57 protein-coding genes (1 of these 57 cut by a window edge) are annotated in these 57,127 nt (G+C 62.7%); 17 read left to right on the top strand and 40 right to left on the bottom strand.

All coding sequences use genetic code 11. The features are described from left to right. Both ACH2EI_RS03980 and ACH2EI_RS03975 read left to right on the top strand, forming a co-directional pair. Positions 1–1,042, top strand: the 3' portion of a protein-coding gene (locus ACH2EI_RS03980; RefSeq protein WP_395159176.1) for a nodulation protein NfeD. The gene continues 374 nt to the left of window position 1, outside the view; only the last 1,042 of its 1,416 coding nucleotides appear in the window; the start codon falls outside the window, past its left edge; its stop codon occupies positions 1,040–1,042. A 61-nt stretch (positions 1,043–1,103) separates the two neighbouring features. Then, positions 1,104–1,367, top strand: coding sequence for a WhiB family transcriptional regulator (locus ACH2EI_RS03975; RefSeq protein WP_395159174.1), 264 nt, complete (start codon positions 1,104–1,106; stop codon positions 1,365–1,367). 52 nt (positions 1,368–1,419) lie between these two features. Here the strand turns inward: ACH2EI_RS03975 and selB are convergent, their stop codons facing one another. Together selB and selA are read right to left on the bottom strand one after the other, a co-directional pair. Next, positions 1,420–3,138 carry a selenocysteine-specific translation elongation factor gene (gene selB / locus ACH2EI_RS03970; protein ID WP_395153235.1) on the bottom strand — a complete coding sequence of 573 codons (1,719 nt, stop codon included), beginning with the start codon at positions 3,136–3,138 and terminating at the stop codon, positions 1,420–1,422. Then, positions 3,135–4,424 carry an L-seryl-tRNA(Sec) selenium transferase gene (gene selA / locus ACH2EI_RS03965; RefSeq protein ID WP_395153236.1) on the bottom strand — a complete coding sequence of 430 codons (1,290 nt, stop codon included), beginning with the start codon at positions 4,422–4,424 and terminating at the stop codon, positions 3,135–3,137. Before selA ends, selB begins: the two co-directional genes overlap by 4 nt. A gap of 104 nt (positions 4,425–4,528) precedes the next feature. Here selA and ACH2EI_RS03960 point away from each other — a divergent pair, with 104 nt between their 5' ends. Further along, complete coding sequence (locus ACH2EI_RS03960; RefSeq protein ID WP_395153237.1) at positions 4,529–5,101, top strand: GNAT family N-acetyltransferase; 573 nt, start codon at positions 4,529–4,531, stop codon at positions 5,099–5,101. A gap of 21 nt (positions 5,102–5,122) precedes the next feature. Next, on the top strand, positions 5,123–5,563 hold the full coding sequence (gene dut / locus ACH2EI_RS03955) for a dUTP diphosphatase (protein ID WP_395153238.1): 441 nt from the start codon (positions 5,123–5,125) through the stop codon (positions 5,561–5,563). 3 nt (positions 5,564–5,566) lie between these two features. Here the strand turns inward: dut and ACH2EI_RS03950 are convergent, their stop codons facing one another. Further along, a complete protein-coding gene (locus ACH2EI_RS03950) occupies positions 5,567–6,304 on the bottom strand; it encodes an NUDIX hydrolase (protein ID WP_395153239.1) in 738 nt (245 codons plus the stop codon). A 168-nt stretch (positions 6,305–6,472) separates the two neighbouring features. Continuing rightward, positions 6,473–8,200 (bottom strand): NAD+ synthase, encoded by a 1,728-nt coding sequence (locus ACH2EI_RS03945; RefSeq protein ID WP_395153240.1) that lies wholly within the window; start codon positions 8,198–8,200, stop codon positions 6,473–6,475. Between the two features lie 23 nt (positions 8,201–8,223). On the opposite strand from ACH2EI_RS03945, the gene ACH2EI_RS03940 reads away from it, so the two are divergent. From ACH2EI_RS03940 to ACH2EI_RS03925, 4 genes are all read left to right on the top strand, one after another. Continuing rightward, complete coding sequence (locus ACH2EI_RS03940) at positions 8,224–10,887, top strand: penicillin acylase family protein (RefSeq protein WP_395153241.1); 2,664 nt, start codon at positions 8,224–8,226, stop codon at positions 10,885–10,887. Between the two features lie 185 nt (positions 10,888–11,072). Then, positions 11,073–12,095: a glutamine synthetase GlnII gene (gene glnII / locus ACH2EI_RS03935; RefSeq protein ID WP_395153242.1), complete on the top strand. Its 1,023-nt coding sequence runs from the start codon at positions 11,073–11,075 to the stop codon at positions 12,093–12,095. Between the two features lie 145 nt (positions 12,096–12,240). Then, entirely contained in the window at positions 12,241–13,581 is a 1,341-nt protein-coding gene (locus ACH2EI_RS03930) for a glutamine synthetase family protein (RefSeq protein ID WP_395153243.1), read from the top strand. After that, positions 13,578–14,279: a winged helix-turn-helix domain-containing protein gene (locus ACH2EI_RS03925; protein WP_395153244.1), complete on the top strand. Its 702-nt coding sequence runs from the start codon at positions 13,578–13,580 to the stop codon at positions 14,277–14,279. The genes ACH2EI_RS03930 and ACH2EI_RS03925 overlap by 4 nt, the downstream gene beginning before the upstream one ends. Here ACH2EI_RS03925 and ACH2EI_RS03920 read toward each other — a convergent pair. The 6 genes from ACH2EI_RS03920 to ACH2EI_RS03895 form a co-directional block, all read right to left on the bottom strand. Further along, the gene (locus ACH2EI_RS03920) at positions 14,276–15,007 is read right to left on the bottom strand and encodes a hypothetical protein (protein ID WP_395153245.1); all 732 of its coding nucleotides are present in this window, start codon (positions 15,005–15,007) and stop codon (positions 14,276–14,278) included. The two genes, ACH2EI_RS03925 and ACH2EI_RS03920, sit on opposite strands and share 4 nt — an antisense overlap. A gap of 93 nt (positions 15,008–15,100) precedes the next feature. Continuing rightward, complete coding sequence (locus ACH2EI_RS03915) at positions 15,101–16,471, bottom strand: 8-oxoguanine deaminase (protein ID WP_395153246.1); 1,371 nt, start codon at positions 16,469–16,471, stop codon at positions 15,101–15,103. A 24-nt stretch (positions 16,472–16,495) separates the two neighbouring features. Continuing rightward, on the bottom strand, positions 16,496–16,651 hold the full coding sequence (locus ACH2EI_RS03910; protein WP_395153247.1) for a hypothetical protein: 156 nt from the start codon (positions 16,649–16,651) through the stop codon (positions 16,496–16,498). Between the two features lie 69 nt (positions 16,652–16,720). Further along, positions 16,721–17,071 carry a RidA family protein gene (locus ACH2EI_RS03905; protein WP_395153248.1) on the bottom strand — a complete coding sequence of 117 codons (351 nt, stop codon included), beginning with the start codon at positions 17,069–17,071 and terminating at the stop codon, positions 16,721–16,723. Between the two features lie 32 nt (positions 17,072–17,103). Then, the gene (locus ACH2EI_RS03900) at positions 17,104–17,811 is read right to left on the bottom strand and encodes a hypothetical protein (RefSeq protein WP_395153249.1); all 708 of its coding nucleotides are present in this window, start codon (positions 17,809–17,811) and stop codon (positions 17,104–17,106) included. A 23-nt stretch (positions 17,812–17,834) separates the two neighbouring features. Beyond that, a complete protein-coding gene (locus tag ACH2EI_RS03895; protein ID WP_395153250.1) occupies positions 17,835–19,409 on the bottom strand; it encodes a fasciclin domain-containing protein in 1,575 nt (524 codons plus the stop codon). A 163-nt stretch (positions 19,410–19,572) separates the two neighbouring features. Between ACH2EI_RS03895 and ACH2EI_RS03890 the strand changes: the two genes are divergently transcribed. Beyond that, entirely contained in the window at positions 19,573–20,466 is an 894-nt protein-coding gene (locus tag ACH2EI_RS03890; RefSeq protein ID WP_395153251.1) for a hypothetical protein, read from the top strand. 95 nt (positions 20,467–20,561) lie between these two features. Here the strand turns inward: ACH2EI_RS03890 and ACH2EI_RS03885 are convergent, their stop codons facing one another. Together ACH2EI_RS03885 and ACH2EI_RS03880 are read right to left on the bottom strand one after the other, a co-directional pair. Beyond that, positions 20,562–20,891, bottom strand: a complete 330-nt coding sequence (locus tag ACH2EI_RS03885) for a HesB/IscA family protein (RefSeq protein WP_395153252.1) — start codon at positions 20,889–20,891, stop codon at positions 20,562–20,564. A gap of 41 nt (positions 20,892–20,932) precedes the next feature. After that, positions 20,933–21,616, bottom strand: coding sequence for a helix-turn-helix transcriptional regulator (locus ACH2EI_RS03880; protein WP_395153253.1), 684 nt, complete (start codon positions 21,614–21,616; stop codon positions 20,933–20,935). A gap of 39 nt (positions 21,617–21,655) precedes the next feature. On the opposite strand from ACH2EI_RS03880, the gene ACH2EI_RS03875 reads away from it, so the two are divergent. Further along, entirely contained in the window at positions 21,656–22,897 is a 1,242-nt protein-coding gene (locus tag ACH2EI_RS03875; RefSeq protein ID WP_395153254.1) for an Mrp/NBP35 family ATP-binding protein, read from the top strand. Between the two features lie 97 nt (positions 22,898–22,994). Here ACH2EI_RS03875 and ACH2EI_RS03870 read toward each other — a convergent pair whose 3' ends face one another. From ACH2EI_RS03870 to ACH2EI_RS03850, 5 genes are all read right to left on the bottom strand, one after another. Further along, positions 22,995–23,789, bottom strand: a complete 795-nt coding sequence (locus ACH2EI_RS03870; protein ID WP_395153255.1) for an NUDIX hydrolase — start codon at positions 23,787–23,789, stop codon at positions 22,995–22,997. 72 nt (positions 23,790–23,861) lie between these two features. Beyond that, positions 23,862–24,719, bottom strand: coding sequence for a cytochrome c biogenesis CcdA family protein (locus ACH2EI_RS03865; protein WP_395153256.1), 858 nt, complete (start codon positions 24,717–24,719; stop codon positions 23,862–23,864). Continuing rightward, complete coding sequence (locus ACH2EI_RS03860; protein ID WP_395153257.1) at positions 24,716–25,306, bottom strand: TlpA family protein disulfide reductase; 591 nt, start codon at positions 25,304–25,306, stop codon at positions 24,716–24,718. Before ACH2EI_RS03860 ends, ACH2EI_RS03865 begins: the two co-directional genes overlap by 4 nt. A 240-nt stretch (positions 25,307–25,546) precedes the next feature. Then, positions 25,547–26,080, bottom strand: coding sequence for a WhiB family transcriptional regulator (locus ACH2EI_RS03855; protein WP_395153258.1), 534 nt, complete (start codon positions 26,078–26,080; stop codon positions 25,547–25,549). 180 nt (positions 26,081–26,260) lie between these two features. Next, a complete protein-coding gene (locus tag ACH2EI_RS03850; protein ID WP_395153259.1) occupies positions 26,261–26,533 on the bottom strand; it encodes a hypothetical protein in 273 nt (90 codons plus the stop codon). A 243-nt stretch (positions 26,534–26,776) separates the two neighbouring features. Between ACH2EI_RS03850 and ACH2EI_RS03845 the strand changes: the two genes are divergently transcribed. Beyond that, positions 26,777–27,844 carry a glycosyltransferase gene (locus tag ACH2EI_RS03845; protein WP_395153260.1) on the top strand — a complete coding sequence of 356 codons (1,068 nt, stop codon included), beginning with the start codon at positions 26,777–26,779 and terminating at the stop codon, positions 27,842–27,844. A gap of 104 nt (positions 27,845–27,948) precedes the next feature. After that, complete coding sequence (locus tag ACH2EI_RS03840) at positions 27,949–28,482, top strand: copper resistance protein CopC (RefSeq protein ID WP_395153261.1); 534 nt, start codon at positions 27,949–27,951, stop codon at positions 28,480–28,482. 42 nt (positions 28,483–28,524) lie between these two features. On the opposite strand, the gene ACH2EI_RS03835 is transcribed toward ACH2EI_RS03840, so the two are convergent. Continuing rightward, on the bottom strand, positions 28,525–29,502 hold the full coding sequence (locus ACH2EI_RS03835; RefSeq protein ID WP_395153262.1) for an NAD(P)H-quinone oxidoreductase: 978 nt from the start codon (positions 29,500–29,502) through the stop codon (positions 28,525–28,527). A 185-nt stretch (positions 29,503–29,687) separates the two neighbouring features. Beyond that, the gene (orn, locus tag ACH2EI_RS03830) at positions 29,688–30,260 is read right to left on the bottom strand and encodes an oligoribonuclease (protein WP_395153263.1); all 573 of its coding nucleotides are present in this window, start codon (positions 30,258–30,260) and stop codon (positions 29,688–29,690) included. Between the two features lie 67 nt (positions 30,261–30,327). On the opposite strand from orn, the gene ACH2EI_RS03825 reads away from it, so the two are divergent. Then, positions 30,328–30,951 (top strand): poly-gamma-glutamate hydrolase family protein, encoded by a 624-nt coding sequence (locus ACH2EI_RS03825; RefSeq protein WP_395153264.1) that lies wholly within the window; start codon positions 30,328–30,330, stop codon positions 30,949–30,951. Here ACH2EI_RS03825 and ACH2EI_RS03820 read toward each other — a convergent pair. The 13 genes from ACH2EI_RS03820 to ACH2EI_RS03760 all read right to left on the bottom strand — a co-directional run bounded on the left by ACH2EI_RS03820 (position 30,948) and on the right by ACH2EI_RS03760 (position 45,180). Next, positions 30,948–32,033 (bottom strand): ATP-binding protein, encoded by a 1,086-nt coding sequence (locus ACH2EI_RS03820; protein WP_395153265.1) that lies wholly within the window; start codon positions 32,031–32,033, stop codon positions 30,948–30,950. The two genes, ACH2EI_RS03825 and ACH2EI_RS03820, sit on opposite strands and share 4 nt — an antisense overlap. Positions 32,034–32,050: 17 nt before the next feature. Beyond that, the gene (locus ACH2EI_RS03815) at positions 32,051–32,740 is read right to left on the bottom strand and encodes a response regulator transcription factor (RefSeq protein WP_395153266.1); all 690 of its coding nucleotides are present in this window, start codon (positions 32,738–32,740) and stop codon (positions 32,051–32,053) included. A 165-nt stretch (positions 32,741–32,905) separates the two neighbouring features. After that, a complete protein-coding gene (gene pdxH, locus ACH2EI_RS03810; protein ID WP_395153267.1) occupies positions 32,906–33,553 on the bottom strand; it encodes a pyridoxamine 5'-phosphate oxidase in 648 nt (215 codons plus the stop codon). Positions 33,554–33,745: 192 nt separating this feature from the next. After that, positions 33,746–35,047 carry a serine--tRNA ligase gene (serS, locus tag ACH2EI_RS03805; protein WP_395153268.1) on the bottom strand — a complete coding sequence of 434 codons (1,302 nt, stop codon included), beginning with the start codon at positions 35,045–35,047 and terminating at the stop codon, positions 33,746–33,748. A 272-nt stretch (positions 35,048–35,319) separates the two neighbouring features. Next, complete coding sequence (locus ACH2EI_RS03800) at positions 35,320–36,246, bottom strand: cytochrome c oxidase assembly protein (RefSeq protein WP_395153269.1); 927 nt, start codon at positions 36,244–36,246, stop codon at positions 35,320–35,322. Positions 36,247–36,318: 72 nt separating this feature from the next. Beyond that, a complete protein-coding gene (locus ACH2EI_RS03795) occupies positions 36,319–36,648 on the bottom strand; it encodes a cytochrome C oxidase subunit IV family protein (RefSeq protein WP_395153270.1) in 330 nt (109 codons plus the stop codon). A 3-nt stretch (positions 36,649–36,651) separates the two neighbouring features. Then, on the bottom strand, positions 36,652–37,350 hold the full coding sequence (locus ACH2EI_RS03790; RefSeq protein ID WP_395153271.1) for a heme-copper oxidase subunit III: 699 nt from the start codon (positions 37,348–37,350) through the stop codon (positions 36,652–36,654). Beyond that, positions 37,343–39,361 carry a cytochrome c oxidase subunit I gene (ctaD, locus tag ACH2EI_RS03785; protein WP_395153272.1) on the bottom strand — a complete coding sequence of 673 codons (2,019 nt, stop codon included), beginning with the start codon at positions 39,359–39,361 and terminating at the stop codon, positions 37,343–37,345. Before ctaD ends, ACH2EI_RS03790 begins: the two co-directional genes overlap by 8 nt. A gap of 14 nt (positions 39,362–39,375) precedes the next feature. Continuing rightward, the gene (gene coxB, locus ACH2EI_RS03780) at positions 39,376–40,572 is read right to left on the bottom strand and encodes a cytochrome c oxidase subunit II (protein ID WP_395159172.1); all 1,197 of its coding nucleotides are present in this window, start codon (positions 40,570–40,572) and stop codon (positions 39,376–39,378) included. A gap of 77 nt (positions 40,573–40,649) precedes the next feature. Beyond that, positions 40,650–41,843 (bottom strand): hypothetical protein, encoded by a 1,194-nt coding sequence (locus ACH2EI_RS03775; protein WP_395153274.1) that lies wholly within the window; start codon positions 41,841–41,843, stop codon positions 40,650–40,652. A 7-nt stretch (positions 41,844–41,850) separates the two neighbouring features. Continuing rightward, positions 41,851–42,426 (bottom strand): cytochrome c oxidase subunit 3, encoded by a 576-nt coding sequence (locus ACH2EI_RS03770; protein ID WP_395153275.1) that lies wholly within the window; start codon positions 42,424–42,426, stop codon positions 41,851–41,853. Continuing rightward, entirely contained in the window at positions 42,426–44,066 is a 1,641-nt protein-coding gene (locus ACH2EI_RS03765) for a cbb3-type cytochrome c oxidase subunit I (RefSeq protein WP_395153276.1), read from the bottom strand. Before ACH2EI_RS03765 ends, ACH2EI_RS03770 begins: the two co-directional genes overlap by 1 nt. Before the next feature lie 157 nt (positions 44,067–44,223). Continuing rightward, positions 44,224–45,180: a heme o synthase gene (locus tag ACH2EI_RS03760; protein WP_395153277.1), complete on the bottom strand. Its 957-nt coding sequence runs from the start codon at positions 45,178–45,180 to the stop codon at positions 44,224–44,226. A 234-nt stretch (positions 45,181–45,414) separates the two neighbouring features. Between ACH2EI_RS03760 and ACH2EI_RS03755 the strand changes: the two genes are divergently transcribed. Continuing rightward, entirely contained in the window at positions 45,415–46,308 is an 894-nt protein-coding gene (locus ACH2EI_RS03755) for an S-adenosyl-l-methionine hydroxide adenosyltransferase family protein (protein ID WP_395153293.1), read from the top strand. Between the two features lie 105 nt (positions 46,309–46,413). On the opposite strand, the gene ACH2EI_RS03750 is transcribed toward ACH2EI_RS03755, so the two are convergent. The 7 genes from ACH2EI_RS03750 to ACH2EI_RS03720 all read right to left on the bottom strand — a co-directional run bounded on the left by ACH2EI_RS03750 (position 46,414) and on the right by ACH2EI_RS03720 (position 52,942). Then, positions 46,414–48,075, bottom strand: a complete 1,662-nt coding sequence (locus ACH2EI_RS03750) for an N-methylproline demethylase (protein WP_395153278.1) — start codon at positions 48,073–48,075, stop codon at positions 46,414–46,416. A gap of 38 nt (positions 48,076–48,113) precedes the next feature. After that, on the bottom strand, positions 48,114–48,920 hold the full coding sequence (proC, locus tag ACH2EI_RS03745; RefSeq protein ID WP_395153279.1) for a pyrroline-5-carboxylate reductase: 807 nt from the start codon (positions 48,918–48,920) through the stop codon (positions 48,114–48,116). A gap of 254 nt (positions 48,921–49,174) precedes the next feature. Next, positions 49,175–49,648 (bottom strand): YbjN domain-containing protein, encoded by a 474-nt coding sequence (locus tag ACH2EI_RS03740; protein WP_395153280.1) that lies wholly within the window; start codon positions 49,646–49,648, stop codon positions 49,175–49,177. Next, the gene (locus tag ACH2EI_RS03735) at positions 49,645–50,883 is read right to left on the bottom strand and encodes a glycosyltransferase (RefSeq protein WP_395153281.1); all 1,239 of its coding nucleotides are present in this window, start codon (positions 50,881–50,883) and stop codon (positions 49,645–49,647) included. The genes ACH2EI_RS03740 and ACH2EI_RS03735 overlap by 4 nt, the downstream gene beginning before the upstream one ends. Positions 50,884–50,960: 77 nt before the next feature. Then, entirely contained in the window at positions 50,961–51,464 is a 504-nt protein-coding gene (locus tag ACH2EI_RS03730) for a hypothetical protein (protein WP_395153282.1), read from the bottom strand. After that, the gene (locus ACH2EI_RS03725) at positions 51,461–51,703 is read right to left on the bottom strand and encodes a MoaD/ThiS family protein (RefSeq protein WP_395153283.1); all 243 of its coding nucleotides are present in this window, start codon (positions 51,701–51,703) and stop codon (positions 51,461–51,463) included. Before ACH2EI_RS03725 ends, ACH2EI_RS03730 begins: the two co-directional genes overlap by 4 nt. Before the next feature lie 147 nt (positions 51,704–51,850). Beyond that, positions 51,851–52,942: a hypothetical protein gene (locus ACH2EI_RS03720; RefSeq protein ID WP_395153284.1), complete on the bottom strand. Its 1,092-nt coding sequence runs from the start codon at positions 52,940–52,942 to the stop codon at positions 51,851–51,853. 210 nt (positions 52,943–53,152) lie between these two features. Here ACH2EI_RS03720 and ACH2EI_RS03715 point away from each other — a divergent pair, with 210 nt between their 5' ends. Next, the gene (locus tag ACH2EI_RS03715; RefSeq protein ID WP_395153285.1) at positions 53,153–54,043 is read left to right on the top strand and encodes a peptidylprolyl isomerase; all 891 of its coding nucleotides are present in this window, start codon (positions 53,153–53,155) and stop codon (positions 54,041–54,043) included. Positions 54,044–54,122: 79 nt separating this feature from the next. Here ACH2EI_RS03715 and ACH2EI_RS03710 read toward each other — a convergent pair whose 3' ends face one another. Beyond that, complete coding sequence (locus ACH2EI_RS03710; RefSeq protein ID WP_395153286.1) at positions 54,123–54,953, bottom strand: tyrosine-protein phosphatase; 831 nt, start codon at positions 54,951–54,953, stop codon at positions 54,123–54,125. A 234-nt stretch (positions 54,954–55,187) separates the two neighbouring features. On the opposite strand from ACH2EI_RS03710, the gene rmuC reads away from it, so the two are divergent. Both rmuC and ACH2EI_RS03700 read left to right on the top strand, forming a co-directional pair. Continuing rightward, the gene (gene rmuC / locus ACH2EI_RS03705; protein WP_395153287.1) at positions 55,188–56,495 is read left to right on the top strand and encodes a DNA recombination protein RmuC; all 1,308 of its coding nucleotides are present in this window, start codon (positions 55,188–55,190) and stop codon (positions 56,493–56,495) included. 42 nt (positions 56,496–56,537) lie between these two features. Next, a partial coding sequence (locus ACH2EI_RS03700; protein ID WP_395159170.1) for an exodeoxyribonuclease VII large subunit occupies positions 56,538–57,127 on the top strand: 590 nt, incomplete at its 3' end.

The following is a 57,127-nucleotide window of genomic DNA, read 5'->3' as shown; positions in this document are numbered from 1 at the left end:
GATGGCACCCGGCGCCCGCGTCGGCTACATCGGTGTGCCGCTGAAAGTTCCTTTTGTTGACATCAACTTCGGTGTGGCTGAAGAAACCCTCCGCAACGGTTCGGTCGGCCTCAGCGAAGCGCGAGCCCTCGACATCTTCAAGCAACGCATCGACGACGAAGGCATCCCCACGGTCACCTCGATGCTGCAGGCCATGAACGGCTACGAAGAGTCCGGCACGACCCTGCTGACCACCGAACAGGTTGTCACCGACGACGGCAATTTGCGGTTCGACACCGTGGCAACGGTGCGCTTCTCCAAGCTGTCACTGATCGACCAGCTGTTCCACACGGTTGCCAGCCCTCCAGTCGCCTATCTGCTGCTCCTGACCGGCCTCGCACTGCTCGTGTTCGAGTTCTACACGGCCGGCGTCGGCGTGGGTGGTGTGGTCGGCGCAGTGTGCACGTTCCTCGCCTTCAGCGGGCTCTCAGTGCTCCCGACTCGAACGTGGGCCATCGTCGTCATTGGCGTGGCGATGCTTGCCTTCGCCGTCGATGTTCAAGTGGGGATACCCAGGTTCTGGACAGGTATCGGCTTGCTTCTGACCGTCATCGGAACGTGGTTTCTGTTTGAATCGCTGCCCAGCGCAAGCATGCGTCCGTCGTGGATCGCCCTGCTTGCCGGCATCGGCGGCATCTCACTCACGTTCATCGTCGGCATGCCGAACATGGTCCGCACTCGATTCGCCACACCGACTATCGGTCGTGAGTGGATGATCGGCGAAGTCGGCACCGCAATCACTGACGTCGACCCTGACGGCGTGGTCGAGATCGGCGCCGGCCGCTGGCGAGCCCGCACCAACCGAGCGACTCCCGTGCTCGCAGGCGAGCAAGTTCGTGTCGCCGAAATCGATGGGATCACTCTCGAAGTCGAGCCGCTCGAAGGCGCCGCGAAGGACTACCGCGAGATGCGCGGCAAGGACGACGCCGCAGCGCCCAACGACGAAAACGTGAACGACGAGAACGTGAACGCCGGGCCAACTTCACCCACAGTGCCGGAATAGTCGGATTTCCCAACCAATTGACCCTTGACCGGCGCAGTGTCCACCACCTACCGTGAACAATGTGCAGTTGGTTCCATCGCAGCCGGGTTTATTCGACTGGCGCAGCAAGGCCGCCTGTCAGGGCGACATGGGCAGCGCGTTCTACCCTCCGCTCCGTTCCGAGAAACGCTCGATCAAGGAAGCTCGCGAAAAACGCGCGAAGAAGGTCTGTGCATCATGCGTGGTGCGCACGACCTGCCTCGACCAGGCCCTTCACCGCGGCGAGCGCTACGGCATCTGGGGTGGCCTCACCGATCTCGAACGACAGCACCTACGCGCCAGCTGACCGGTCACACTGTGTCAGGCACAGTGTGACCGTGTCAGGCACAGTGTGACCGCTACGCCGGAGGAAGCCGGGGACCACCAATACGGACATCTTCGCGGCGTCGTGTGACTCCGCGAGCGTCGAGTTCGGCAACGAGTGGCAGCACGTACTTACGGCTGGCGCCGGTGGCGTCACGGAACTGGGCCACAGTGAAGCCATCTGCGTGTTCAGCAAGCAGTTCCGCAGCGACGTAACCCGCTGCCTCAATCGCGTCGCGGTGGAACCCGATCCCGTCTCGTTGAATGACGTGGCCACGCCGAACCAGCTCGCGCAGGTCGTTGCGATCGACATCGGCAAGTGACGGCGGCATGAATCCACCGCCGAGCAATTCGGCCAGCACCGGGTGATCCTCGTACGGATCGATTGCATCAGCGGGCTGGACGAGGCCGGCAGTGACAACAACCTCGTCGAGAGTCAGAAGTACCGCCCGCTCACGATCGTCGAATGCGGCGAGGTCGACGCCTGCAGGGCCGGCCTCTTCGACCCGGGCAATGACCGTCTCGACCAGTTCGGCGAGCGACTCCGGCGACGTGACCCATTCACCGATCACCGGATCGACGACCTCGCCAGTGAGCTGCTCGATTTCGTCGATGGTCAGCCATCCTCGCTCGCTGACCAGTCGATCGATGCTGCGATCGGGTGCGGCCCGAGACGCTCGCAGCACGGGATCAATGTCGAGCACTTCTCCCCCACCGATTGTCTCGTCACGACCGGATTCACGCAGGACAAAGCGATCACCTGGCAAGAGCGGGACTGCTGCCGGGAGAAACAGCCTGACCGCGCCGGTGCTTCCGGGCGACAATTCCTCAACGCCGAGCACGCGCAGCTTGACTGCGTATTCACCAGAACCGATGTAGGCGACGTACGCACCGCGACGCGACACATCGTGATCGAGTGCATCGAGCACTCGCAACGAGGCATCGAATCGGCTCGTGAGCCGCCAACGATCGGGTTCGATCACTGCATCGCCGCGCTTGAGGTCGTTGTGGTCGACGCCAGCGAGGTTGACCGCAACGCGGTTGCCCGCGCCGATCTCGTCGACTGTCTGGCCAGCAGTCTGGATCGCACGGACACGCGCTGAATGACCGCCAGGCTCGATGCTGACCAACTGGTCGTTACGTAACGTGCCACCCACCAACGTGCCGGTACCGACAGTGCCGCTGCCTTTGGCCGCGAACACGCGGTCGAGCCACAGACGGGGTCGCTGACGGTCGGCTGCTGCTGAGCTGCGGGCGATCAGGTCATCGAGCGCCACGCGCATCTCGTCAATGCCAGCCCCAGTTATCGACGAGACCGGCAGCATCGGGGCGCCCTCGAGGAACGTGCCGGCGACGTGCTCAGCGACTTCGAGCTCGGCGAGTTCGAGCCACTCGCCGTCGACGAGGTCGACTTTGGTCAGGGCGATGATGCCGTTCTTGATGCCGAGGAGTTCGAGGATGCGGAGGTGCTCTTCGGACTGAGGCTTCCATCCTTCGGTTGCGGCGACGACGAACACGCATGCGGTGACGCCGCCGACTCCGGCGAGCATGTTGCGAAGGAACTTCACGTGTCCAGGTACGTCGATGAAGCTCAGCTCAGCTCCGGAGGGCAACACCGTGTGGGCGAAGCCGAGGTCGATGGTCAGCCCGCGCCGTTTCTCTTCTTCGAGGCGGTCAGGGTCGGTACCCGTGAGCGACTGGACGAGCGACGATTTACCGTGATCGACGTGCCCAGCCGTTGCGATGACCGTCATCTGCCTGCCGCCAGCAGCGCATCGATCACTCTCTGATCGTCGACGGGGTCGATCGAGCGAAGATCGAGCGATGTCCGGTCGTCACGCGAACGCGCAATCACCGGCGTGGCGAACTGCCGGAGCGGTTTGAGGAGGTCGCCGTCGATCACCACGCCGACCGAGGGCATCGTGACGCCAGGGGCAGAGCCCGCACCCGGCAATGCTTCGGTCGACTCGACCCGGGCGCTCGGATGCGCCACCCGGACGGCATCGACGATCGACTCGGCCCGCGTTTGCAGCGCGGCAATCGGGGTGGCAACCATCCTCCAGAACGCGATGTCGGTCGCAACACGCTTGTCGAGATACGTGAGCGCAGTTGTTTGCAGCGCGGCGAGCACCAGGCCTCCGGGCCGAAGCGCCCGTGCAAGCGGATGACGCAAGCACTGTTCGACGAGGTCGGCACGACCGGCGATAATCCCGGCCTGGGGACCGCCGAGCAGCTTGTCGCCACTGAAGGTAATCAAATCAGCTCCGTCGGCAATGGCCTGCACGGCGGCCGGTTCGCCAGCCAGCCAGGCTGGCGGCGCTCCAGGCAACCACGGACATGTGGCGTCAACGAGGCCGCTGCCAATGTCGGCAACCACGGGCACGTTGAGCGTCGCCAGGTCGGCGATCGAGGTCTCCTCGACAAAACCCTCCACCCGATAGTTGCTCGGGTGCACCTTGAGCACCATCGCCGCGTCGACATCGGGGCGAGCGATCGCTTTCGCGTAGTCGGCGACTCGCGTGCGGTTGGTGGTGCCGACGTCGACAAGCCGGGCCCCGGACTGTTCGATCACTTCGGGAACGCGGAACGACCCACCGATCTCGACGCTCTCGCCTCGGCTGACTGGCACATCACGCCCTTCGGCGAGCGCCGCGACGACAAGCAGCACCGCAGCCGCGTTGTTGTTGACGACCATTGCCTTCTCAGCGCCGCACAGCCGGGCGAAAAGTTTGCCGACGGCGGCCTGCCGCGATCCTCGTTGACCGGTCGACAGATCAAACTCGACGGTCTGCGCTGCAGCTGCCTGCTGGTGGGCGAGCGGTGCCCGGCCAAGGTTCGTGTGGAGAAGTACGCCGGTTGCGTTGACCACCGGTGTCAGCAACGTGCGCCGAAACTGCTCCGCTCGCGCAGCTGCCGATTCGTGATCACCTGCGTCGATCGCCTCACGGGCAATGTCGACGAGGATCGGGTGTGGGAGACCGGAGGCCTTCAGCGAGCGGGCGAGTTTGTCCACCGACGGTGGACGGGAAGGCGCAGTCATGTCGCACCTCCCAGAAAGAACGGTCGAGTTGCCACGCTGCACAGCCTACGAGGCACCGCGAAACGTTCCCTGTCGAGGCCATGCGGTCGACCTAACGTCTGGCCATGGACGTGCTGGAACTCGACCCCGCCAACGCCACCCACATCAAACAGTTCAGCGAGATCCGGCTGCGCGCGCTGCATACCGACCCGGCAGTATTCGACTCCACCTACGAACGAGAACTCACTTTCAGCGACGCACAGTGGCGAGGACGTCTTGAGAGCTTTGCCGGGCATCCTGGCGCTGTTCTCGCCGCCTTCACTGTCGTTGCCACAGCGATTCGTGCCGCGACTGCCACAGCAACGGGGGTCGGGCCGAACGAAACGGTTGCTGCACCCGTTGGCATCGTCGGCGTTGGTCTACCCGAGCCAACGGACGCAACGATCTGGGGCATGTGGGTGGCGCCCGAGTGTCGGCTGCGAGGCCTCGCAGCAGAACTCCTCCACAGCGCTGAGGCGTGGGCAGTCAAATCCGGTGCGGACACCGCGACCCTGTGGGTGCACCACTCGAACGATGGAGCTCAGGCTCTCTATCGAAGCCGAGGCTACGAACTCGTTGAACCGGACGACCTCCCGGCCACCGTCCCCGATGCCTGTTGCGGAGAAGTCTGCATGCGGGCACGTCTCGCAGCTACCTGAGCTGCTCTACGCTGATGTGCTGTGAGCCCGCTGCTGATTCCGATCGTTCAACTCGACCCCGACCTGCCGCTGCCGAAGTACGCCCACGAGGGCGACGCCGGCCTCGACCTGTACGCCGCTGAGGACGCGACGATTGCCGCCAGCGGTGGCCGTGCGCTTGTCGCCACCGGCATCTCGATCGCGATCCCGATGGGCTACGGCGGCTTCGTGCTCCCTCGCAGCGGCATGGCGCTGAAGCACGGCATCAGCGTCGTCAACGCGCCCGGTCTGATCGACGCTGCGTACCGTGGCGAGATCAAGGTCATCCTGATTAATACCGATCCAACCAGCGACTACTCGCTGACCAAGGGTGACCGTGTCGCACAACTGGTCGTCCAGAAGGTCGAACAGGTCGAGTGGCAAGTCACCGACGACCTGGATGGCCAAGACCGCGGCGGCGGCTTCGGCCACTCCGGCACCTAGTCCTCAACCCCACGCGAACACGGGTTGTTCGAACTCACTGACTCGACAGCTGGCGCCAGTCTTGCCTTCGAGGCCGACCCAGCGGAACTGCAGAATCACCGCGCCGGTGGGCGCATGAATGAGATCGCCGCTGAGTGGAACCTGCACGACAGGTCGGTTGCTCTCGGGGATCTCGACGAAGCGCGGCGAATCATCACGGCAGAGCTCATGCAAGCCGATGCGGTAGGCAGCGAGCACCTCGTCCGGGCTCGGCTCGAGCACCAGATCAGCGCCACCCCACACGACGACCGGTGTCATCACGTAGCCCGATCGAGTCGCGTAGTCGTCGAGGAGCCCAAGCACCGCTGACTCCGGCAGCCGCACCCCAACTTCCTCGTCGGTCTCGCGCAGTGCCGCTTCGATCACGGTTTCACCAGCGTCGATCCGCCCGCCAGGAAGTGCCCACTGCGCCGAATGGGTGTTCAGTCGGACCGCTCGGCGGCAGAGGACGAACGCCGCGCCACCGGCCACACCTTCCATTCGACCGTCCAGGAGGTGCGCGATGTCATCAGCTACCACGAGCTTCGACATCCCGTCCTCCGTCGACGGATGCGCATCGACACGGTCCGAACCGTGCTCGGAATCGACAACGACGATGGCCACGGCGGCGTGACGGCGACCATCGAGCGGAAGTTCGAGACGATCATGCGCCGCGAGATTCAGTTCGATCCGGGAGCGAAGGGCATCGTCATACGTGATCACCGGACCAGCATCGCCGATCGGCCCGCCACCGGCCGGATCGGATCGTTCACACCTTGCTCCCGGCCGATTCGGGATCAGTCCGTTCGAGGCCAAGGAAGCATGAACCCGAGCAGGCCTCCGCCAACGAGTGGTGAGGCCTGACGCCTGGACCGGACGAACTTGACCGAATCAGCCGCGGTACGAGTGGGTGATGGGGAGTCGGCGGTCGCGGCCGAAAGCTTTGGCGCTTACGATGACACCGGGCGGACACTGACGGCGCTTGTACTCGGCAATGTCGACGAGCCGGGTGATGCGGCGCACCATTACTTCATCGTGGCCGAGTTCGATGATCTCGCCGGCGGTGCGGTCCTGCTCGACATACAGTTCAAGGATCGGGTCAAGCACGTCATACGGCGGCAGAGAATCGTCGTCGCGCTGGTCGGGTCGGAGCTCGGCTGAAGGCGGCTTCGTGATCACATCGACAGGGATCACTTCGCGCCCCGCAGCTTCGTTGACATAGCGGCACAGCTCGTACACACGCAGCTTGAGGACGTCCTTGATCATGGCGTAGCCGCCAACCGAGTCGCCGTAAATCGTGAAATAGCCGACGGCCATCTCGCTCTTGTTGCCAGTGGTCAGCACCATCCAACCGAACTCGTTCGACAGCGCCATGAGCAACTGACCGCGGCACCGGCTCTGAATATTCTCGTAGGTCAACCCGACGTCACGACCCTCGAAGGCGTCACTGAGCATCTCCTGATAGGCCGCGAAGGCCGGCTCGATGGAGATGGTCCGGTAGTCGATCCCGAGGTTCGCGGCGAGCTTCGCAGCATCGGACTTCGAGTGGTCGCTCGAATAGCGCGATGGCATCGACACACCATGGACGTGCCCAGGGCCGAGGGCGTCGGTCGCAATGCATGCAACGATCGTCGAGTCAATGCCGCCCGACAGGCCGATCACCACATCGCTGAAGCCGTTCTTCTGGCAGTAGTCACGAGTGCCGAGCACCAGTGCGTCGTACAACTCTTGGTCAGAACTCAGTGGTTCGGTGATCGGCGCGAGCAGCGGCTCGGTTGGCGCTGCGGCACGGCGCGGCTCACTGGAAATCTCGATGGTCGGCAGGAGCGCGTTCGTGACACGCCCTCGCGGGTCAAGCAGACGCTTGCGGTACACCGGAGGCACCGGGACGTCGACGATCGTGATGTCTTCGACGAACTGCGGCGACCGAGCGAGCAGCGTCCCCTTGTGGTCGACAGCGAACGAGCCACCGTCGAAGACCAACTCGTCTTGACCGCCGACCTGGTTGACGTAGACGACGGCGCAGTGCGAGTCAGCGGCACGCATCGACACAAGCTGCTCGCGCACCAGGTCTTTCTCGACGCGGAACGGTGAACCGTTGATGTTGATGTTGATCTCGGCACCTGCTGCTGCTTGTTCAGCAAGCGGACCGGTCGGGCTCCAGATGTCTTCGCAGATCGACACGCCAACCTTGACGCCACCGATCACAAACAGTTCAAGCGGGTCGGAGTCGTAGCCGGCTGTGAAGTAGCGCTGTTCGTCGAACACGGTCGTGTTGGGCAGCAAACGCTTGTGATACACCCCGACGACCTCGCCGCCAACACACACCGCCGCCGCGTTGTAGAGGTCTCGGTCCTGGTCGACAAACCCGACCACTGCAACGCACTCGCCCGTCGCAGCAGCGAAGGTGTCGAGCGCTACACGGTTGTCAGCAACGAACCCCGGCTTCATCACGAGGTCTTCTGGCGGATACCCGGTGACCGACAGTTCGGGGAACGCAACGATGTCGCATCCGGCCCGCTCGGCTTGACCATAGGCCTCCATCAACTTCGCGAGGTTGCCGTCGAGATCACCGACCGTTGGGTTGAGTTGGGCGAGGGCGACACGCAGAACCGTCACCGTTGCAAGGATAGTCGTCCGAGATGCCCGGCTCACTGAAGAAATTCCAGCAAAGAGTGGCCTTCAGTAAAGATCCAGACTGGTCTTCTGGCACTATTGGCGGAGTGCGTTGGAAGGCCTTGGCGATCGTCGGAGTGATGTTCACGGCCGCGTGCACCCCTGGCGAGGGCCCAGGGTCGATCCCGCTGCCGACATCAGGCGATACGACGACCACGAGCACCACGAGCACCACCAGCACCACCAGCACGACAACCACCACCACGCTGGTTCCCCCTCGGCTCGAGGTGACCATTCGCCGGACGACCGACGGCGTGCCGCACATCATCGGCAACAACCTCGAATCCGTCGCGTACGGCCAAGGCTTCGTCAGCGCGCAAGACCACGGCTGCACACTCATCGACCAGATCCTGAAGGTGTACGGCGTCCGGTCGGAGAACCTGGGCCCCGGCGACGATGGACGTAACACCGAGAGCGATTTTGCCTGGCGCGCCATCGACATCGCGAGCATCGCGACAGCCGACTACAACGACGCTTCGAGCGACGTGATCACGCAGTTCGAAGCATTCGCCGAAGGTTGGAACGCCCACCTCGCCGAGCAAGGCGACGACGGGCTCACCGGCTGGTGCAACGGCGCCCCCTGGATTCGGCCAGTCCAGCCGGTCGAGGTCTACGTGTACGCACGGTCGATCGCCCTACTCGCCAGCAGTAGCCGTTTCGCCGAATTCATCCCGTCAGCGCAGCCACCCGTCGTCGCCGAAGTCCTCGGATTCGCCCCGACCAAGCCGGCTACAAACGCCGACGATGCCGACGATGCTGCCCCAGACTTCTCGGTGCTCGAGCCGATCGACCTCGGCAGCAATGGGTGGGCCGTCGGCAAAGAACGCACCGCGTCCGGTACAGGCGGGCTGCTCGTCGCCAACCCGCACTTCCCCTGGGAAGGCGAACTGAGATTCGCCGAAACACACCTCACCGTTCCGGGTGAGGTTGACATCTACGGCGCCCAACTCCTCGGGCTGCCTGGCATCGGAATCGGATTCACCGACGGAGTCGCGTGGACCCACACCGTTTCGGCTGGCAAGCGGCTGACGGCCTATCTCCTGACGCTCGACCCCGAGTCACCCACGTCGTACCTCGTCGATGGCGAGTCTCGCCCGATGACCTCGACCGATTACACCATCTCGATCTTGCGTGCTGACAGCTCGATCGACAACGAGACGCGCACCCTGTGGCGCAGCGAGTACGGCCCAATCGTCGACTTCCCCGGCCTCGGCTGGACTGACTCGGCGGTCCTCACCTTTCGCGACGCGAACATCAACAACAACGAGTTCATTGAGCAGTACCGAGACATGATCGACGTACAGAGCCTCGACGAGCTGCAAGCCGTCTACGAAGAACACCAGGGCGTCCCGTTGTTCAACACGGTCGCCACGGGCTCCGATGGGCGCGTCTGGTACGCCGACACCGCTGCCACGCCGAACCTTTCGGCCGAGGGCGAGCAGCTGTTCCTCGAGAAGCTGTTCACTGATCCAATCACCCAAATTGGGTATGACAACGGCGTCATCCTTCTCGACGGAGCCGACAGCCGGCTCGCCTGGGAAACCGTTCCCGGCGCTCGTGACGACGGGCTTGTGCCGTTCAGCGAGATGCCCATGGTCGAACGGAACGACTACGTCTTCAACGCCAACGACAGCTTTTGGGTGTCGAGCGACGAATTCACCACCACCGGCGATTTCTCGATCCTCCACGGCGAGCAGAACACTCCGCTGTCAATGCGCTCTCGGCAGAACGCCGCTGTACTCGGGTCAGACAATCGGCTCGGTCTCGCCGGCGACGACGGCAACTTCTCTGGCCTTGAACTGCGCGACGCGGTCTTTGACAATCGGGCCCAGACCGCACTCCTGCTGCGCTCCAACGCCGTCGACCGATGCGTCGCCAATCCACTGATCGAAGTCGTCGAAGTCCTCGCCAACAATGAGACCATTGCATTGCCCGCCGAAATCGTCGACATCTCGGCCGCCTGCGACGTGCTGTCGGTCTGGGACGGCCGCTATGACCTCGCAAGCTCTGGCCCGCTCCTGTGGCGCGAGGTAATGACCCGCTTCACAAATGCCGATCGCACGACCACCGGTGTGCTCTTCGGCGACGATTTCGATCCGGCCCGCCCCACCGTCACCCCCGGGGTCCCTGCCGTTCCTGCGGCAATCGGCAATGGCGACCCCATTCTTCAAGCGATCGCTCGGGCAGTTCAGACATTGACCAAGGCCGGGTTTGCTGTCAATGCTTCACTTGGTGCAGCACAATTCACCGTGCGCTCCGGGATTCGCATCCCGCTGCACGGCGGCACCGACACCGACGGCGTCACCAACGTCGTGACGTGGAGCAACAACAACTCGAGCTCCGAGCCATCATCGGCGCGCGGCGATGCCGTCGCCCCCGGCAGCGCACTTCGGGGCGAAGGTGCCCCGGTCAACTTCGGGTCGAGCTTCATGCTCGCCGTCGACTACTCCGGTGACCGCCTGCAGGCGTGGGCGATCACGAGTTACGGGCAGACCGGCGATCGCACGTCGCCGCTCTTCGAGCAACAAACGAATCGGTTCAGCGAAAAGAACTGGCGTGACGTTGCATTCACCGCCAAACAAATCGCCGCGGACCCCAATCTTACCGAACGCACGCTCATCGTCCCGTAGCGCACTCACGCCGATCAGACCGCGACGCGGGATCCATTTTTGGTCACAGATGCCCACTCCAATTCACGCGCCGTTCACAGAGACGCAATACCAATCTGGGTCGTTGCTGCGACAATTCTCGTCGTTCACGGGTCGCGGCCTAACCTTGTCCCGCCCCACCAACGAGAGAATTCGAGGATCACATAGTGGCTATCAAGGCTGAATACATCTGGATCGACGGCGCCGAGCCGACCCCGCAGCTTCGTTCGAAGACGAAGATTCTGGACGATGACAACGGTGTCGAGCTTGCCGACATGCCCCTGTGGGGCTTCGACGGCTCGTCCACTAACCAGGCCACCGGCGACAAGAGCGACTGCGTCCTCAAGCCCGCTCGCGTCTTCCCGGACCCGATCCGCGGTGGCAGCAGCATCCTCGTCATGTGCGAGGTGATGCTTGTCGACGGCAAGGCCCACCCGACCAACACCCGTGCAGCAGCGGCACGCACCGCCAAGAAGTACAAGAAGCACGAGCCGATGTTCGGGATCGAGCAGGAGTACACGATGCTGAAGCCCGACGGCTCGCCGCTCGGCTTCCCCGACAACGGTTTCCCCGCACCGCAGGGTCCGTACTATTGCGGCATCGGCGAAATCGCCATCACCGGCCGAGACATCGCTGAAGACCACATGGATGCATGCCTTGACGCCGGAGTCACGCTCTCGGGCATCAATGCCGAAGTGATGCCCGGCCAGTGGGAATTCCAGGTTGGGCCAGTCGGCCTCCTCGAAGTGTCCGACGAACTCTGGATCGGCCGCTACCTGCTGCACCGCATCGCCGAGGAGTACGGCGTGATCATCGACATCAGTGCCAAGCCGGTCAAGGGCGACTGGAACGGCGCCGGCGCCCACACGAACTTCTCCACCAAGGAGATGCGCGAAGATGGCGGCATGGCGCATATCGAGGCTGGCTGCGTGGCCCTTGGCAAGAAAGCTGCTCTGCACATCGCCAATTACGGCGCTGGCGTCGAGGATCGTCTCACCGGCGCCCACGAGACACAGCGTTATGACCAGTTCAGCTACGGCGTCTCGGACCGCGGCGCATCGATCCGCATCCCCTGGCAGTGCTCGATCGACGGCAAGGGTTACCTCGAGGACCGCCGCCCGAACGGCAACATCGACCCCTATACCGTCGCCCGCCTCATGACTGAGACCATCTGCTCCGCCATAAAGTGAAACGCGCTGAGACGGTCCGGAACGACCGATCCTGTCTCAGTTTGGATGAGTTATAGATACCTGAACAGCAACGTGGCTGACGGGGTGGGGGCCTTGCGTCCCTACCCCGTCGCCATTTTTCACGCAATCTGAAAGACTGGATCGAATGAGCAGTGAACAGCAACGGGAATACGTCCTTCGCTCGGTTGAAGAACGCGGGGTGCGCTTGGTCCGACTCTGGTTCACCGACGTGCTCGGGACCTTAAAGAGCCTTGCGATCTCCCCCGCCGAACTCGACAATGCCCTCAACGATGGTATGACCTTCGACGGCTCATCGATCGACGGGTTCTCCCGCGTGCAAGAAGCCGACGTGCTCGCAATCCCTGACCCCGACACGTTCGAGGTCCTGCCATGGGGCGACCCCAAGGTCCCCGAAGCACGGATCTTCTGTGACATCTACAACCTCGACGGCACGCCATTCGCCGGCGATCCGCGTCAGGTGCTGCGCCGCCACATGAAGGCCGCACACGAAGCCGGCCTCACTTTCTATGTCGCACCCGACATCGAGTTTTTCTACTTCGAGCCGCTCACGCCCGGCGCCCTGCCCGTGCCGATCGACGACGGCGGCTTCTTCGACCTCACCACCAACGACATCACCGGCGAACTCCGCAAGAAGACCATCCGCACGCTCGAAGCAATGGGTATCCCGGTGGAATACAGCTTCCACGAGGACGCACCTGGCCAGCAAGAGATCGACCTCCGCCACACCGACGCTCTCACGATGGCGGACAGCATGATGACCTTCCGCCACGCCGTGCGCGAGGTTGCTGCGAGGAACAACGTGCACGCCACGTTCATGCCCAAGCCCCTCGAAGGAATCCAGGGATCGGGCATGCACGTGCACCTCTCGCTGTTTCAAAACGACGAGAACGCGTTCTACGACGGCGACGATCCATACAACCTGTCGCCGACCGCCAAGGCCTTCATGGCCGGTCTGCTGCGCCACGCTCCAGAGATCACAGCGGTCACCAACCAGACTGTCAACAGCTACAAGCGACTCGTCCCCGGGTTCGAGGCTCCGGTCCACGTCAGCTGGGCCCGCAACAATCGGAGCGGCCTGATCCGTGTGCCGATTGCGAAGAAGGGCAATCCGACCGCCACACGGCTCGAGTACCGCTCGCCCGACCCGGCTTGCAACCCCTATCTTGCCTTCAGCTTGATGCTGGCGGCCGGCATGAAGGGCGTCAACGAGGGCTACGAGCTGCCTGACGAGGCCGACGCGAACCTCTTCGAGATCAGCGACGACGTCCTCGCCGAACTCGGTATTGGACAGCTCCCCGAGTCGCTTGCGGCCGCACTCGAAACGATGGAGACCTCGACACTGGTCCGAGAAGCACTGGGCGAACACATCTTCGAATGGTTCCTCCGGAATAAACGTCGAGAGTGGCGGGCGTACAAGACGCATGTGAGCGCGTTCGAGCGAGATCGGTATCTGACGGCGCTGTGAGCGCAACGCTGCCAGCCAAATCGATGCTCGTCGTCGTCCCCGATCCGGCGACGCCGGAACTGGCGCGCACTCTCGACCTCGGCGGTTACAGCTGGAAGGCGGTCAACACAACGACCGCAGCCGGCGAGTCCGAGCCCGATGGCGGATGGGCCGGAGCGATCGTCGACGCGACCGGCGATCCCGAAGCTGCGTGGGCATTCCTCCGAACGCTGCGCAAGCAGCCGGAGCGTTCGCTGCCGGTGCTCGTGTTGATCGGCGGCGCGCAGCTCTCCGAACTCGAACACCGTGACGACCTGTTCGACGACTTCTGCCTCACACCTTTCCACCCCGCCGAGGTCGAAGCCCGTCTGCGACATCTGCTTGCCGGTGAAGTGCAACTCGTCAGCGCCGACCTCGTCGAGTACGGCCCGCTCAGCCTCAACCTCGAGACCTACCAGGCGTCGATGGCCGGCAGGCCGCTCGACATGACCTACATGGAGTACGAGCTCCTCAAGTTCCTCGCGCAGAACCCTGGCAAGGTGTTCACTCGCGAGATCCTGCTCAGTCGAGTGTGGGGCTACGAGTACTACGGCGGCGCGCGTACTGTCGATGTCCACATTCGTCGGTTGCGAGCCAAGCTCGGTGAGGAACACGCCGGCCTGATCCAAACCGTGCGGTCGGTCGGCTATCGCTTCGGCGAGTCTCGCTGGGAGAGTTAAGTCAGTTGCAGGAAATCGACGATCGTCGCTGAGATAACGTTGGCGAACACTGCGCAGCCCTGCTTGCGCGGGTGCACCCCGTCGTCGCGAAGGTTGCCATCGTCGGCAGCCACCGAACTCCACCGAGCAATCGCGCTGTTGCCGCGATCAAGCACCCGGTCAGTGATTGCACCGTTGATAGCGTCGGCCCCTTCCGGCTGATCCTCGAAGTAGGTGTCGACCCAGATGAGCGGGGATTCCTCAGGGATCGTCCGCAACATCTCAGTAATCACTGCAGCGCGCTCGGCGGCATCGCCGTACTGGTTGATGTCGTTGGTTCCCAAGGCGACGACCCAAAGCTCGTTCGAATGATCGTCGTCGCGATCCGGCGAGCTGACGATAAAGCTGGCGATGTCGACCCCACTCGGGTTGCTTCCAAAGGACAGCGCTGTCCGCTTACCTTGCTTCGACTCGATGATGATCTCGTCGAAGCCGAGCTGTTCGTAGGCTTCTTGCAGCGCAGGCGTCGACGCGACGGTGATGGAGTCGCCGATCATGATGACCGTGTCGATGGCGGTGTTCGACGTCGGCAGAACATTGGCATCGACGACGGCCTCGCCGTTCGGTTCTGAACCGACCCAGATCGTCGGAAATGGCGCATCGTTACCGGCCGACGACGTCAACTCGGAGCAGCTGGCGACAGTGAGTGCAACCGCGACAAGGCAAACGGAGAGCGACCGAGGCGACATTGCCTCTATTGTGCCCACTGCGGCCAACTGCGGTCTGTCACTCAAGCGAGATACGCGTCACGTGTCCACTTGCAACCCGAGGGAATGGGGTAGTCAGTCCAGCTTCTGGATCTTCCGGGAGAGCGCAGCATGAGCGCCGAGCATCTCCTCGAGGCGACCGCTGACGAGCATGCCGTCCGCGACAATGGGCTCGCCGTGCACGACTGTGTGGCGCGCACCAGTCGGCCCGCAACGCAGCCAGGCCTCAATCGGGTCAGCCAGTGCGCCTGCAAACTGCGGCCCGACCAACGACCACACCGCGACATCGCCAACGGCACCCACCTCAAGCACGCCGATCTCGCCTTCACGGCCGAGGCAACCGGCGCCACCGAGCGTTGCAACTTCGAGCGCCATCCGAGCCGTGCCCGCATCGGCACCGTCACGCAGTTTGGCGAGCAACATCGCCTGACGAGCTTCGAGCCAGAGCGACCCTGAATCGGCTGACGACGAGCCATCGACACCAAGACCAACCTTCACCCCGGCGGCGCGCAGGTCGACGATCGGTGCGATTCCCGACGACAAGATCATGTTGCTCGACGGGCAATGGGCTGCACCGACGCCGGCCGCTCCGAGGCGTTGGATCTCGTCGTGATTGGGCATCACGCAGTGCGCAACCCAGGTGCGGTCGGTGCACCAGCCGGTGCGTTCGAGGTACTCCATTGGTCGACATCCGAAGGTGGCGAGGCTGAACTCATCATCTTCGGCATTCTCGGCAAAGTGGGTGTGGAGGCGGACATCGAGCCGTTCAGCGAGCTCGGCCGAGCGAACCATCAGGTCTTCGGTGACCGAGAAAGGTGAGCACGGCGCCAGCGCCACGCGCGTCATGGCCCCGTGCGATCGGTCGTGGTGGCGAAGTACCGCTGCTTCGCTTGCCGCAAGGATCTCGTCGTCGTCGTCGACCACGTCATCCGGTGGAAGGCCGCCATCTTTCTCTGACAGCGACATAGAACCGCGAGTCGGGTGGAAACGGATGCCGAGATCTCGGGCGGCCTCGATCTCGGCAGTCAGCAGGTCGCCCGCCCCATGGGGATGGAGGTAGAGGTGGTCGGACGACGTCGTGCACCCGGACAGTGCGAGTTCGGCCAGGCCGACCCAGGCAGACACGTAAACCGACTCGGTGTCGATGGCCCGCCACAGCGGATACAGCGACTGCAGCCACCCGAACAGCGGCTTGTCAGTCATAGCCGGGAACGCCCGCGTCAGGTTCTGATACAGGTGGTGGTGAGTGTTGATCAGCCCAGGGGTGACCAGGCAGTCGGTGGCATCGATCGTCTTGGTTGCTTCGGGAGCCGGGCCCACGCCAACTGCAGAGATCAGACCATCGGTGATGGCAACCCAACCACCGGAGATCTCGCGGCGAGCGCCATCCATCGTTGCGACACATCGCGCGTTGGCAATGACCAGGTCAGCGACAGCGTTGGTCATGGACAGCCCTTCAGTGACGCCGAGTCAGTCGGGAATGTCAAGGAGTTCGGAACCCTCGTGGCGACGCTTGCCGTCGCGGTGCATCACTTCTCCGAGCACGGCTGAAGCAACGGCGCCGGTCATCAGGACGCCGACCGGAATCAGCAGAACGACGAAGATGATGGCAATGCCTCCGAGCATGAGATCAGACTACTGGCCACCACTCACGGCACTGCAATTCTCTGCCGACACCGGCGCCGACGACGGGAATCAGAGCGGCTTGTACGCCCATGCTTCGACTTCGACGACGAACCCAGCAGGCAGCTCAGCGACCGCAACGCACGACCGTGACGGCCGATGGGTGCCGAACGCCGCTACGTAGGCCGTGTTGAACCTGGCGTAGTCCTCCATGTCGGTGAGAAAGCAGGTCGTCTTGACGACGTCCTTCATCGTGGCGTCCATCGTGGCGAGCAGCGACTCAATGTTCTTCATCGCCTGCTCGGTCTCCGGGACCAGGCCACCGTCGACCTTAATGCCGTCGAGGAGACCGCCCTGTCCGGAGATGATGATGAAGTCGCCGGCGCGAACGACGGGCGTATAGGGGCCGAGGGGCTTACTCATGAGGCCGAATCTAACTCAGCCGAGGCGTGTACTCAGGTGCTGTCGGGAAGGTCCGCTATCAACTGCTGGAAATCGGCCCACCGTCCGGCGGCGAGCAGCCCGGCCTGGCCCGGCCACGAACCCGGCTTGTGCATCTGAAACCGCGAGCCGGCATCGTTCAACATCGACTGCAACGTCTCGACCTCGGTGGCAGCCAGCTGTGCCCAGGTGGTGATGCCGATGGCGTTGCACAACTCGGTGATCTTTGGCCCGATGCCTTCGACCACAGTGAGGTCGTCAATTCGAATCTTCTGGCCGAGCGCTGCAGATGCTGCAGCCGGGTCAAGCTTGGATCGGGCTTCGGGGGCCGGGGCCGCTGTCGCGTCAGCCACGCGCGACGTCAGTTCTGTACTGGCCACGTCGGCAAAGGATGCAGGCATTGCTTCGGGGGCGTCGTCATCCGCGACGAGGTCATCGAGAACGATCGAGGTGTTGGCTGTCGTTGCGAATCCGAGTGCCCCGGCACTTGAGCCACGAACATCGGCGAGTTCCATACGGAGACGATCACGTTCGGCAACCACCGGTTCGAGGTTGGCGAGACGACCCCGGAGTCGATCGAGCTCATCGTTGTCAACCGTGATCGCCTTGGCACGAGCGACCTGGGCGCGGCACGTGAGGCTGCGCAACAACCAACCGATGACGCCTCCTGCCAGCGCCATGAGGAGGCCCCAGAAGAAGAATTTGGCAAGTGTGTATGGCACGACGGTTCCTGTCTGGGTGCTCGTTATTGGACGGTGACGACGAATTCGACTCGACGGCTGGCCGCCTTGTCTTCAACTCCAGCCGCATCGACGATCGGCTGTGAACCGCCGAAGCCAGCGGTGGCGAGTACACCGACGGCGATCCCGCGGTCGACGAGCGCCGCGCCCACCGCTGCGGCACGCCCTTCGCTCAGCTCCTGATTTACTTCAGCCCGGCCGTCGGTGTCGGTATGGCCTCTGATCTCGATGGTGACACCTCCGACACGGTTCGAGATCACAGCGACTCGGTCGATGATCGCTGCTGAATCAGCGGTGATCTTCGTGCTGCCCGGATCGAAGAGGATCGGGTTGGCGACCACGAGAGCGTTGAGATCGGCCTCGAGCGTTGCCGCGTCGGCCTCGGTCGCGACAGCGCGCTCGGTCAAGTCGAAGGTGACGTCATCAGCCGACACGCTTTGCAGCGTCGCGTTCTGCTCGTCGGTCGCGTAGACGCCGATCAGCGTCACACCCGAGCTGGTGAGCGTGGCCTGGCCACTGACGAGATTCGGGACCATCAATGAAGCCAGGTTGGCGAAACCTTCGACATCGGCATCGATCACCGCAAAACCGGGGTCGACGATCAGGTCGTCGACAACGTTCGCCGGGTTGATCCGGACGCCGGCGGCCTTGATCAGCGCGGCGCGCTCGGAATCCGTCGCCACGGTGCCGCTCAGGAAGATCTGGCCATCCGCGACCTCGGCGGAGAGGATCGGCTCGTTGGTCTCCGCGCCGATCGTCATCCCAACGGGCAGGAGCACATGGTCGATGGCGTGAACAACCCCGTTGTCTGCGATGAGGTCGGGCTCGGTCACCGTTGCCTTCGATGCACCGCTGGTGAGCGTCACGCTGTCTGCCACCTCGACGGTGATCGATGATTCATCGAGCATCTCGACGACTCCACTACGGAGATCAGCGCTCACGACAGCGGCGGCTGTCACATGGTGACTGAGCACTGTGATGAGGAGTTCGGTGTCGCGTCCAAGCGCGGCAATCGCATCCGGTCCGAGGGCCTGGAATGCTTCGTTGGTCGGAGCGAACAGGGTGAACGGTCCGTCGCCAGCGAGGGTCGCGTCGAGCGCGGTGTCTTCCAAGAGACCCTGCAACGTGGAGAATTGCGACCCAGTGGCGACCAGGCTGGCCACAGTTTCAGCGTCGGCGGACGGCAACGTGGCCTCCGACTCGGTTGTCGCCAGGGCTTCGGTGGTCGACACCGCCGAAGCAACGTCATCCCCCAAGATCGCAACCTGCGTGCAGGATTTGTCAAAGTTGAGTGAGGAGACGCCCCACAGGGCGCGGCTCCGCTCGAGAAGGTCGTTCGGGACGTCAACGGCACCTTCGGGACACAGCAGCGTGCCGTTCTGGCCACTGAAGCTCGCCGTCACGGGCCCGACTTGAGCATTGTTGAACTCTGCAACGACGCGTCGCTCCAGATCATTTTCGACGCCGGCCCCAAAGATCGCCGCGCCAACCGCAAAGACCCCGAACACGCCGACTGCACCCCACCCGAGTATCCGACGGCGATATCGTCGGAGTGGGATCTGATTGCCAGGCACGTTCATGACCCGCAGAGATTCGCACGTTCTCGATGCTCAGTGCAACGACCACCCTGGCCCTCCTCCAAATACAGCGTCAGTCACGACCCGCGCCCTCTCTCCTCTCTCCCGCTCTCCCTCTCTCCCGCTCTCTCCCCTCCTTCCCCACAACAGTTTGCGAGCAGCTCACATGACGAACTTTCCTCGGCTCATCGACCTCGGAACCGGTATCAGCCGACGACGATTCATCGCCGGCGTCGCCGCATCAGGCGCACTGGCTGCCTGCTCTGGCTCTGACGGCGGCGCTTCGTCTGGCGTCGCTGGCCCATCGGGCGAAGGCTTCACGCTCGTCCAGCGGTTCCCGAATAACGTGCTGGTCCCCGGCGAGATCCGCATGCCGATCACACTGTCGACCGGTGCTGCCGAATTCATCCAAGATGGCCCAGTCACACTCGGCGCCCGCGTTGTCGACATCGACGGCAACCCGATCGGCGGCGCGTTCACCGCGGTCAAGCGGACCGTCGCACCAGCGCCGTACTACGACTTTCGCACCACGATCAACACGCCGGGTGTCTATGCCCTCGTCGTCGATGGCGGGCCCGACACGGGCGCTGCGTTCCAAGTCTTGGAGCCCAGCGCGGTCGCGGTGCCAACGCCGGGACAGCTGCTCCCAAGCTTCGACACACCAACGATCGGCGACGAACAAGGCCTCGCGGCCCTGTGCACCCGGGCGCCGGAACCGTGCCCGTTCCACACCGTGTCCTTGGCCGACGCACTCACAATGGGCAAGCCGGTTGCGTACTACGTGGGCACACCAGCATTCTGCTCAACCGGCAGTTGTGCGCCTGCGCTCGATGCACTGGTTGCAAGCAGCGAACTGTTCGGCGACAAGATCATCTACGTGCACGCCGAAGTGTTCACCGACGATGCTGGGATCGACATCGCTCCGGCAGTCACCGCGATCGGCATGACCTACGAGCCGGCGCTGTTCCTGACCGATGCGAGCGGCGTGGTCGTCGAGCGCCTTGATGCCGTCTGGGATTCCACCGAGCTCAATGCCCGCCTCACCCTCCTCACCTCCTGAGCGGTGATCAGGCCGCCCGATGCCTGTGTTGCGAGGGCTCCTCATTGAGCTTGCTCAATGAGGAGGCTCGCAACGCGGAGATCGGGAAAACTGAGTCAGGAAAAACTTTGGCCGCAGCCGCAGGAGCGGGTGGCGTTGGGGTTGGTGACGGCGAAGCCGCTCTGCTCGAGCCCATCTTTGTAGTCGAGTGTGGCGCCCTCGAGGAGCTGCGCCGAGGCCGCGTCGACGACGACGCGGACCTTGCCGTCGTCACCGAAGTTTGTGACGCTGTCGTCGGCGGCGAAGTCGCCGTCGAAGAACATTTCGTACGAGAATCCGCTGCAGCCGCCGGGGCGGACAGCAACGCGGAGTGCGAGGTCTTCGGCGCCTTCTGCTTGAAGCAGCTGGCCGACCTTGCTGGTTGCGGTTTCGGTGAGTGTGATCATGTGACAGTCCTCCTCAGGAGCTCTCTCAGTGTGCAATTAGATTATCTGCTGGAAACGGTGACTCGGCAAGGGGTGCGGCTCATGACATCGCAGAATTCACCGATCTGAGTGTCGCCCATGTCGGCCACGAACCCGATGACGAGGCCGCGATGCAGGCTGCAGACCAGGTCAGGGTGTTGCTGAGCAAGATCAGCGAACGGGCAGTTGGCGAACGAGACCACCGCCGCGAGGTCGTCATCGGCGGTTGGATCTCTTCGCGGATCATCGCTCACGACCGGGTCGAATCCGAGGCGATCAAGGTCGGCGACCAACGCTTCAAGTGTCGACGGTGTGGCCCGGTACCCCATTGCCCGGTTGCGACCTTCGTCGTATCCAACGGCCTCGGCGTCGCCCGGGGTGGCCTGGAGGCGCTTGGCCATCGAGAGCACCATCCGGGCAAGCACCGGCATCGTGGGAGGCTCGAGCCCGAGCGACGGGGCATCGGGCGCGATCGAGTAGCGATGCTGCGGACGGCCAACGTCGCCGCGCCCGCCGACTTCGACCGACAGCAGGCCGACCTCACGCATCCGTTCGAGGTGCGGCCTGACTGTATTCGGGTGCAGCGAGAGCGTGTCGGAAATCTCGGCGGTGGTCTTTGGCGCGGACGCTCGAGCGAGCTCGAGATAGATGGCGTAGCGCGTGTTGTCGCCCAAGGTCTTCAGCAGGTCGAGTTGCGACGTGGGCACATAACGAGATTACACGGTTGCGGCCGGTAAAATATCTGTATGGCTACAACAAAGCCCACAACAGCTCCACCCCCGGGACGCGACGAGGTGGAGGAAGTGCTGCGATCGGTGATCGACCCAGAGTTGGGTGCCGACATTGTGTCGCTTGGAATGGTCCCCTCAATTGTCGTACATCCTGACGGGATCGTGAATGTTGAGATCAAGCTGACAATCTCCGGCTGCCCGATGCGTGCCGAGATCCAGAAAGAAGTCAAAGATCGGGTCGAGTTGCACCCGGGCGTCTCAAAGGTGAAAATCACCTGGGGCGAGATGAACTCCGAAGAACGCAGCGAAGTGATGACCAAGGCCCGCTGGAACGCTCGTGAAAATGCAGCGGCAACCGAAGTACCGGCGAACTGCAAGGTGCTCGCCATCGCCAGCGGCAAAGGCGGCGTCGGCAAGTCGTCCGTCACCGTCAACCTCGCTGCTGCGATCGCCGCGACCGGGCTCACCGTCGGGGTGCTCGACGCTGATATCTGGGGATTCTCGGTTCCGCGTCTGCTCGGCATCAGCGACCGACTCGAGGCGCATCCCGTGACCGGCGACGATGGTGAGCCCGGCATGCCGAAAATCTTCCCCAACGAACGGGTGGTCGGCGACGGCCTGCTCAAGGTTGTCTCGACCGGCTTCATGGTCGACGAGGAAACCGCACTCATGTGGCGCGGCCTCATGCTCACCAAGGCTGTCGAACAATTCCTACGCGACGTGCGCTGGGGCGAACTCGATTACCTCCTGATCGACATGCCTCCGGGTACCGGCGACGTACAGATGGGTCTCGCCCGAATGTTGCCGAGCACCGAACTCCTGGTTGTCACCACACCAGCGCTTGCTGCACAAAAGGTTGCCCAGCGCGCCGCCGACATGGCCCGCCGCAGCTTCCTGAAGGTCCTCGGCGTCATTGAGAACATGAGCGCCTTCACCTGCGACCACGGCGAGTCGTATGCGCTGTTCGGATCAGGCGGTGGCGCTGCATTGGCCGAAGCCATTGGTGCACCACTCCTCGGACAGATCCCGCTTGAGCCGACGGTTGCCGCTGGCAACGATGCCGGTAGCCCAGTCGCGATCGACGGCACCGGTGCCGCCGCCGACATGTTCCGGTCGATTGCCCAGCGGATCATCACCGACATTGCTCCCCCGTCGCTTCCCAACGACCTCGACATGGCCGGCTGCTCAGCCCACCTCTCCGACGGCGTCAACGAGGCTTTCGTGAAGGTCAACGCGCGGTCCAAAAGCTCACGCTGACGCGGTGCCCGGTCACACTGTGCCTGACACAGTGTGACCGGGCGCAAGCCACAGAGTTGCGAAAGGGGCCTGACCCCATACGCAACTCCAGACGTCTCTATTGGAGGGTGTCGTAGTCGGCGTCGCCGGGCATGGCGATCGAGATCTTGCCGCCGTCGATCGAGCGGAGCTTGGGCAAGATGCAGGCAATGTCGGTGAGTGCCTCGCCAGCGGCGACCGCATCAGCAGCGGTCGCCGACTGCGTCAGGCGACGCAGGTTGTACATCGTGGGAGGCATCATCATCAACTCGCCCGCCTCTTGCATGTCGAGTGCTGTCTGCGGGCTGACCCACAAGCTGTCGGTGGTCTCCTTGTCATCGTGGAGACCCTCCTGACCGGCAGGTGCTTCGGTGACGAAGAAGCGCGTGTCGAAGCGCCGCTGCTCGCCGACCGGCGTGATCCAGTGATCGACGTAGTGCGTCGTCGACAGGTCGAGGACGAGATCGTGTCGCTTACACAGTTCGACCATTGACAGTTCGCCGTCGTGCACCGCGTGGCGCTCGTCGTCACCGAGGTCGAGCGGTTGACCGTCACGACGCTCAGCGAGCAGCACACCGGCTTCTTCGAAACACTCGCGAATCGACGCGACCCAGAACGCCAGGCCGCCATGGTCGATGCCGAGCTGCGCTGACGCGTCAGCATCTTCAAGGCCATCGCAGAACGGTGCGATCTCGTCGGCATGGTCAGCGTCATCGACGCGACCACCGGGGAACACGTACATGCCAGCGCCAAACGACGCCTTTCCGGTACGACGCAACATGAAGACCTCGAGCCCAGGCTCGCCGTCGCGCACCATCATCACGGTGGCCGCGGCCTTGATCGGAACAGTGGTCGGGTCGAACGTCTCAGTCATGCACGTTCGACACTACGGAGCGAGACGCCCCAGGTTTCAGTTGGGGTCTGACCCCAACTGAAACACAGGTGGTCAAGAAACGGATTCTGACTCAGCCGGCGCTTCGATCTCCGGCTCAGCTTCCTGGCGGAAGGTGACGTAGGCGACAGCTGCAGTGACCGTTGCCGCGAGAACGATCCCGACGACCTTCCAGTTGTCGTTCAAGAAGGCTGTTGCATCGGCCTGACGAGCGAAGGCCCAGTCGGTGATTGGATCGCCACCGTTGTCGAGGTCGACCCAGTAGAAGTACCAGGCGAGGTACAGGCCCGACAGCACCACGAATGCCGCAGCGACTCTGTCGATGTACTGCATGGAGCTGCGAAGGAACTTGAGCAGGCTCGTGTTGGCGAAAGCGAAGCCGACGGTCAATGCGCTGACCAAGAGCGCCATGCCAGCGCCGTAGGCCACCATGTTGCTGACACTGTCAACAAACGTCTCATCCGGGTGGGCACTGAAGACGGTGGCGAGGAACAGGCCAATCGTGCAGCCGATGGACGCGACTGCGTACGCCACGCCGTAGATGAACATCGACTTGACGGTCTGGTCTTTCTTGCCCGAGTCAATCTGCGGCGTCATGAACGGAGGCTTGTAGCCGAACAGCATCGCAGTGCCGAGGACGATCAGCGCCACAGCGATGAAACCGGTGACGTATTTGGAGTTGGACGAGATTGTCGAGCGCAGTGGCACCGATAGGAACCCGATGACCAGGAACACGGCAAGGAAGCCTGTCGAGACGGCGGCGCTGACCTTGAGCGCTCGTCTGAGCGACGCCTTCTGCGTGCCAGGCGCACCACCGGAGACTCCGAGGAAGTACATCAGATACGTCGGGAGCAGAATGAACCCACATGGGTTGACAGCGGCAACAAGGCCTCGGATGAATGACAGGCTCACGCTGAGGCCTCCAGCAACTGGTTGATTTCAGTACGCAGGTCATCGGCGTCGATGACGCCGGTTTGCTCGATAATTCTGCCTTCGGGCGTAACGAACAGAGTGATCGGGAAGTTGACAGCGCCGATCGCATCGGTGAACTCGGCGAAGTCGTCGCGGTAGAGCTCGTAGTTGACGCCTCGTTCCGACGCGAAGCGCTCCATCTTTTCGATCGAGTCACGCGGATTGACTCCGATGAAGCGCACTTGGTCGCCAAACTCGGCGTGCGCTTCGGCGAAGTCGGGGAGTTCCTTGGCGCACGGAGGGCAGTCGGCGAACCAGAAGTTGACCACCAACGGCTGACCGAGGAACGACGCCGTGTCAATGTCGTTGCCATCGCGATCGCCGAGCGTGACGAGCGGCAGCGGATCGCCTTCGAGATCTTCGTTGGCGAGTCCGTCGTCAGGGAATCCGATGACCTCACGGCTATCGGTGAGCTGTGCATCGAGTTCGTTATCGCCTCCATTGGCGGCGACGACAGCCAAGGCGACAACAAGCAGAGCAGCGACTGCGAGCGAACCGGCAAGGAGTCGTGGTCGGGCGATCTTCACCCCTGCAAGGGTAGTGACACAGTCCGTGCTGCCGCTCGGCGTTCAGCGAAACGATTCCTTACAGAATCAGGCCCAGAATCAGGCCCAGAATCAGGCCCAGCAGTTCGTCTGTCACTGGAAAGCTGACGTCGGGTGTTTCCGTCTTGCCGGGTGTTGCAACGCGGGAATCCGCGCACGAAACACCCGACGCCACGGAAAGACCCGACGGGTTGGGGGGGTTGGGGGGTTGGGGGGTTGGGATCAGGCCGAGATGAGCGGCGCGCCGACCGGACCCATCTCGTCGTAGATCACTTCGGGACGAGGGATCTTCGGCGGCCGGCCGCAGGGCCGCTTGCCAGCAATGATCCGGCCTCCCGAGAGCGACTGGCCACCCCAGACGCCCCAGGGCTCTTCACGCTCGAGTGCATCGGCGAGGCACTGTTGGGCGAGAGGGCAGAGTGCGCACATTGCCTTGGCGCGGGCGATGTCGACGACGTGGTCGGAGAAGAAGAGGCCGAGCATGGTGCCATTGCCATCGGCACATCGAGCAGTGGGCGCCCGCGCAGCGAGCGACTCATCGGCCACGCCATCACCGGATAAGTCCGGTGGGCGTTGTCTGTCGGGATCGAGTTCATCGAGTTCATCGAGGGGAGCGAGGGGAGCGAGGGGAGCGAGGGTGCTCATGGGAAGTTCCGTTTCGAAAGAAGTGTTGACGTTGCTGTTTGCGACGGCGCTGTCGCGGGCGGGCCAGATGCCTGCCGGGTTGGCGTGGGTGGTGTTTGGAAGGTTCTTCATGTCGTTGGTGCTTTCTGTGTCGCAGTTGGTGTCGCAGTTGGTGTCGCAGTTGGTGTCGCAGTTGGTGTCGCAGTTGGTGTTACGGACGAGTGGTGGATGGAGAACCGAAACCGGAAAACCAAAAAGGCCGCCGGGTTGGTGAACCCGGCGGCCTCGGAAGAGGTGATCTGACGTAGAAAGTTACGTCAGTACCCTGTCGAGACGGCCGGTAGCAATTCGCTTGGTGAACTGCTTCTTCGAGACACACACGTGCTCGCCGAGCCCACCAAGCCATGCCATGTCGTGACCGAGACCGGTAACGACTGCATTGCCAGTGGTTGCCTGGACGGCATACACGGGCATGGCTTCGGAGACATATGTCTTGCCTGAGGCGGCAAAAGCATGGGGTGCGACGGACGCGTGGGAGGACAGACGCTGGGCGAAGCGCTGGGAAATCAACGTGGTGGTGCTCATCGGCTGGTCCTTTCTCGGCGTGTCGTCGGGTCGCGTGGTCGGTGTCGGTCGCAAGCACGACCAACTGGTTCAAAGACTAGGCAACCACGAAACGCCGTGCTTGGTCAAGCGGGTTTCTTGAGTTGTCGAAATTCCTTGCGCACCAGGTGTCATCGTGCGTTGTGGGCACAGGACAAGAGCAACGAACTGTGCTTGCGTTGTGCTTTTCTTGCAGAAAGTTCTCGGCGGATGCACAGTGGGTCAGTGCAACTCGTCCCCAGCGTCATCGATCTGTCGATCTACCTGGTCGGATGGGTGATTGGCTGGCTACTGCTCTGGCGGCCTCGGCCCATTCCAGCGGTTGGCGCCGGCGATGTTCGCGAGGCGATTGCCGTCGTCATTCCGGCCCGTGACGAAGCAGCCGCGCTTCCCCATCTCATTCCTCCGCTGGTCGCGCAACTCCGCAATGGCGACCAACTGGTCGTGGTCGATGACCACTCGACCGACGGAACCGGCGATGTTGCTGCGTCGCTCGGCGCCACGGTCGTCGTCCCGCCTGAGCTGCCAGCCGGGTGGCTTGGCAAGCCCCACGCCTGCTCGATCGGGGCCGGCGCGACAACCGCCCCGCACCTACTTTTTCTCGACGCCGACGTCCGACCTGCGCCCGACCTTCTCGATCGAGTCGGCACCGAGTTGGCAGCCCATCCTGACTCCGTTGTTTCGGTCCAGCCGTGGCATGCCACCGGCCGGTGGACCGAGCAGGCGAGCATCCTGTGCAACATCACTGCCCTGATGGGGTGCGGTGCCTTCACCGCCGCTGGTGATCGGGTCACCCCGACAGTGGCGTTCGGCCCGGTGCTCGCTGTCGACCGGTCGACCTACGACGCTGTCGGCGGGCATGCCCATCCCGATGTCCGGGCAATGCACACCGAAGACATCGGCCTCGCCCGCACAGTCGGCCGGGGCTGTCTTTTCACCGGCGCCCCCGACACATCATTCCGGATGTATCCCGACGGCTTGGCGCAGACGATTCGCGGGTGGACCCGCAGCATCGCCACCGGCGCTCGCTTCACGACGTGGTGGCTGGCACTTGCCACCCTGCTGTGGGTCTGGTCGCTCGCTGGCGGGTGGCTTGCATCCCCGTTGCTGTATCCGCTCAGCGCGCTGCAGGTGTGGGTGCTCGGCCGCCGCGCCGCATCGGTCCATCCCCTGACGGCTCTGCTCTTCCCCATCGCCGTCGCTGCGTTCGTAGTGATTTTCGTGCGCAGCCTTTTCGCCGTCGTCTTCGGTCGCCAGGTCGCTTGGAAGGGCCGCACCGTCGCAGCCCGCTGACCCAGCGTGACGGGACGGTGTCACACTCACCCTCTGAAACCAAGCAGACCGGAGTGTGACAGGACCGCGCTCCTCCATCTCGTTTGCGCTGATTGAATGAAAGCATGCAAGGCGCCCTCCGTCGCATCCGAGTCATTGCAGTCGTTGCAGTCGTTGCAGTCATCGCTGCCGCTGCCAATGTCTCGAGCGTTGCATTCGCCCACGACGAAATCGAGTCGTCGGTCCCCGAGCATCAGGCACAGATCGACGAACCGATCACCGAAGTCACCATCAACTTCGGCGAGCCGGTCGACGGTGTTGAACTCGGCCTCCGTGGCCCAGACGACGAACGGATCGCCGGTGAAGTCACTGTCATCTCCGACACCAAGGCACGTCTCAATTTCGCCAAGCTGACCGAAGAAGGTCAGTACATCGTCCAGTACCTCGCCGAAGAGGACGGCCACCTGGTCGCCGGCGCCATCACCTTCACCTACGGCGACCGAGCCGAGCAGGGCGCCGCAATCGGCATCTGGATCATTTTCGGAGTCGTCGCTGCCGCGATTCTCGGCGTTGGCGCATTCTTCAGCTTTCGACGGAACAACGCTCCCGACGACACCCCCGACGGCACCGGCCCCATCGACGACGCCGTAATCGCCTGATCAACGAGCGCCATTCAGGCGATGAGGATCAAGCAGCTCAGCTCAGGCGATGTCGATCAGTATCTTGCCGACGTTCGCATTCGTTTCCATGTAGGTGTGCGCCTCGGGGAGTTGCTCGAAGCTGTACCGCGAGTCGATCACCGGACGCAGGGCACCTGATTCGAACAGCGGGAGGATCTCGCTGATGAACCGTTGCATGAGCGAGATCTTGCGTTCCAACGGCCGGGCACGGAGCGTCGTGCCGATCCAGGTGATGCGCTTCATCAGCAGCAAACCCATGTTGACCGGGGCGGACCCGCCACCCATCAACCCAACCTGCACCAGGGTGCCGTCGATGGCGAGCGCCTTCAGGTTCCGATCGGCTTCCTCGCCGCCGACGACGTCGAGGATCGTGTCGACACCATCCGGGATCTCGGCGTTGAGCGCACCGAGCCAGTCGGCCGGGCTCCGCTCGAGCACGAGGTCGGCGCCCAGCTCGCGGCATGCGTCGGCCTTGCCGGCCGAGCAGGTGACGGCGATGCGGGCACCGAGTGCTTTGGCGATCTGGATGCCGGCAGTGCCAACACCAGATGCTCCCGCGTGGATCAGACCCCAGCGGCCCGATGTCAACCCACCCTGCACGACGAGTGCGTCCCAGGCGGTGAGAAACACTTCGGCGATTGCTGCAGCGTCAGCCAGTTCGACATTGCTCGGCACTGGCAGCGCTTGACGACTGTGCGTCACGACCTTCTCGGCGTAGCACCCGCCCGATTCGATGCCCATGACTCGATCGCCCACGGACCAGTTGGTGACCTCGGTTCCAATCGCAGACACCGTGCCGGCGTATTCCAGTCCGGGGATCTCGACCGCACGGTTGCGCGGGTCGTTGTACATCCCCATGCGTTGCAGCGTGTCGGCACGGTTCAGCGCCGTGTGAGCAATGTCGACGAGAATCTCGTCAGGCCCGGGCGTCGGGTCATCGACCTCCTCGATCTGCAAGACCTCGGGGCCGCCATGTTCACGAAGGACGATTGCGCGCATGCCGGCGAAGCTACCCCTGATCGCGCCGCTGCCCAGGTTCGGAACCTCATCGGGACTACGCAACGTGACTACAGGCCGAAGCCCGCGGATCAAATAAGGTGACGCGACGTTGTGTGTGTGTACCGAGTGACCGGATGTGATGACGCCTCGCAACCAAGAGAAGTCGCGGCGGTCCGTGCCGGGAATTAGTTGGCGGTTACATCACCGTCGGCCGACGGCGCCGCAGGATCGATGAAAACCATCGTGCGGTAGTACGCCATCTCGCGGATGGACTCACGGATGTCATCAAGCGCACGGTGGGACCCGTGGCCACGGGGGCGCTGGTGATCAATCTCCGGATACCAACGCTTAACAAGCTCCTTCACGCTGGAGACGTCGATCGAGCGGTAGTGCAGGTAATTCTCGATCTCGGGAAGGTATGCGTTGAGGAACCGACGATCGGTGCCGATCGAGTTGCCGCACAGGGGCACAGTGCACGCTTCAGGCACGTGTGCCTGAATAAACGCCAATGTCGCGGCACCTGCTTCTTCGAGGGTCATCGTCGATGCCTTAATCTGATCGAGCAGCCCTGACTTCGTGTGCATGTCGACAACGAACGGGTCCATGGCAGCGAGCTGCTCGTCGGTCGCATGAATGACCAAGTCGGGCCCTTCAGCAATGATCTCAAGATTGTCATCGGTGATCAACGTGGCAATCTCGACGATCACTTCAGTGGTGTGATCCAATCCGGTCATTTCGAGATCCATCCACACGAGCATGAAGCGAAGCGTAACGGGACTGTTGCTCCAGCTCGCCGAACCTTGATCCCTCCGCCATGATGGACTCGTGACCGAATTCGCAGCGATCCTCAGTACACCCGGTGTGCAAGAGGTCTGTGTGCTCCGACCACACACCCCCGGTCGGCTTGGGTTCATGGCCTACCACGGCGGGAACCTGGAGCTACAGACCGATGTCATTGCCGCCGCCGCGGCCGAGCGCTCGGGTGCCTCGTACTACGGCGTGCTGCAACCCGTGCCGATGCGCGAGCACCTCCCGTCGATCAAGGTGCGCCCCGCCGAGTCCGAACGGCTGGCGGCATTCATCGAACACGTTGATGTCGTGATCACGATCCACGGTTTTGGTCGACGCGGCATGTTCAGCGCGCTACTGCTCGGCGGGAACAACCGGCCACTCGCCCACCACGTCGGTGGCGCATTGCAACGAGCGCTCCCTGCGTACGACATCGTCACCGACCTCGAGACAATCCCGAAGAAGCTCCGCGGTCTACACATCGACAATCCGGTCAACTTGCCACGCCAGGCAGGCGTGCAGATCGAGCTGCCACCGCGCGTCCGGGGTTCCAGCCCCATGTGGTGGGACTGGGAGGGTCCGGGGCTCACCCCCCACACCATTTCGCTGATCGACGGTCTGGTCGAAGCAGCTACGACCTGGCCGAACGAGCCGCGCTAGGAGACAGCCGGTATCGGCAGCGAAATTCGCACGTCGCCGCCCGGACCGTCGCCGAGCACAACTGTGCCGTTGTGGGCAGAGACAATGCCCCGCGCGATCGACAGGCCGAGGCCCGCAGTGCCCGTACGTGTGTCGCGTGCCGGGTCGGCTCGGGTAAACGGCTCGAAGGCTCTGTCCCGGAATTCGGCGGGGAATCCGAGGCCTTCGTCGTGGACGCGCAGTGTCACGCTGCGCTCGTTACGGACTACCTGCACAAGCACGACCGAACCATTGGGGGCGTGGCGAATCGCGTTGTCGAGAAGGTTCCGGATCACACGAGCGAGCTGCGAGCCGTCGGCATCGACCATCACCCGTTCCGTCGCTTCGAGCAGCAACTTGACGCTCCGGCTTTCGGCGAGCGGCCTCACGATCTCCATCGACTCGTCAGCGAGTTCGGTGAGGTCGATGCGAGCACGGCTGAGCTGCAGGGTGCCACTGACCAGGCGCGTGTGGAGTTGGAGGTCGTCGACCAGGAAGGTCAATGCCCGCACCTGACGTTCCATGCCGGCGAGGTAGAGGTCCGGGTCCTCGGCGACACCGTCACGAATCGCCTCGACAGCGGCGCGCAATGCGGCAAGCGGTGTGCGGAGGTCGTGGGAGATCGACGAAAGCATCAATGAGCGTTCGGCCTCGATGGCATTCAGACGGTCCACCATCACATCGAACATCTCGGCAGCCTCGCCGAGCTCATCGTTGCGGACCACCCCGGTCCGGGCAGATAGGTCGCCATCGGCCACTCGCATTGCCGCATCACAGATGCGCTTCGCATCGCGTGCGACGGGACGCGCCATCAGCATGGCAACCATCGCCGCACTCAATACAGCCGGCACCAGCACCCACATCAGGAGCCGTCGGTCGTGGTCGTTGATGAACATCTCGTTGGCGGCGACAGCGATCATCAAGATCGCTACACCGAGGACGGCAAGGTTTGCGCCGAGAAAGCGGCGACCGAGACGATTCATCCGATGGGCCTTGTGGCCAATCTCTCGGAGGGCGACACCCGAGCGGGCGACCCCGCCATCGTGCGTGTGCGTGCTGGTCATACCAATTCCAGCGATCTCTACGGCTCGAACCGGTAGCCGACACCCCAGACCGTGGTGATCCACCGAGGGTGCTCAGCATCGGATTCGATCTTGTTGCGAATACGGCGAACGTGCACGGTCACGGTGGCAGGATCCTGCCACTCAGGGGAGGACTGCCAGACCGACTCGAGTAACTGCGCCCGTGAGAACACTTGACGCGGCGACGAGGCCAGGAAGAGCAGGACGTCGAACTCCTTGGGAGTCATGTCGACGACCTCGCCGCCCATGCGGACCTCACGGCTCAACGGTTCGATCTGGAGCCCGTCGAACGTCAGCGTGGGGGGTGCGTCCTCGACACGACCGGCAGTCCGGCGGAGCACCCCGTTGACCCGCGCAGCGAGTTCGCGAGGTGAGAAGGGCTTGACCACGTAGTCGTCGGCGCCGAGTTCAAGGCCAGCCACACGGTCGGACTCTTCAGCTCGGGCGGTGAGCATGATGACCGGAATCGAGCTGACTGATCGCACACGGCGCAGGATGTCGAGGCCGTTGACGCCGGGCAGCATCATGTCGAGCACGATGAGGTCCGGCGGGTCGGCGTCGAGCAGTTCGAGCGCGGTATAACCGTCGGCTGCCTCGGCGACCTCATGGCCATCGCGGCGCAGGTAGCTGACAACCACTTCACGCACGGTCGGTTCGTCATCGACCACAAGAACTTTGCTTCCCGTCATGTGCACAGCCTCGCCTGTTCACAACTCCTGTTCAACCCTTCGCTCAGGCTGTTTCTTTTTTGGCTCGCCCGGCGTTCGGAGGATTCTTCCAAAACTGAGACTATTTCTCGCCCTCAGCGCCTTGCGATGGTCTCCATTTGGGGTGGGTGCAGACATCTTGCTCGTCTACGGGGCCAGGCGGGTGATATTCCAGGTGCTGTCGCTGGCGGGGCGGTAGCGGAGACGATCGTGGAGGCGACTCGGGCGGCCTTGCCAGTACTCCCACTCGGTCGGCATCAGGCGCCACCCGCCCCAGTTGTCGGGGCGAGGAATGACCTCGGCATTTGCGAACCGTTCGGCCGTCGCTGCAACGAGGTCGTCGAGCACGGAACGACCGGCGATCTCGTCGCTTTGCGGTGACGACCATGCGCCGAGCTGCGATGCTCGCGGACGGGAGGCAAAGTAGGTATCGCTCTCCTCGGGCGACACTCGCTCGACGGGGCCGCGCACCCTGACCTGGCGGTGAAGATCGAGCCAACCAAACGTGGCGGAGGCCACCGGGTTGTTATCGAGCTGCTGGCTCTTCGCCCCGTCGTAGTTCGTGTAGAAGACCAAGCCGCGAGCATCGAGACCACGCACCAGGACGATTCGCGAGTCTGGGACGCCGTCGATACCGATCGTCGACAATGTCATCGCATTCGGTTCGACGACCCCCGCTTCGAGTGCCGCGTCGTGCCAACGCCGCCACTGAGCAATCGGATCGGCATCGAGATCCCCGACGTCCAACCCGGCCGTCTCGTACTGCACCCGACGATCGCGAATCGAATCACTCATTCCCAACACTCTCACCAATCCAGACGCCCGCGCCCAGCCCACAGTGAGATTCAAGATCATCAATGTCGACCGTCCCGTCCCAACAAGCTGAGACGAGATCACGGTTCGCCGCTACCAAGACGCTCCGCGACGACCTTGACTTGTGTCACCGATGAGTTCGAGCAACGCAGGCAGCGGTGAAGCTGGCTCGTCTCAGCGAATGACGGTGATGTTGCGCATGTAGGGGTGGAGCACTTCAGGGACCGTGACGCTGCCGTCCTCGTTCCGATAGTTCTCGATGATTGCGGCCCACACCCGCGGGACCGCCAAGGCCGAACCGTTAAGAGTGTGAACGAACTCGCTGCCTTTGACCGGCTTACCGTCTTCGTCATGGCGCCGAAAACGTGTGTTCCCGCGCCGCGCCTGATAATCGGCGAACCACGACACCGACGACACCTCAAGCCAGGCGTCGACGCCCGGTGCGTACACCTCGACGTCGAAGGTGCGGTGATGGCTCTGGCCCATGTCGCCGGTGCAGATCTCGATCACGCGGTAGGGCAGACCAAGGTCACCCATCGCACTTGCGGCGCGGCCGACCATGTCGTCGAGGAGCGCAGGTGCCTGTTCGGGCGTTGCAAAGGCGAGCATCTCGACTTTGTCGAACTCGTGGGTGCGCAGCATGCCCCGCGTGTCGCGGCCGGCCGAGCCAGCCTCTCGGCGGAACGACGGGCTGAATGCCATCAGCCGGACGGGAAGATTGGTGTCTTCGAGGACCTCACCGCTGAACAGCGACGTGAGCGACGCCTCGGCCGTCGGCACGCACCACAGGTCGTCACGTTCGATCGAATACGCATCGTCGGAAAACTTCGGCAGTTGCCCGGTGGCGGTGAGCGTCGCCGTGGTGACGAGCGACGGAGGACGAATCTCCTCGTGGACGTCAGCGTTACGGTCGAGACCAAACTGGGTGAGCGCTCGAGCCATGGTCGCACCCGCGCCCCGCTGCATCGTAAACATCGCCCCGGAGATCTTGGTCGCTCGTTCGTTGTCGAGGATGCCGAGCGCTTTGGCCGTCTCCCAGTGCGGCACGCGCTGCCAGTCGGGAAAGGTGGCGTTCATCCCGACGGGGCCGGTGATGACCGGGTTGTCGGCATCGCTCACGCCGTCGGGTGCGTCGGCGTGCGGGACGTTCGGTAGACCAAGCAGCAGGTCGTTCAGGAGCGATGACACATCGTCATGCTCGCCGGCAAGGGACTTTTCAGTGGCGCCGAACTGCCGGCTCTGCGCCTGCAAAGCCTCGGCTTCATCGACCTTGCCATCTCGACGAAGCATGCCGACGTCTTTCGAGATCGTGTTGACCTGGGCACGGATTTCGTCTCGTTCGGCCTGGATGTCACGCAAGCGCGTATCGAGCTGAGCAGCGTGATCGACGGCGTCAAGCAACTTCGGGTCGCCACGACGCGACAATGCGGCCTTTACACCATCGAGGTCAGTCCGCAGTAGCCGTTGATCAATCACGAAACGAGACGCTACAGGGCGCCTGTCACGCAGCCCTGACCTGTTTGAGGACCAACGAGCCGAACGACTGCAATGAAGCGACGAGGGGGCAACAGGGAGACGCTGCCCGCTCGACGTTCATTTTCATTCCGACACGAGCCCTCCAGCGTTCTGATCACAGCATCCTCCGATTCGGAAGCAAAAACAATGGACGTTGTCGTGTCATTTTCTTCGGCCATTCGACATCACTTCGCAATAAACCGACGGGGGCGACCGGATGACGCTTCGAGCTGTCAGCGGTCGTCAGTCGGAGCCGTCAGAGAGGCGAACTCCCGCTCAACGTCAGCCGTCGTGAGGATGTCGTCAGAGTCTGCCGACGAAGGCAAGTCGGGCCGGCGATAATCCTGCGATTCGCCATAGCCGTTCGCAAATCGCGTGAAGAAGATATAGACCACGATCGTCCACAGGAAGGTCGAACCACCCAGTTTCATGATTCCTCCGGCCAACTGCTGGTCGACGGTGACGCTCCACCCAAAGACACGGACCGGAATGTCGTACTCCTTATAGACCGCACCCTCGGCGAACGTGAGCCACGCCGCTGGCAAGGTCGGAATAATCGATTGCAGGAAGAGATAAATGCACTTGCTGAGCGGACCGATGTGCAGTTCTTTGAATGGACCAACGATGGGCATCCACATGAGGAGTGAGAGCAACACCACGGAAGCGTGCAACGAGTAGTGCAGTGGACCGTTGCCAAGCGAACTGTTCACGACCATCGGAATGTGGGAGATGATCACCACCACGTTGAACAGCACCCCAGCGACAACTGGCTTCGTGAGGAACTTCAACCCCGTGTACAACCTGCCCTCGCCGATCAGGATGCGCAACAACCACGGTGGCGTCGCGATGAGCGCCAGCGGCGGCAGGAAGTAACTCAGCATCATGTGCTGCAACATGTGCGCCGAGTACAGGTACTCCTCGGAGATGTCGTGGAGTGGCCAGTCGCTAGCGACCCACAGCATCAACATGGCACCGACGAATGCGTAGATGTTCTTGCGAGTGACTGCCGACTCGCCTAACGGCACTGCTTTCGGACCAATCACGCGCACCATATAAATGAACGCACCGGTTAAGAACGAAACGAGCAGCCACACCTCTGGATGCCACTGGAACCTCCAAGGGTCCACAGCAACTGCGATGTCGTTGGCCTGCTCGATCACAGTTCCAAGCTTAGAACCCAGTTGTGCATGCGCCCAGTCGTGCAACGGGGCCGTCGGTCACGTAGGACCGATTCAGCCAGCGAAGAACTGGAAGGTGGACAGCGCAGCTGCATAGACAAAAACGGCCAAGCCCAAACCGATGTAAAACAGGCGACCAAACAGCTTATGGTCGAACTTGATGTGCATGAAATACAGCACGACCGTGAAAAACTTCACGACCATCAAGCCCAGCAGCACCGGCAGGAAGAATGGCCCGATGTCGATGTAGCTGACGGCGACTTCCACTGCGGTGATGCCAGCAAGGATGAAGAAGATCGTGACGAACTGCATGTCACTCGGACCGTGATGCTCTTTTGCATCGTGCTGGTCGTGGGCGCTTGGAGTGTGAATCGTGTCAGTCATTGGTCAAGCCGGAATCAGGTAGACGAGGGTGAAGATGATGATCCAGACGATGTCGACGAAGTGCCAGTAGAGACCGACCATTTCGACCGCCTCGGCCTCATCGCCAGACACCTTTTCTTTCGACAGCATGCCGATCATCGCAACCAGCATGATGATGCCGATCGAGACGTGGACGCCGTGGAAACCGGTGAGGGTGAAGAAGCTTGACGAGAACAGGCTCGTGGTGAACCCCAGGCCCTCACGGTAAAAGACGGTGAACTCGTAAATCTGACCGGCGAGGAACAGGGCGCCAAGCAGCGCCGTGACGCCGAGATAGATCTTCGTATTACGAAGGTCTTTTCGGTTCGCCGCAGACACCGCCAACACCATCGTGAGTGACGAGGTGAGGAGAACGAAGCTCGTTGCAGACGTGAACGGGATGTCCCACAGCTGGTCCGGCCCGAGGTTCTCGGAGTGGCGGTTGCGGTACAGCATGTACGTGGAGATCAGTCCACCGAAGAGCAGGCATTCCGAACCGAGAAAGAGCCACATGGCCAGCTTCGTGTTCGAGAGACCGAGTGACGAGTGGTGGCCTCCGTGGTCGTCATGGTCGCCGGAATGATGGTCACCAGCGTGCACATCGTGCTCGTGCACGTCGTCACTATGATCTTTGACGATCTGGACAGCGTCCTTCACCGTTTCCGTGATGAGCGAATCAGACATTGGCCAGTTCCTTGCTCGTTTCGTCGCCTTCGACCGGCGGATCGAAGTCGGATGCTTCGGCATCAGCTGGCTCGAGAGCCCAGCCGAACATTGCCATCGTTGCGATCGCGCCGCCAGCAACGATCAACAGCGTGTTGTAGATAACGCCATATGCCATCACTGGCAGAGCGAACGCAAGAACCATCGGCCAGTAGGACGGCGCCGGGAGGTGGATGTTCGGGTCAGCGTTGTCTTCTTCGAACTGAATGACCTCTTCGCCGGTCATCCGTTGGACGTACTCGTGCTTGTCACCTTCGCCGACATCGACGTACTTGCGGTGGAAGAACTCGTCGAGTTCAGACACCTGCGGCGTGCGAGCGAAGTTGTACTCCTTGGGCGGGCTGCTGGTGATCCACTCGAGGCTGCGAGCATCCCACGGGTCAGCGGGCGCCGGGCCGGTCTTCGAGTTCGGACGATGCGTGATCCAGATGTTGACCAGGAAGAGCAGGATGCCGACGCCGAGGATGAACGTGCCAATTGTGGCCACGAGGTTCCAGAATCCCAGGTTGAAGAAGCCCTCGCCCGCACGGAACTCGGTCCAGCGGTACATACGGCGCGGCTGACCCTGCAGACCAATGATGTGCATCGGGCCGAAGGTGAGGTTCATGCCGACGATCATCAGCCAGAAGTTCCACTTGCCCAAGGGCTCGCTCAGGAGCTTCCCGAAGACCTTTGGCCACCAGTAGTAAAAGCCGGAGAACAGACCGAGCACGGCGCCACCGAAGATCACGTAATGGAAGTGGGCCACGATGTAGTAGGTGTCGGTTTGCTGCGTATCGGAAGGAGCAACTGCATGCGTGACGCCCGAGAGGCCGCCGATCGTGAACTGCACGATGAGGCCAATGGCGAACAGCATCGCCGTCGTGAACGTCAACTTGCCGCCCCACAGGGTCAAGGTCCAGTTGATGATCTTCACCCCAGTCGGCACGGCGATAGCCATAGTGGCCACCGAGAACACGGCAACCGAGACCGGGCCGAGGCCAGAGGCGAACATGTGGTGGGCCCACACGCCCCAGCCGACGAAACCGATCGCAGCGCCAGAGAAGACGACAAACGGATAGCCGAACAACGGCTTCTTCGCGAAGACCGGAAGGACCTCGGAAATGATGCCGAATGATGGCAACACGAGGATGTACACCTCGGGGTGCCCGAAGATCCAGAACAGATGCTGCCAGAGCAGTGGGTCGGCACCAGCTTCGACGCTGAAGAACTGGGCCCCGAAACTGCGCTGGAACATCAGCAAGAAGAGCGCCACAGTGATGACAGGGATAGCAAAGAGGAGCAACATCTGGACGACGAAGGCCATCCAGGTGAAGATCGGCATCTTCATCATCGACATGCCCGGTGCGCGCATGTTGAGCACCGTGACGATCAAGTTGATCGCACCGACGAGCGAGGCGATGCCGGTGATCTGCAGACCGAGGCCCCAGAAGTCGACACCGTTCGTCGGACTGAATGGCACCGCACTATTCGGTGCATACATGAACCAGCCGCCATCGGCGCCGCCACCGAGGAACCACGACGTATTCAAGAACACGCCACCGAAGACAAAGACCCACAGCGAGAGTGCGTTCAACCGGGGGAACGCAACGTCGCGGGCACCGATTTGGAGCGGGATGAAGTAGTTGGCAAAAGCTGCAGCCATCGGCATCACGAAGAGGAACACCATCGTGGTGGCGTGCATCGTGAACATCTGGTTGTACTTGTCGGCCGACAGGATTGTGCCGTCAGGGCCAGCGAGCTGCAAGCGAATCAGGGCTGCTTCGAGGCCGCCGAGGATGAAGAAGAACATCGCGACGGCGCCATACATGATGCCGATCTTCTTGTGATCGACAGTAAAGGCCCACGAGCGCCATCCGGTCGTTTCGACTGGGCGACGGAGGTAGCCGTAGTTGGTGGAGGCCTTGGGTGCGGGGGCCGGTCCACGATTCGTGGTGGCCGGTGCCTCGGTGGGGCGTTCAATGATTGCCATAAGACGTCAGCTCCTTACTTGCGCTCGAGCAGATAAGCGACCAGCTGGTCGATCTGGTCCTCGCTCAAGGCGAGGTAGGGCATGCCGCGAACAAGACCATTGGTCTCTTCAAGGCTTTCGGGGTCGGTGTACATCGGCTTCTTCGCCGGTGCATTTCGCAACCATTCACGGAGTTCGACCTCGTTGAGGCAACTGTCGGTGACACCGTCGAGGTAGGCCGCACCAACAGTGCTCGGATCGGCGTCCCAAACTCCGGGACGACATTCCTTACTGAGGAGATCCCATGAGGCACCAGCAAAGGTGTTCCGGGTCATGAAGTTGGTGAGGTTGGGCGCTGCGCCTGACCAGACGTTCTGGTCCGGACGAGAGATGATCAGCTCGTCGTTGGAGTCGGTGATGCCATCGACCTGGTGGCAACGCGAGCACTGTGATATGAAAGTCGATTCGCCTTCAGCAGCGAGCGAGCCAACAGCCGGAGCGACGTAGTCCTGAGTCTGATTGGCCTTCCACACGGCAAAGTCTGCCGAGTTCATCGCAATGACTTCCATGCGCATGTTGGCATGGCTCAGGCCGCAGAACTCGGTGCATTGCCCAGCAAAGATTCCGGGCTCGTCGGCCTCAAGACGAACAGTGTGGACGCGGCCGGGGACCATGTCCTTCTTGCCGTTGAGGCTCGGGATCCACCATGAATGGATGACGTCACGGCTGGTTCCTCGCACGAGCACCTTGGTACCGGCTTCAATGACCATCTGGCCGGAGGTGACGATGGGTTCGTCGATACGGCCACAACCGTCTTGCACGGGGTAGTCAACTTCCCACCACCACTGCTGGCCGGTGACGTTGATGACACATTCGGTGTCGGAGGTCTCGGCGAGATCCATGATCGTCCCGACCGTAGGGATCGCGATACCAACCAAAATCAATGCGGGAAGAATCGTGAGGCCAATTTCGAGCGCCGGCTTGCCGTGAGTCTGTTCTGGGATCGGCTGACCGCGATCGCGGAACCTCCAGAGCGCGAAGGCAATCACCGAGAAAACGACGACGCCGACGACACCGGCGATGCCGAACACCACCCAGTCGAGGTCGTTGATCATTTGGGAGTTCGGGCCCTTGGGCTGCCAGGTGTCTTGCGGTGCATCAGTTGCACAACCAGCGAGCAGCGCAGCGAACGAGCCCGCTACGAGGGTTCGAACGAGCCGTGAAGATGACACGGACATCAACGTAGTGGTGGTTTCCACAGCCTGCATTTTCGTGGTCGGTGATTGGTGGGACATGTGCAGGTCGTACGTCACGGCACGACCACATCGATTTCGGCTTCTGTGCCGGGAACGTAGAAGCGGTAGGCCTCAGCGTCATCGGCGTAGGCAAAGCTGGGCTCGGCAAACTTGACGGTGATCAGCTGCGCGCCACCGTCTTCGACGAGCGAGGTGCACGTGAGGTTGCGGTCGCTCTTGTCGCCATGCGACTCATCTGCGCCATGGCCCTCTTCTGCGGCTGCGGCTTCGGCTGGGGCTTTTTCTTCCGGTGCCGGGCCGAGATCGAGCGTGAGGCGACGGGCTTCGCCAGAGTCGTTACGGAACACGATGTTGTTCGCGTTCGAGCGCGGCAGCGAGATGGCTTCGGCGCCCGGGTCGACCGGGCCAGGCACATCGAACTCGAGGTTGCCGGCCGCAGTCAGCGAGATCGTGTAGGTGTTCGACTTCGTGGAAACGGTCTGACTGGCGCCTTTGTCGATCTCGAAGTGTTCGGGCGAATCGCAGAAGAGTGCGGAGTCAGCAGCGATGGTTTCGTGGACGTGGATGTCACGTTCGCCGTCGACACCGGCAGCCACGCCACCAGCAACGATCGCGACGGCACCGAGAGTCAGGGCACCACCGATGGCACCACGCTTGACCGACGGGCGGGCGGCGAAGATGAATGCGATACAAGCAATGACCGTGGCGAGCACGACGAACGCAATGATCGTGTTGGTCTTCGAAAGCCACAGCATGATGCGGCTCAATGCGTATGCGATGCCACCGACGGCGAATGCTCCGAGCAGGGGGTATTCGAGCGGATTGGCGAGGCGACCACGAACTGCCGCGTTGGTGGTCGAGTCGGTCGATGCGCTCTCGGCCCACGCCTGCACGGCCCACTGTGCGCCGGCCGCGAGGAGGATGACCAGGCCAATCGTAAATATCGACTGTTGCGAGACGAGGCCGAGGACCACTGCAGCAGCACCGACGGCGAAGACCATCGGCCAGATGCTGGCGCCGGGTGGGTCGTCGGATGCTTCAGACGTAGCCACCGCAGTGGTGTCCAGAGCGGACAGGTTGGAGTCGGCTGCCCACATGTTGACGCCGGCGAGGAAGGCCATCGCGCATGCCACCGATACGAGGCCGACGATGCCGAGGGCCTCGTTCTGCGTGATGCCGTAGACGACTGCAGCAACCGTCGCGAGGACGGAGGAGCCGATGAGGAGTTTGGAACCAGTAGTGAACATTAAGAACTCACTTGGTGACGTAGACGACGAACCAGATGGCCGTGTAGATGACGGACATGGCGTACCAGTAGATGGCGTGGGCGGCGAGGATCTCGTTGTCGCTGCGCCCCCCGGCGAACCGGAATGCTGCGACGACGGAGAAGATGACACCGATGATCATCAGCGCCATAAACAAACCGGTGAGGGCGTAGAACATGGTGGCGTAAGCGCCGTCGCCGATACCGACACCCATCGATGAGTAGATGAACGCCTGTGCATTGATCACCATGATCGCCACGAGTGCGGTCGCGGAGAGCGCGAAGACGCCGTGACCTCGGTCGTTGCGCTTGGCAGCCCACACGGCCCACTGTGCGAAGGTGCAGATGGCGATGAACGCAATCAGCGCGACGTTGGCAGCGACTTCAGGAATGACGACACCGCTGGGAAGCCAGTTGCCGTCACGCTCGACGAAGTTGGTGCGCTGTTCGGACCAGACGGCGAGCATCCCGCCGACCATCATCACCATGGCGACCACGCCGAGCGTGGTCCCAACGATGATTTGGCGGCGCGGTGCGGCAGCGGGGCCGGCGGTCAAAGCTTGCATCAGCTATCGCCTTTCTCGGAGTGGGTTTGGCCGTAGTCCGACTTGCTGTCGGCCAGTGGTTCAGCCGACATGACTGTGGGTGCTTCGACGAAGTTGTTGGCAGGCGCCGGGGAGGCGGTGGCCCACTCGAGGGTCTGACCGTCGTACGGGTCGGCTTCGGCTTGGCCATCCTGGCTCATGATCGAAGTGGCGAGCAGGCCGATGAAGCCGAGCACGGTGAGTGCCATGAGCACGTGGCCGACGAGGACGAGAATGGCGTAGATGTCGCGCGGCTCGTCGAATCCGGCAACGTAGCTGGGCAGCGACGCGAGCACCGTTGCGAGCACACCGAGGCCAGCGAGCGGAAGCACCTTGGCTGCCTGGAGGTTGACGCCCCAGAGTTTCGGCGCCCAATGCGCCATGCCACCGAGTGCCGCGAGAACGGTGCCGTAGACCACGTAGATCAGGGCGCCTTCGGCAAAGACCGTGCCCTGGAGGCCGAGGTCGTCGATGGCAAACAACGCCGATCCGATCATGCCGACCATAACCATGCCGAGACCGAGGAACCCGAAGGCCAACGCCGGCGTCAAGTTGGGCTTGACGCCCTTGACCGGCTTGGCGAGGAAGAGGGCCATCAGCAACACGATCGTGAGACCCAGCAGCGGAAGCAGGTTGAACATTGCCCACGGCACCACGTCGTAGAGCTTCTGGCGGACGTCGTCACTCCCACCGAGGTAGAACTCGGTGCCAGCCCACGGAACGTTGTGGACGGCGTCTTGGGTGACTGCGCCGAGGGCTGCGACGCCCATCAGGCCGAAGCCAGCGAACACGATACCGCGTGCGGGCGTGCGCTGCTTGAACAGCAGTGCTGCGCCTTCGGCGAGCAGACCGGCGACGGGGATGGCGAACAACACCGCTGCGCCCGGCGAGAAAATCCAGCCGGCCCAGTCGTAGAGGCCAGTGTTGCCACCGAAGGCCTCGCGGCCGTTGCGGTGATCAAGAAAGAGGTAAGCCAGCGTGCCGAAGAGGACCGGCATGACAACGACAAGCCCGAGACCCGTGACCAGAGCCGACATCGAGAAGAACGGCACACGACGCATGGTCATACCCGGCGCCCGGGTGGTGAGCACGCTGGTCGCAATCGAGACGCCGGTTGCGGCGAGGCCGATGGCCATGAGGCCGTGTGCACCGAGGAAGAGGTCGACCATGTCGGGGTTGCCGCCAAGGCCGCCGCCGTTGTTGGCGAGAGCGATCATCGCCAAGATGAGGCCGCCGGCCCACATCCAGAACCCAGCTGCTACCAAGCGGGGGAAGGCAATGGAGCGCGCACCGAGTTGCATCGGGACGATGGCGACGCAGAGGCCGATCGCGAGCGGTAACAGGCTGCCGAACACGAGCCCGACGAGCTGCGCGTCGAAGATTTGGGCGAGCGCATTGTCGTCGATGTTGCCGATGCCAGCACGCTCGACTCCGATGATCACGTTGATGGCGACCGTGGCCAGGAGGCCAAGCAGGCCGCCGCCGAGGAACAATCGGCCGATCTTCTTATGGTCGGTTGATGTCAGCCAATCGGCTACGGCGTCAAGCAGGCGGCCAAGCGCGCTGTCTCCCGGTTCGAGACCCGAAGAAACGGCTTCGGCGGTGGGATCAATGGTTGTCATACGAAGTGGAGCTCACTTATTTCGTTCAACGGATCAGATTCCGACTGTTTGGTCGTGGGACACAACGGCCCGAGACTACTTGCAAGGGGGCATTTCTTCTGAAATCAAACGAAGATTCGTGCCGCACGCCAGAGAACAAGTTCACAAGGCGAACGAGTCAGAACCCGTGCTGCACGAAGACATCGAGCGACATGGCGCCGAAGAGCAACGTGACATAGGTGATGGAAAATCCGAAGAGTCGCATGCTGGCAGATTCGCTGGGGTACTTGCCCAACGCAATGGTGCCGCCCAGGAACACGGCGCCCAGAACAACAGCAGCAATCCCGTAGATCCAGCCGAGATCGGCCACCGGGATCAGGACCAGCGTGGAGATGCAGAGTGCTGCGGTGTACCAAATCATCTGCCTGACCGCTTCGGCCATCGGTACGACGCTTGGCAGCATCGGGACATCGGCAGCGCGGTAGTCATCGGCGTACTTGACGGCCAGCGCCCAGAAATGAGGCGGCGTCCAGAGGAACATCACGATGAAGAGAACGACCGGCGTCCAGGTGACGTTGTTCTGCACGGCCGACCAACCCACCAAAACCGGAACGGCACCGGCCGCTCCGCCGATCACGATGTTCTGCCTGCTCGTGCGCTTCAGCCAGATCGTGTAGACGCCGATGTAGAAGGCGGCTGCAGCGAATGCGAGCAGTGCCGACAGGAGGTTCGCACCGGCCCAGAGCACGCCGAAAGCAAACACCTGCAGGCTCAGGGCGAAGATCAAGGCATTGCGCGGCTCGATCACACCCGTGACGAGCGGGCGGGCCTGCGTTCGCTCCATCAACGCATCGATGTCTCGATCAACGTACATATTCACGGCGTTTGCACTGCCGGCTGACAAGGTTCCGCCGATCAACGTCACGACGACGAGCCACGTCGAAGGCCAGCCTCGTTCGGCCAGGATCATCGTGGGGACCGTGGTGATCAACAGCAGCTCGATGATGCGCGGTTTGGTGAGCGCAATGTAGGCACCGAGAACCGTGGTGGGCGCACGACGATTGCCGTGTGCCACACCGCCGGGCGCGAGCCGCGACGGAACGAGGGGACGGGAGCCGACGGACATTGCTGCCATCGTACGGTCGCGCGCAGAACGTGACCAACGTGGGCGCCGCGTGTTTCGGTACAGGTGTCACAGGGTTCGCTTATGCGGGCCCGCGCGGCACCCGCCCAAGCTGACCGTGAGGCCACCGTGATCGACGCCGTGATCGACGCCGTGAGGGCCACCGTGATCGACGCCGTGAAGGACAGAGTGAGGGACACCGTGAAGGCCGTAGATAGCGAAGGCCGTAGATAGCGTCAGGTAGTGATGGGCCGCAGGTACGACACCGTTTCCTTCCTCACCGATTACGGGACGCAGGACGAGTTCGTCGGTGTCTGTAAGTCGGTGATCCGTGAGATTTCGCCGCACGCTGTCGTGATCGACCTCACCCACGGCGTTGCTCCCTTCGACGTACGCGCCGGTTCGCTCGCGCTTGCCCGCTCGATCAGCTACGTGGCCTCGGGCGTCGTGCTCGCTGTCGTCGACCCTGGTGTTGCCACGTCGCGTAAGGCGTTGGCGATCGAAGTCGCCGACGGCGAAGGCGTGCTCGTCGGCCCGGATAACGGCCTGCTCGCACCCGCCGTGTCGATGGCAGGCGGAGCCGGCCGAGCGGTGCATCTCAACAACGCCGACTATCAACTCCACGCAATCGGCGCCACGTTTGCCGGCCGCGATGTGTTCGCACCAGCAGCCGCGCACCTCTGCAACGGCGTCGATCTCTTCGAACTCGGCGACCCGGTCGATGCCGACCTGCTGCTCCCCGGCGTGATCCCGCTTCCGCAATCGGACGAGACAAGGGTCATTGCCCAGGTGCTCTGGGTCGACCGTTTCGGCAACGCACAACTCAACGTGGGGCCCGACGACATTCCTGCGTCGTTCGGCAATCGGATCGATGTGCGTTTCAGTGCTCCTGCAGATCCGAGCGGCGGCACCACCCGCAACTGCGTTCGCGCCACCTCGTTCGCCGAACTCGCTGGCGGCGCTGTCGGCCTCGTCCACGATTCAAGCGGCATGCTCGCCGTGGCGATGGATCGGCGATCGGCCGCAGAAGAACTCGGCCTCGACGTCGGCGACCAGGTGACGCTCACGGAGAGTTCCGACGCTGGCAATGGCGGGGCCAATGGTCCAGTCACGCAACAGGTCAGTATCCGCCGGAGTTGAGTTCGGCCTGCGTCTTTCGGCATTGACGAAATCTCGGAAAGTGGCCCTTGTCACACCCGCGGATAATGAATTAGTCTGTGCAAAACAAGGATCCGTTCGCCCGACTTATTCGGTGAACGCAACGCGACAGAGCCGGTGCCACCTGGGGGGTTGGCATCGGCTCTGTTCGTTTTCCACCCCCTCGCCGCTCACGATCAGAAGTCGATCAGAGGTCTTTGACCAGGCGCAATGCGTCAACACGGCACCGTGCACGTTGCGGCTCGCGACCGCGTCGCCAATTCTCATCAGCTGAAACATGCCGGCTGCGTTGCGAACCAGCTGCTGCGTTCGGCCTTCCATAAGTGCGCCGTAGTCGACCGCGCCGAGGTTGCTCGACTGTGGTTTCAGATCGAAATACAGCTCAGCGAGCGGCTGCGTGCCATGGTCAACGACGACGTGATCGACGTGGCGTACTGCTCGATGTGCCGAGTGATTGCTGCCGATCTCAACACACAGACGGCCTGCCTCTGGTCGCACCGAGAGCAGCCGCTGGCTCAAGGTGATTCGGGTGTCAGTCTCGTTGAAAGCTCGGGCGTAGGGCGCGTGGTTCATGCCACCCACCTCGATCCCCAGCATGCGTTCGGGCGTGACGATCTCCAGGTCACGGCCAGAACGAGCGATCATTTCGGCCGCGCTCATCGCCGAGTGGGTGCCGTTGTCGTCAAAGAAAGGTACGGAGCCGGTCGGCGTGACATCGCCGCCAAGGACGTCCCAGCTCGACGACACGAGATCGGCACCAGATTCCAGGCCAGGCAGTTGCGGCAGACCGCCGGTCGCAACAAGCACGACCCGCCGCTGAGCTGTCGCGCGTTCGATCACGTGGGGCATCGTGGCTTCACGACTCGTTGCCGCGTTGTGCAGGCACAGCGCTTCGCCGGCTTCGTAGATGCGATCGAGGCAGTAGGTGGCACCGACACAGGGCCAGATTTCCGACTCGCGGCCCTCGATAATCTTGTTGACAAGATGCGGATCGGCGATCTGGGCACGGGTCATCCCGACGAGATCGAGCCTGCCTTCGGCAATCGCATGACGGGCAGTGGCGACGTCGTCGATCTTCGCAGCGTGCAATACGGGCAGCGTCGTGTCCTGGCGCACACGGCCTGCGAAGTCCAGCATTGGTGCCGACGCCATGCCGTGGATCGGGACGATGCTGGTCAGCTCGACATCGTTGTGGATCGAACACTTCGCCACGTTGATGAAGTCGATGAGACCCGATGCCTCCAGCCGGCGCAGTATTTCCATCCCGGTGTCAAGGTCGAATCCGCCGGGAACCGTTTCTTCAAGGAAGATCCGCAGGCCGACGATGAAGTCGGGCCCGACACGCTCGCGCACTGCTTCGAGGACCAGCCACGGAAATCGCAACCGGTTGTCGAAGTCGCTCCCCCACTCGTCGGAGCGACGGTTGGTCCCAGGCGACCACCACGCGTCGAAGAGGTGCCCGTACGACTGCAACTCAATGCCATCGATTCCGCCGGCCTGCATCCGTTCGGCCGCATCGTCGTAGGCGTGCAGATTGCCGAACGGTGGCGGGCTGTCTTGGGCAACAACCGCCGAGCCCGCGGTCATCGTCAACGCCACGCCGCCCTTGGCCTTCTCTTCGTGATAGAGCCGGTAGCGGTCAGTCGGCATGCCGCCCTCGGCGTCAGCCGGCCCGTGCGCCGACGAGAAGATCCTGTTCCGCAGCTCGAGATGCTTGAGTCGATACGGCGTCAGCAGCGGGTCGCTCATCGACGAAGACGAGAACGAGCCGCCGGACCCAGGATTTGTCAGCCGAGTTCGCGGCTGCGCTCGGTTGCTGCGTTGACTGCGCTGGCAAAGATCGAGCGGAGGCCCTGCGCTTCGAGAACGGCAAGACCGGCCGCAGTCGTGCCGTTCGGTGACGTGACGTTCTTGCGCAGCGTCGCAGGGTCACCTTGTTGCGCGAGCAGCGTCGATGCGCCGAGCAGCAACTGGGTGACGATGCGCTCCGCAATGTCGGGGTCGAAGCCTTCTGCGACTGCCGCCTCGATTAACGCCTCAGCCACGAGGAAGACGTACGCGGGACCGGATCCGGCGACCCCTGTGAACACATCGAGCTGGGATTCGGGCAGACGATCGACGATGCCGACGGCGCCGAGGATCGACTCCGCCCAGGCAAGATCGTCATCGTCGGCCGTGCTCCCACCGGCGATCGCCGACGTTCCCTTCCCGACGAGCGCCGGCGTGTTCGGCATACAGCGCACGACAGCAACATTCGGACCGGCTGCCGCTTCGATGGTGGCGATGCCGACGCCGGCGGCGATCGAGAGAAGGCGCGTCGCTCCGGCCGCCGCTGCTGCCGCTGCTGCGCCAGCCACACCTTGCGGCTTCACGGCGAGCACCGCTGAACGGCATGGTGGAATCGACTCGGTGACGATGATTCCCGGGAACATTTCGGTGAGTTCGGTGCGTCGCTCCTCACGCAGTTCGACAACAGCGAGCTGCTCCCGGGAGAACGCCCCAGAGTTGACCATCCCGCCCAGCAGCGCAGCACCCATGTTGCCGCCGCCGATCATCACCAGGTCGATTATCTCGCTGCCGGTCGTCGCGCTCATCGCCGGAACGGTAGCTGGCTACTCGACTCCAACCGTTCCGACTGGTGGGGTTCAAGCCGTGCCGTTCTGCCGTTCCGCCCGGGCGGGCACAAGGGACCGACTCCCCCGATGCGCACCCGCCCGGACACAAACACAGTGGGCACGCAAGCATCGCAAGCGGAAGCTGGCCCCCACACAAAAGCCAATCCAGAGTTTTGTGTGAGCCATTCCAGCGACCGACCCCGCTATCGCTCACACTACATCCGGTGCGGCAGTCAACCGGGGAAGTGGGAGGCGAAGCCGATGCGGAGCAGGCCCTTGAAGCACTGCTCGACGTTGGCGTAGAGCAGGCCGAGTGCCTGATCAATCGCATCGAGATCGACGTGACGCGCCGAGAGTTCTCCACGCAGGAAGATTCCGTCTTCGGCCCCGATGGAGAAACGAGCGCCGACGAGCCGATCGTTCCGACGGAGCACATGCTCGTACAGAGCGGCATGGTTTTCCTCGGGCGCGGGCGTCACGAACGTCTCGTACTTCAGCGTGCGCTGGCCGAGCGTGAGCCACACCGTGGTGAAGTCCTTCTCCTCGCCCCGCATGCGCACGAGCCACCGCACACCAGATTCGGAGCTCGCTTCAGCAACGCGTTCGACGGCGACGATGTGGTCGTGACCGGCATCGAGTTCGCTCAACCATTCATCGATCTGGCGTTGCAGCACGGCCAGTTCGGCGACGTTCATTGGTTCGATCATGTCGACTCCTCGCCGGCATCGTGACAGGTGACAAGTGTTCCGACACCCAGTTCGGCATAGACGTCAAGGAGCCGGTCCGCTGCTGCACGCCAGGTGTAGGCCTTGGCCCGTTCGACGGCGGCCTTACCCATCGACGCGGCAAGTTCGGAGTCGTTGAGAATCGTGCGCATGGCGTCGGCATAGTCGGCCGGTTTGCGGCCTTCGATCAGATAACCGGTTTCCCCGTCGTCGACGAGACTGACCAGCCCACCGACGGCGCTTGCCACCACCGGCACGCCGCACGCTGCAGCTTCGAGCGCAACAAGCCCAAAGCTCTCACTGCGGCTCGGCACCAGCACGATGTCCGCCGCTCGGTACCAAGTGGAAAGGATGTGGTGCGGCTTCGGTTCGATGAACTGCACCTGATCATGCAGACCGAGTTCGTCGACCAGCGCGTGGGCTTCAGATGATTGGACGTCACCGTTGCTGCCACTCGAACCACCGACGATGGCCAGCTGTGCATCGGGTCGGCCGAGTGCAGCAAGTGCGCGAATGGCAACGTCGGGCCCCTTCAGCGGTTGGATACGGCCAACGAACAGAATGAACGGAATGTCCGGGTCGACGTTGATGGCCTTGCGTGCAGCGGCTTGGTCGCCTGGCGCAAAAAAGGCGTGCTCGACACCTGGCGCAATGATCTCGATTCGGCCATGCGGGTCGCCGTAGAGGCGGCGAAACTGTTCTTCTTCTTCGGCGCAGCTCACGCAGATCGCATCAGAACACTGGATGATCTCGGCCTCGGCCCGGTCACGCCACTTTGGTTCCGGGTCACCACCTTCGGCTTTGACTCGGGCCAGCGTGTGAAACGTCGACACGAACGGGACGTCGAGTTCGTGCTTGAGATGATGACCGACGACGCCGCTGAGCCAGTAGTTCCCGTGAATGATGTCGGGCTTCTCGTGAGCCGCGATCCACTCCATCACGCCGTGGCAGAACTGGTCCGAGATCTCCGGCAGCGCCTCTTTCGGGAGATGGTGCGGCCCCGCCTCGATGTGCACCACCCGGTGACCGGGCTCGACGAGTACTTCGGCTGGCAAGCCCTCGCGGTCGGCGCGAGTGAACGTGGTGCACTCGATGCCGATCTGGCTGAGCGACGACACGAGTTCACGCACATAGACGTTCATCCCACCGCTGTCACCGGAGCCGGGTTGGAGCAACGGGGAGGTGTGGAGGGAGATCACTGCGACTCGAAGCACCACGGATTCTGACCCTACCGAGGCAAGGCACTGACCGAGATGTCGTGTTCAGAGTCTCTCGGGACGAGAGACGGTCAGGATCACCCCTCGAGGAGGCTGTCGACGTTGGCTTCGCCGTCGCGGTAGCGGCGAACGAGTTCGGCGCTCAGCGCATCAAGGCGATCGAAACGCTCACGTCGATCCGACGACACCTTGGTCTCGAATTCGCTAATGGCATCAGCGAGAGAATCGAGTTCTGTGTTGTCGAGTTTTTCGAGCCGTCCGAAATGGAATTCGGCGCACACGGCATCCAGTTCGTCGGCAAGCGGGTTGTCGCTGAGGTCCTCGGTCGGACGAGGAGGCCGAGCCGGGCCTCCAGTGAGCTGCTGCGAGAGCACGACGCCGATCTGGGCATTGAGGTCGGCGTCGGGGCCAGCGTCACGCCGCGACAGTTCGGTATTCACGAGATCGAAACGGGCCTGCGCCACACGACGTGCGTAGGAGACGATGTCATCTTCGTGCTGGAGCTGCTGACGCAGCGCGCGCAGATCGGTCAGCGAGAGCCCTGCAGGATCAGGGCTGGTCTGGGTTGTGGCGTCGCTCACGTGCATCCTCCAGATACGGGCGGGAGAACCGCCACTTCGTCATTCGGTCCGAGTGCGGTGTCGAGACCGACATCATCACCGTTCACCCAGACTCGGCACGTGCTCAGCACATCGCTGAATCCAGGCCCATAGCGTTGTTCGGCTGCCGACAGAACGTCAGCCAGCGTGGCACCATCGAAAACGTCAGTTCCCGTCCTAGCGGCCTCTCGGGCCGAAGCAAACAGACGCATTTTTGCCATCGAGTTCAATCTACCGGGCACGCACCGAGTCCTCGGGTGACCCCACAGCTGTTGAGGAACGGCAGATCATCCAACGCTCTACGGGCCAATGAGGGGGTGCATCGGCGTGTTGCATGGTCGACTTGAGGAATTTCTCAAAGAAATTTCTCACGGTGCGACGACAGCAGCGTTGAGAACGTCGACGGGAAGGACTCCGGCGACGAATCCGACGGCTGCAACTGCGAGCGTGAGACCGAGAGCAAGGCGTCGAACCGAGGCCTCTTCGAGGCGACCGGTTGCGCCGTAGAAGCCAAGTTCTGGACGCGGCATCCGACGCAGCGCGAGACCGCCGACCACCACGAGGCCCACCGCGATCGACATGGCGGCGATTCTGGTGTCACGTTCCATCGGCTGCAATCCATGCGTCCATCGATCGCTCATGCCACGCAAGGCAACGGCGATGTTGAGGGCAACGAGCGTGGCCATCGTCATCACCCATCGAATTGGCAACCCTGAGCGGGAGATGCCGTCGCCGAGGCCGGCCCCAATCGATGCCATTGACCACATCAGACGAGCACCCGGGCGGAGATGCCCACCAGAGCTGAACCAATTGCCGATCGACACAAGACCAATGCCGCCGACCAAGAGCGCGATTCGCTCTGTTGAGGGGATGTCGAACGGTATGGCGCCCGTGAAGAGCACGACAAGGAGCACGATGACACTGCACAACCGGCGCAATCCATCGAGCGCGACGACGGACCATGCGGCTTGGCGCAGGTTGTCGCTGGCGAGTCTCGTTCGGGCATCGAGTCGTCGTTGTTCACGGAGCACGCTAATACCGCGACGGGCCCACGCAATCTCGCCAGTGTCGTCGTTGCCGATGCGGCGGACGGCCGGTTTCTCGTCGATGACTGCGCCAAGGCCGAACGCTTCAGCGAGCAGCACCGGGAGTTGACGATCGCGGTCGGTGGCGCGTCGGTCTCGACGTCGGAGCGGTCGGGAAACGGCGAGCCCGGCGCACACCACAAGCGATGCCGCGAACGCAACCAGTTCGAGAGCGAGGATCGCGATATTGACGATGTTGCCGTTGAACGAAGTAGTGCGCCACGACAACCACGCGAACCAGGCAATGAGCCCGGCCCCTGAAACGATGGTTCCAATGACATTCATCGACGCAGGCGCCTGGCGGCGCGTCAGGTCGGCTGAGGCGCCAGGTTGAGCGCTGGCGTCAGGAGTCTGCATATTCGTGTCGATGGTCATGGGGGTCTGGTCAGCAGCAATCGAGCGTGGTAGCCGCCGTCAGTCTTTCTTCGGCAAATCGACGGAACACCTTGAGCACGCGATGGTCACCCGAGAAACTGCCGAAGAAGTGCCCGAAACGTTGCCCAGAAAGATGCCAGAGAAGATGCCTGAGAAGATGACGGTGGCGTTGCCGCTGGCGCCGTCTGCTGCGGGTATCGTCTGGCCCCTGTGGGAACCAATAAACGAGAACGCCAGCGGACCAACAAGGCTACGAAGGACCACCAGGTCGCCAAGGCCGTGACGCGTCAAAAAACCACGCGCACCGCAATGATCGTCGTTGGTGCCATCGTTGCCGTCTTCGGCATCGTGCTGATCGCCAACACGTTCATCGGTGGCGACGACGAAGCCGGCACGACCGATGCCGCCACGACCGACACGGTGGCAAATGCGTACGCCGCCGACGACACCGTCGCCGGCGATTCATCCGATACCAGCGTCGACCCGAACGCAGAGCCACAGCCTGTCGAAGATGACGGCGAAGTCTTCGCTGCGACCGGCGAGTTCGTTCCCGACGGATGCCCGTCGCCCGACGGCTCCGCCAAGCAGCAGCAGTCATTTGACGCGCAGCCACCGATGTGTCTCGATGCAACCCGGTCCTACAGTGCACTCGTCACGACGAACAAGGGCGAGATCACCATCGAACTCGACCAGAAGAAGGCACCGGTCACGGTCAACAACTTTGTGTTCCTCGCCCGCAACCAGTACTTCAACGACACGACGTGCCATCGAATCATCCCGGGTTTCGTTGTCCAGTGCGGCGATCCAACGGCCACCGGCGGCGGCGACCCGGGCTACAAGTTCGCTGACGAACTGCCTGCAGCTGGCGAGTACCAGATCGGTTCGATCGCCATGGCGAACAGCGGGCCCGACACCAATGGCAGCCAGTTCTTCATCATCACCGGCGACCAGGGTGCTGCCCTGCCGCCGCAGTACACACTGTTCGGAGACGTCGCCACAGGCTTCGACGAGACCGTCGTCAAAATGGAAGCGGCCGGCTCAGCGTCGGGTAGCCCGTCCGAGCCGGTCGAGATCCAGTCCGTCGTCATCTCCACCAGCTGATCCCGCTCGCCGGCTGTTCATCCACCGGGCCTGTTCGGAGGTTCTGGCCGGCGGACTTCGATGAGCAGGGTCGGGACGCTCAGTGGGTCAGGCGGGCTTCGAGGTCGGTCAGCACTGCGTTGCCAATGCCGATCGAGGCGAGGTAGTTCCGCACGGTGCCATGGTCGGCAACGAGATCACGCAAAATCTGGCGCATCGCGTCAGGGTGCGCCCCAAACATCATCTGCGGACGCGCGTTCATGTCAGCAGCAGCTTCGGGGGCATGCTCAGTAAGCCACGTTCGCATGCGGGCCATACCGTCGCGGGTGAGTCCGAAGTCTTCGGCAATCACTTCGTGATCCACGCCAAGGCCGCCAAGAATGAGTGCCGCAAGAATTCCGGTGCGGTCCTTGCCTGCAGCGCAGTGGAACACGGCCGGGCCACTGCCGGGGACGGCGAGCGTGGCGATGGCCTGCGCGAACCGGTCGGCGCCGTTGGCCAGCATGTCTCGATACGCCCAGATCAAGAAGTCGATGCCGCCCTGCTCAGTCGCAGGAAAGTCGGGGAAGCCGGTCTCCATCCACGTGGCGTCAATAATCGACAGGTGATGGAACGCCACCGGGTACTTGGCCACCGGGAAGTAACCACGCTCGGCGATCTCTTTCGAGGTGCGGAGGTCGACGACAGTGCGAATGCCAAGTGCGTCGACAACATCGATGTCGCTGTCGTTCAGTCGGGACAGGCCGTCAGAGCGAAAGAGTCGCCCCCACTCGGTGGTCTGGCCGTTGCCGAGGAGATAGCCACCGAGATCGCGGAAGTTGAAGACCGACTCGAGGGGGACGACGCGATCACCGTGTTGCACGATGGCGAGCGCGTCGACGTTCGGTTCAGTGACGCGTGACGGTTCGGTGACGCTGGAAAGATCGACCATGCTTCTGGACCGTAACGATTGCTGTTCGACCGGACCACCAACACTGGGTGAACGCTGGTCACAACGGCTGGGAGATGCGTCACGTCGCCATTTCTGCAAGATGACGACGTCACTCTGGTCGATCGAGGGCGAATCGGCAGCGACTCGATGCGCCAATCACGCCGACTGGATGCTCTGACCTGGTCCAATGGGGCACCCGCAACTCTGTGACACTTCATCCGTACGGTGGTCACCATGTTGATCGTCGTCATCGTGATGGGCCTCGTGCTCGCTTGCTGTGCTGCTGCAGCGGCTTACTTGTTCGCACTCCGCCAGGCCGAGCAGCGCGCCTCCACCAACCTGGCCACCGAGCTCGGTTCGCAGGCAATGACTGTTGCAGCCCTGCAGGCATCGGTCGACAGCGCAGTCCAGGGCGCGGTTGCCGCCGTGCGCCAGCAGGCCACCGAAGAGCGTGACGCGGCCGTCACCGCCGCACTCGCCCAGACCGCCATCTTGCAGCGAGAACAATTGGGCGCCGCCGCGTCGCAGGTGCAGCAGCACGCCAGTGCCGACCTCGCTGCCAAGAAAGACGTCATCGACACACGGCTCGACCAGGTCCACGGCGAAATGCGGAACGAACTGTCGAAATTGAGTGACATGGTCAGTGCGCTCGGCAAGACCAGCGCCGAGAAGTTCGGCCAAGTCGAAACGTCGTTGAAGGCACACGCCGATGTCGCAGCGGCGGTCGCCGAGTCAGCACAGGCACTGCGCACCGCGATCGCCAACCCGCAGGCTCGTGGCCAGTGGGGCGAGCGGATGGCTGAAGACGTTCTGCGCATGGCTGGCTTCGTCGAGAACACGAATTACTTCAAGCAGACCCAGATTGATGGCGCCACCGGCCGGCCCGATTACACGTTCCCGATGCCCAAGGACCACTCGCTCTACATGGACGTCAAGTTCCCGATGGCGTCGTACCTGCGTTATCTCGAAGCGGGTACTGACGCCGAACGCGAAACGCACACGAAGAACTTCCTCCGCGACGTCCGGATGCGCGTGAAAGAACTGGCCAAGCGCGACTACGGCAACACCGGTGACCAGCAGGCAGTCGAGTCCGTGCTCCTCTTCATCCCGAACGAGCAGCTCACCAGCTTCATTCACGAGCACGATCCGAGTCTGCTCGACGATGCAATGAAGCAGCAGATTGTCATGTGCTCCCCGCTCACGCTGTTCGCATTCCTTGGTGTCATCCGCCAAGCCTTCGACAACTTCATGATCGAAAAGACCAGCGACCAAATCCTGCAGCTGATCGGCAAGTTCGGTACGCAATGGACGAAGTACTCCGAACAGGTCGACAAGGTGAAGAAGCGCTTCGAGGCGGTCGACAAAGAGTTCGATGCGCTGGCGGGCACCCGTCGCCGTGCCCTCGAACGGCCATTGCGTGAGCTTGATGGCATTCGCCAGCAGCGGGGCCTGCCCGTCGACGGTGAGCTCTTTGCCCCCGCACAGGATGACGACGAGAACGAGATATCTTTCGGCGGCACTGTCCGCCAACTCGGGGCCTGATCAGGGCCCGACCCGTGCTCGCGTCTGATTGAATCGAGCGCAGTGAGCCAGCCCGCCTTCGAATTCGACGACATTGTCCCTGACGAGTTCGCCGATCCCACGTTCACAGTCGGCGAATTGGCCGAGGCGATCAACGATCACCTGCGGCGTGGGTTCCGGGGCGGCATTTGGGTTCGCGGTGAAATCAGCGACCTGTCGGATCGCGGGGCACACACGTACTTCTCGCTCATCGAAGAGGGCGACAACGGCAAGGCCGTCCTCAACGTCCAGCTGTTCGCCCCAGCCAAGCAGCGGCTCGCTCCGCTGCTGCGCAAGTTCCGCCTCGAACTCCGCAACGGGATGAACGTCCGGATCAACGGCGACCTCGACTTTTGGGCGCAGGGCGGCCGGCTCGGTTTCAAGATGGCGAACCTCGATCCGAAGTTCACCATTGGCGACATTGCCCAGTCACGCGACGAAGTCATGCGCCGGCTCACCGCCGAAGGACTGCTCGACACCAACCGTCGAGTTCGGGTGTCGCCAGTGCCGTTGCGGGTCGGTGTCGTCGCCAGCGTCGGCACGGCTGCGTGGCACGACTTCCGCGACGAACTCGAACGCAGCGGGATCGGCTTTCAGCTCAGCGTCGCCGACGT

The sequence above is a fragment of the Ilumatobacter sp. genome (assembly GCF_041688325.1).
Taxonomy (GTDB): Bacteria; Actinomycetota; Acidimicrobiia; order Acidimicrobiales; family Ilumatobacteraceae; genus Ilumatobacter_A.
This window is presented reverse-complemented; position numbering and strand designations above follow the sequence as displayed.

Excerpts from the sequence above, each read along its gene's own strand:
- ACH2EI_RS03840 (WP_395153261.1), top strand. The coding sequence starts at position 27,949 with ATGCAAGGCGCCCTCCGTCGCATCCGAGTCATTGCAGTCGTTGCAGTC.
- selA (WP_395153236.1), bottom strand. The coding sequence starts at position 4,424 with ATGACTGCGCCTTCCCGTCCACCGTCGGTGGACAAACTCGCCCGCTCG.
- selB (WP_395153235.1), bottom strand. The coding sequence starts at position 3,138 with ATGACGGTCATCGCAACGGCTGGGCACGTCGATCACGGTAAATCGTCG.
- ACH2EI_RS03720 (WP_395153284.1), bottom strand. The coding sequence starts at position 52,942 with ATGACCATCGACACGAATATGCAGACTCCTGACGCCAGCGCTCAACCT.
- rmuC (WP_395153287.1), top strand. The coding sequence starts at position 55,188 with ATGTTGATCGTCGTCATCGTGATGGGCCTCGTGCTCGCTTGCTGTGCT.
- ACH2EI_RS03890 (WP_395153251.1), top strand. The coding sequence starts at position 19,573 with ATGACGAACTTTCCTCGGCTCATCGACCTCGGAACCGGTATCAGCCGA.
- ACH2EI_RS03795 (WP_395153270.1), bottom strand. The coding sequence starts at position 36,648 with ATGACTGACACGATTCACACTCCAAGCGCCCACGACCAGCACGATGCA.
- ACH2EI_RS03760 (WP_395153277.1), bottom strand. The coding sequence starts at position 45,180 with ATGGCAGCAATGTCCGTCGGCTCCCGTCCCCTCGTTCCGTCGCGGCTC.
- ACH2EI_RS03740 (WP_395153280.1), bottom strand. The coding sequence starts at position 49,648 with ATGATCGAACCAATGAACGTCGCCGAACTGGCCGTGCTGCAACGCCAG.
- ACH2EI_RS03815 (WP_395153266.1), bottom strand. The coding sequence starts at position 32,740 with ATGACGGGAAGCAAAGTTCTTGTGGTCGATGACGAACCGACCGTGCGT.
- ctaD (WP_395153272.1), bottom strand. The coding sequence starts at position 39,361 with ATGGCAATCATTGAACGCCCCACCGAGGCACCGGCCACCACGAATCGT.
- ACH2EI_RS03710 (WP_395153286.1), bottom strand. The coding sequence starts at position 54,953 with ATGGTCGATCTTTCCAGCGTCACCGAACCGTCACGCGTCACTGAACCG.
- ACH2EI_RS03770 (WP_395153275.1), bottom strand. The coding sequence starts at position 42,426 with ATGCAAGCTTTGACCGCCGGCCCCGCTGCCGCACCGCGCCGCCAAATC.
- ACH2EI_RS03960 (WP_395153237.1), top strand. The coding sequence starts at position 4,529 with ATGGACGTGCTGGAACTCGACCCCGCCAACGCCACCCACATCAAACAG.
- ACH2EI_RS03870 (WP_395153255.1), bottom strand. The coding sequence starts at position 23,789 with ATGACTGAGACGTTCGACCCGACCACTGTTCCGATCAAGGCCGCGGCC.
- pdxH (WP_395153267.1), bottom strand. The coding sequence starts at position 33,553 with ATGAGTGATTCGATTCGCGATCGTCGGGTGCAGTACGAGACGGCCGGG.
- ACH2EI_RS03895 (WP_395153250.1), bottom strand. The coding sequence starts at position 19,409 with ATGAACGTGCCTGGCAATCAGATCCCACTCCGACGATATCGCCGTCGG.
- ACH2EI_RS03850 (WP_395153259.1), bottom strand. The coding sequence starts at position 26,533 with ATGAGCACCACCACGTTGATTTCCCAGCGCTTCGCCCAGCGTCTGTCC.
- ACH2EI_RS03905 (WP_395153248.1), bottom strand. The coding sequence starts at position 17,071 with ATGAGTAAGCCCCTCGGCCCCTATACGCCCGTCGTTCGCGCCGGCGAC.
- ACH2EI_RS03750 (WP_395153278.1), bottom strand. The coding sequence starts at position 48,075 with ATGAGCGACCCGCTGCTGACGCCGTATCGACTCAAGCATCTCGAGCTG.
- ACH2EI_RS03765 (WP_395153276.1), bottom strand. The coding sequence starts at position 44,066 with ATGACAACCATTGATCCCACCGCCGAAGCCGTTTCTTCGGGTCTCGAA.
- ACH2EI_RS03775 (WP_395153274.1), bottom strand. The coding sequence starts at position 41,843 with ATGTTCACTACTGGTTCCAAACTCCTCATCGGCTCCTCCGTCCTCGCG.
- ACH2EI_RS03755 (WP_395153293.1), top strand. The coding sequence starts at position 45,415 with ATGGGCCGCAGGTACGACACCGTTTCCTTCCTCACCGATTACGGGACG.
- ACH2EI_RS03790 (WP_395153271.1), bottom strand. The coding sequence starts at position 37,350 with ATGTCTGATTCGCTCATCACGGAAACGGTGAAGGACGCTGTCCAGATC.
- ACH2EI_RS03930 (WP_395153243.1), top strand. The coding sequence starts at position 12,241 with ATGAGCAGTGAACAGCAACGGGAATACGTCCTTCGCTCGGTTGAAGAA.
- ACH2EI_RS03920 (WP_395153245.1), bottom strand. The coding sequence starts at position 15,007 with ATGTCGCCTCGGTCGCTCTCCGTTTGCCTTGTCGCGGTTGCACTCACT.
- ACH2EI_RS03820 (WP_395153265.1), bottom strand. The coding sequence starts at position 32,033 with ATGACCAGCACGCACACGCACGATGGCGGGGTCGCCCGCTCGGGTGTC.
- ACH2EI_RS03875 (WP_395153254.1), top strand. The coding sequence starts at position 21,656 with ATGGCTACAACAAAGCCCACAACAGCTCCACCCCCGGGACGCGACGAG.
- ACH2EI_RS03910 (WP_395153247.1), bottom strand. The coding sequence starts at position 16,651 with ATGCTCGGAGGCATTGCCATCATCTTCGTCGTTCTGCTGATTCCGGTC.
- ACH2EI_RS03885 (WP_395153252.1), bottom strand. The coding sequence starts at position 20,891 with ATGATCACACTCACCGAAACCGCAACCAGCAAGGTCGGCCAGCTGCTT.
- ACH2EI_RS03940 (WP_395153241.1), top strand. The coding sequence starts at position 8,224 with ATGCCCGGCTCACTGAAGAAATTCCAGCAAAGAGTGGCCTTCAGTAAA.
- ACH2EI_RS03725 (WP_395153283.1), bottom strand. The coding sequence starts at position 51,703 with ATGGCAAAAATGCGTCTGTTTGCTTCGGCCCGAGAGGCCGCTAGGACG.
- orn (WP_395153263.1), bottom strand. The coding sequence starts at position 30,260 with ATGCTCGTGTGGATGGATCTCGAAATGACCGGATTGGATCACACCACT.
- ACH2EI_RS03915 (WP_395153246.1), bottom strand. The coding sequence starts at position 16,471 with ATGACCAACGCTGTCGCTGACCTGGTCATTGCCAACGCGCGATGTGTC.
- ACH2EI_RS03855 (WP_395153258.1), bottom strand. The coding sequence starts at position 26,080 with ATGAAGAACCTTCCAAACACCACCCACGCCAACCCGGCAGGCATCTGG.
- proC (WP_395153279.1), bottom strand. The coding sequence starts at position 48,920 with ATGAGCGCGACGACCGGCAGCGAGATAATCGACCTGGTGATGATCGGC.
- ACH2EI_RS03835 (WP_395153262.1), bottom strand. The coding sequence starts at position 29,502 with ATGCGCGCAATCGTCCTTCGTGAACATGGCGGCCCCGAGGTCTTGCAG.